The organism is Xanthomonas sp. CFBP 8445, assembly GCF_025666235.1.
Classification (GTDB): domain Bacteria; phylum Pseudomonadota; class Gammaproteobacteria; order Xanthomonadales; family Xanthomonadaceae; genus Xanthomonas_A; species Xanthomonas_A indica.
Genome location: NZ_CP102594.1, coordinates 1,690,093 through 1,747,099, shown reverse-complemented (window position 1 = coordinate 1,747,099; position 57,007 = coordinate 1,690,093). Strand labels below are relative to the sequence as shown.

General features: G+C 69.6%; 50 protein-coding genes, 1 other RNA gene and 1 pseudogene (1 of these 52 cut by a window edge). 35 read left to right on the top strand and 17 right to left on the bottom strand.

Going from position 1 to position 57,007, the window contains the following annotated elements; translation table 11 throughout:
• Positions 1-72 precede the first annotated feature (72 nt).
• Both NUG21_RS07340 and NUG21_RS07335 read left to right on the top strand, forming a co-directional pair.
• The gene (locus NUG21_RS07340; protein WP_263392698.1) at positions 73-738 is read left to right on the top strand and encodes a hypothetical protein; all 666 of its coding nucleotides are present in this window, start codon (positions 73-75) and stop codon (positions 736-738) included.
• 6 nt (positions 739-744) lie between these two features.
• Positions 745-1,146, top strand: a complete 402-nt coding sequence (locus NUG21_RS07335; protein WP_263392697.1) for a GGDEF domain-containing protein — start codon at positions 745-747, stop codon at positions 1,144-1,146.
• 109 nt (positions 1,147-1,255) lie between these two features.
• On the opposite strand, the gene NUG21_RS07330 is transcribed toward NUG21_RS07335, so the two are convergent.
• The 11 genes and pseudogenes from NUG21_RS07330 to NUG21_RS07280 all read right to left on the bottom strand — a co-directional run bounded on the left by NUG21_RS07330 (position 1,256) and on the right by NUG21_RS07280 (position 12,593).
• Complete coding sequence (locus NUG21_RS07330) at positions 1,256-1,867, bottom strand: LysE family translocator (protein ID WP_263392696.1); 612 nt, start codon at positions 1,865-1,867, stop codon at positions 1,256-1,258.
• On the bottom strand, positions 1,864-3,555 hold the full coding sequence (gene asnB / locus NUG21_RS07325) for an asparagine synthase B (protein WP_160945809.1): 1,692 nt from the start codon (positions 3,553-3,555) through the stop codon (positions 1,864-1,866). Before asnB ends, NUG21_RS07330 begins: the two co-directional genes overlap by 4 nt.
• A 251-nt stretch (positions 3,556-3,806) precedes the next feature.
• Positions 3,807-4,937, bottom strand: coding sequence for a succinyl-diaminopimelate desuccinylase (gene dapE / locus NUG21_RS07320; RefSeq protein ID WP_263392695.1), 1,131 nt, complete (start codon positions 4,935-4,937; stop codon positions 3,807-3,809).
• A gap of 159 nt (positions 4,938-5,096) precedes the next feature.
• A pseudogene (locus NUG21_RS07315) lies at positions 5,097-5,554 on the bottom strand (GNAT family N-acetyltransferase).
• A complete protein-coding gene (locus tag NUG21_RS07310; protein ID WP_019797108.1) occupies positions 5,551-5,907 on the bottom strand; it encodes an arsenate reductase in 357 nt (118 codons plus the stop codon). Before NUG21_RS07310 ends, NUG21_RS07315 begins: the two are co-directional and overlap by 4 nt.
• Before the next feature lie 28 nt (positions 5,908-5,935).
• A non-coding RNA gene (locus NUG21_RS07305) (sX9 sRNA) lies at positions 5,936-6,012 on the bottom strand.
• A gap of 221 nt (positions 6,013-6,233) precedes the next feature.
• Positions 6,234-6,842 carry a hypothetical protein gene (locus NUG21_RS07300; RefSeq protein WP_263392693.1) on the bottom strand — a complete coding sequence of 203 codons (609 nt, stop codon included), beginning with the start codon at positions 6,840-6,842 and terminating at the stop codon, positions 6,234-6,236.
• Between the two features lie 1,106 nt (positions 6,843-7,948).
• Positions 7,949-8,959, bottom strand: a complete 1,011-nt coding sequence (gene dapD, locus NUG21_RS07295; RefSeq protein ID WP_263392692.1) for a 2,3,4,5-tetrahydropyridine-2,6-dicarboxylate N-succinyltransferase — start codon at positions 8,957-8,959, stop codon at positions 7,949-7,951.
• A complete protein-coding gene (locus NUG21_RS07290) occupies positions 8,959-11,559 on the bottom strand; it encodes a [protein-PII] uridylyltransferase (RefSeq protein ID WP_263393052.1) in 2,601 nt (866 codons plus the stop codon). Before NUG21_RS07290 ends, dapD begins: the two co-directional genes overlap by 1 nt.
• A 29-nt stretch (positions 11,560-11,588) precedes the next feature.
• On the bottom strand, positions 11,589-12,365 hold the full coding sequence (map, locus tag NUG21_RS07285) for a type I methionyl aminopeptidase (RefSeq protein ID WP_263393051.1): 777 nt from the start codon (positions 12,363-12,365) through the stop codon (positions 11,589-11,591).
• A gap of 15 nt (positions 12,366-12,380) precedes the next feature.
• Entirely contained in the window at positions 12,381-12,593 is a 213-nt protein-coding gene (locus NUG21_RS07280; protein WP_160945804.1) for a hypothetical protein, read from the bottom strand.
• On the opposite strand from NUG21_RS07280, the gene NUG21_RS07275 reads away from it, so the two are divergent.
• From NUG21_RS07275 to NUG21_RS07160, 24 genes are all read left to right on the top strand, one after another.
• A complete protein-coding gene (locus tag NUG21_RS07275; RefSeq protein ID WP_019796707.1) occupies positions 12,592-13,095 on the top strand; it encodes a Csu type fimbrial protein in 504 nt (167 codons plus the stop codon). The genes NUG21_RS07280 and NUG21_RS07275 overlap by 2 nt on opposite strands.
• 14 nt (positions 13,096-13,109) lie before the next feature.
• Positions 13,110-13,850, top strand: a complete 741-nt coding sequence (locus tag NUG21_RS07270) for a fimbrial biogenesis chaperone (RefSeq protein ID WP_263392691.1) — start codon at positions 13,110-13,112, stop codon at positions 13,848-13,850.
• Positions 13,801-16,170 carry a fimbria/pilus outer membrane usher protein gene (locus NUG21_RS07265; protein ID WP_263392690.1) on the top strand — a complete coding sequence of 790 codons (2,370 nt, stop codon included), beginning with the start codon at positions 13,801-13,803 and terminating at the stop codon, positions 16,168-16,170. The genes NUG21_RS07270 and NUG21_RS07265 overlap by 50 nt, the downstream gene beginning before the upstream one ends.
• A complete protein-coding gene (locus NUG21_RS07260) occupies positions 16,167-17,189 on the top strand; it encodes a Csu type fimbrial protein (protein WP_263392689.1) in 1,023 nt (340 codons plus the stop codon). Before NUG21_RS07265 ends, NUG21_RS07260 begins: the two co-directional genes overlap by 4 nt.
• A gap of 81 nt (positions 17,190-17,270) precedes the next feature.
• Complete coding sequence (locus NUG21_RS07255; protein ID WP_263392688.1) at positions 17,271-17,588, top strand: hypothetical protein; 318 nt, start codon at positions 17,271-17,273, stop codon at positions 17,586-17,588.
• Positions 17,589-17,605: 17 nt separating this feature from the next.
• Positions 17,606-18,319 carry a fimbrial biogenesis chaperone gene (locus NUG21_RS07250; protein ID WP_263392687.1) on the top strand — a complete coding sequence of 238 codons (714 nt, stop codon included), beginning with the start codon at positions 17,606-17,608 and terminating at the stop codon, positions 18,317-18,319.
• 276 nt (positions 18,320-18,595) lie between these two features.
• Entirely contained in the window at positions 18,596-19,393 is a 798-nt protein-coding gene (gene rpsB / locus NUG21_RS07245) for a 30S ribosomal protein S2 (protein ID WP_017908839.1), read from the top strand.
• A gap of 151 nt (positions 19,394-19,544) precedes the next feature.
• Positions 19,545-20,423 carry a translation elongation factor Ts gene (gene tsf / locus NUG21_RS07240; RefSeq protein ID WP_017908840.1) on the top strand — a complete coding sequence of 293 codons (879 nt, stop codon included), beginning with the start codon at positions 19,545-19,547 and terminating at the stop codon, positions 20,421-20,423.
• A gap of 119 nt (positions 20,424-20,542) precedes the next feature.
• Positions 20,543-22,036, top strand: coding sequence for a GGDEF domain-containing protein (locus NUG21_RS07235; protein WP_263392686.1), 1,494 nt, complete (start codon positions 20,543-20,545; stop codon positions 22,034-22,036).
• Positions 22,037-22,117: 81 nt separating this feature from the next.
• Positions 22,118-22,840, top strand: coding sequence for a UMP kinase (gene pyrH, locus NUG21_RS07230; protein WP_160945796.1), 723 nt, complete (start codon positions 22,118-22,120; stop codon positions 22,838-22,840).
• A gap of 203 nt (positions 22,841-23,043) precedes the next feature.
• Entirely contained in the window at positions 23,044-23,601 is a 558-nt protein-coding gene (frr, locus tag NUG21_RS07225; protein WP_019796890.1) for a ribosome recycling factor, read from the top strand.
• 38 nt (positions 23,602-23,639) lie between these two features.
• Positions 23,640-24,380, top strand: coding sequence for a polyprenyl diphosphate synthase (uppS, locus tag NUG21_RS07220; protein WP_160945794.1), 741 nt, complete (start codon positions 23,640-23,642; stop codon positions 24,378-24,380).
• Complete coding sequence (locus NUG21_RS07215) at positions 24,377-25,201, top strand: phosphatidate cytidylyltransferase (protein WP_017911571.1); 825 nt, start codon at positions 24,377-24,379, stop codon at positions 25,199-25,201. Before uppS ends, NUG21_RS07215 begins: the two co-directional genes overlap by 4 nt.
• Before the next feature lie 5 nt (positions 25,202-25,206).
• Positions 25,207-26,412, top strand: coding sequence for a 1-deoxy-D-xylulose-5-phosphate reductoisomerase (locus tag NUG21_RS07210; RefSeq protein WP_263392685.1), 1,206 nt, complete (start codon positions 25,207-25,209; stop codon positions 26,410-26,412).
• 26 nt (positions 26,413-26,438) lie between these two features.
• On the top strand, positions 26,439-27,797 hold the full coding sequence (gene rseP, locus NUG21_RS07205) for an RIP metalloprotease RseP (RefSeq protein ID WP_263392684.1): 1,359 nt from the start codon (positions 26,439-26,441) through the stop codon (positions 27,795-27,797).
• Positions 27,798-27,877: 80 nt separating this feature from the next.
• Positions 27,878-30,298 (top strand): outer membrane protein assembly factor BamA, encoded by a 2,421-nt coding sequence (bamA, locus tag NUG21_RS07200; RefSeq protein ID WP_242080839.1) that lies wholly within the window; start codon positions 27,878-27,880, stop codon positions 30,296-30,298.
• A 238-nt stretch (positions 30,299-30,536) separates the two neighbouring features.
• On the top strand, positions 30,537-31,559 hold the full coding sequence (gene lpxD, locus NUG21_RS07195; protein WP_263392683.1) for a UDP-3-O-(3-hydroxymyristoyl)glucosamine N-acyltransferase: 1,023 nt from the start codon (positions 30,537-30,539) through the stop codon (positions 31,557-31,559).
• Positions 31,556-32,011, top strand: a complete 456-nt coding sequence (gene fabZ / locus NUG21_RS07190) for a 3-hydroxyacyl-ACP dehydratase FabZ (RefSeq protein WP_019797386.1) — start codon at positions 31,556-31,558, stop codon at positions 32,009-32,011. Before lpxD ends, fabZ begins: the two co-directional genes overlap by 4 nt.
• Positions 32,012-32,030: 19 nt before the next feature.
• The gene (gene lpxA / locus NUG21_RS07185) at positions 32,031-32,822 is read left to right on the top strand and encodes an acyl-ACP--UDP-N-acetylglucosamine O-acyltransferase (RefSeq protein WP_017908793.1); all 792 of its coding nucleotides are present in this window, start codon (positions 32,031-32,033) and stop codon (positions 32,820-32,822) included.
• Positions 32,819-34,123: a lipid-A-disaccharide synthase gene (gene lpxB / locus NUG21_RS07180; RefSeq protein WP_263392682.1), complete on the top strand. Its 1,305-nt coding sequence runs from the start codon at positions 32,819-32,821 to the stop codon at positions 34,121-34,123. Before lpxA ends, lpxB begins: the two co-directional genes overlap by 4 nt.
• A 17-nt stretch (positions 34,124-34,140) precedes the next feature.
• Complete coding sequence (locus NUG21_RS07175; RefSeq protein ID WP_263393050.1) at positions 34,141-34,803, top strand: ribonuclease HII; 663 nt, start codon at positions 34,141-34,143, stop codon at positions 34,801-34,803.
• Between the two features lie 152 nt (positions 34,804-34,955).
• Positions 34,956-38,546 carry a DNA polymerase III subunit alpha gene (gene dnaE, locus NUG21_RS07170; RefSeq protein WP_242080836.1) on the top strand — a complete coding sequence of 1,197 codons (3,591 nt, stop codon included), beginning with the start codon at positions 34,956-34,958 and terminating at the stop codon, positions 38,544-38,546.
• A gap of 56 nt (positions 38,547-38,602) precedes the next feature.
• Positions 38,603-39,466 (top strand): hypothetical protein, encoded by an 864-nt coding sequence (locus tag NUG21_RS07165; RefSeq protein WP_263392681.1) that lies wholly within the window; start codon positions 38,603-38,605, stop codon positions 39,464-39,466.
• Positions 39,467-39,546: 80 nt separating this feature from the next.
• Positions 39,547-40,506 (top strand): acetyl-CoA carboxylase carboxyltransferase subunit alpha, encoded by a 960-nt coding sequence (locus tag NUG21_RS07160; protein WP_019796024.1) that lies wholly within the window; start codon positions 39,547-39,549, stop codon positions 40,504-40,506.
• A gap of 152 nt (positions 40,507-40,658) precedes the next feature.
• On the opposite strand, the gene NUG21_RS07155 is transcribed toward NUG21_RS07160, so the two are convergent.
• On the bottom strand, positions 40,659-41,114 hold the full coding sequence (locus NUG21_RS07155; RefSeq protein ID WP_019797166.1) for a HemJ family protein: 456 nt from the start codon (positions 41,112-41,114) through the stop codon (positions 40,659-40,661).
• An 81-nt stretch (positions 41,115-41,195) separates the two neighbouring features.
• On the opposite strand from NUG21_RS07155, the gene NUG21_RS07150 reads away from it, so the two are divergent.
• Positions 41,196-41,801 carry a class I SAM-dependent DNA methyltransferase gene (locus NUG21_RS07150; RefSeq protein ID WP_263392680.1) on the top strand — a complete coding sequence of 202 codons (606 nt, stop codon included), beginning with the start codon at positions 41,196-41,198 and terminating at the stop codon, positions 41,799-41,801.
• Between the two features lie 63 nt (positions 41,802-41,864).
• Positions 41,865-43,175, top strand: coding sequence for a polyhydroxyalkanoate depolymerase (gene phaZ / locus NUG21_RS07145; protein WP_242159365.1), 1,311 nt, complete (start codon positions 41,865-41,867; stop codon positions 43,173-43,175).
• A gap of 45 nt (positions 43,176-43,220) precedes the next feature.
• Here the strand turns inward: phaZ and NUG21_RS07140 are convergent, their stop codons facing one another.
• Together NUG21_RS07140 and NUG21_RS07135 are read right to left on the bottom strand one after the other, a co-directional pair.
• The gene (locus NUG21_RS07140; RefSeq protein ID WP_263392679.1) at positions 43,221-44,141 is read right to left on the bottom strand and encodes a sensor domain-containing protein; all 921 of its coding nucleotides are present in this window, start codon (positions 44,139-44,141) and stop codon (positions 43,221-43,223) included.
• Complete coding sequence (locus tag NUG21_RS07135) at positions 44,138-44,503, bottom strand: PadR family transcriptional regulator (protein WP_242159367.1); 366 nt, start codon at positions 44,501-44,503, stop codon at positions 44,138-44,140. Before NUG21_RS07135 ends, NUG21_RS07140 begins: the two co-directional genes overlap by 4 nt.
• Before the next feature lie 172 nt (positions 44,504-44,675).
• Here NUG21_RS07135 and NUG21_RS07130 point away from each other — a divergent pair, with 172 nt between their 5' ends.
• Both NUG21_RS07130 and NUG21_RS07125 read left to right on the top strand, forming a co-directional pair.
• Positions 44,676-46,454: an XVIPCD domain-containing protein gene (locus tag NUG21_RS07130; protein ID WP_263392678.1), complete on the top strand. Its 1,779-nt coding sequence runs from the start codon at positions 44,676-44,678 to the stop codon at positions 46,452-46,454.
• A 99-nt stretch (positions 46,455-46,553) separates the two neighbouring features.
• Positions 46,554-47,474: a peptidylprolyl isomerase gene (locus tag NUG21_RS07125; RefSeq protein WP_160945779.1), complete on the top strand. Its 921-nt coding sequence runs from the start codon at positions 46,554-46,556 to the stop codon at positions 47,472-47,474.
• Between the two features lie 114 nt (positions 47,475-47,588).
• Here the strand turns inward: NUG21_RS07125 and NUG21_RS07120 are convergent, their stop codons facing one another.
• On the bottom strand, positions 47,589-48,515 hold the full coding sequence (locus NUG21_RS07120) for a DMT family transporter (RefSeq protein ID WP_263392677.1): 927 nt from the start codon (positions 48,513-48,515) through the stop codon (positions 47,589-47,591).
• Between the two features lie 218 nt (positions 48,516-48,733).
• Between NUG21_RS07120 and NUG21_RS07115 the strand changes: the two genes are divergently transcribed.
• The 4 genes from NUG21_RS07115 to NUG21_RS07100 all read left to right on the top strand — a co-directional run bounded on the left by NUG21_RS07115 (position 48,734) and on the right by NUG21_RS07100 (position 52,041).
• Entirely contained in the window at positions 48,734-49,675 is a 942-nt protein-coding gene (locus NUG21_RS07115; RefSeq protein WP_263392676.1) for a LysR substrate-binding domain-containing protein, read from the top strand.
• 227 nt (positions 49,676-49,902) lie between these two features.
• Positions 49,903-50,217, top strand: coding sequence for a metalloregulator ArsR/SmtB family transcription factor (locus tag NUG21_RS07110; RefSeq protein WP_019798027.1), 315 nt, complete (start codon positions 49,903-49,905; stop codon positions 50,215-50,217).
• Positions 50,218-50,247: 30 nt separating this feature from the next.
• Entirely contained in the window at positions 50,248-51,681 is a 1,434-nt protein-coding gene (locus NUG21_RS07105; RefSeq protein ID WP_263392675.1) for a DUF2867 domain-containing protein, read from the top strand.
• Positions 51,682-51,747: 66 nt separating this feature from the next.
• Entirely contained in the window at positions 51,748-52,041 is a 294-nt protein-coding gene (locus tag NUG21_RS07100; RefSeq protein WP_017909065.1) for a hypothetical protein, read from the top strand.
• Between the two features lie 369 nt (positions 52,042-52,410).
• On the opposite strand, the gene NUG21_RS07095 is transcribed toward NUG21_RS07100, so the two are convergent.
• Positions 52,411-53,238 (bottom strand): DUF4349 domain-containing protein, encoded by an 828-nt coding sequence (locus NUG21_RS07095; RefSeq protein WP_263392674.1) that lies wholly within the window; start codon positions 53,236-53,238, stop codon positions 52,411-52,413.
• A 291-nt stretch (positions 53,239-53,529) separates the two neighbouring features.
• Here NUG21_RS07095 and NUG21_RS07090 point away from each other — a divergent pair, with 291 nt between their 5' ends.
• Positions 53,530-55,344 carry a DUF885 domain-containing protein gene (locus NUG21_RS07090; RefSeq protein ID WP_263392673.1) on the top strand — a complete coding sequence of 605 codons (1,815 nt, stop codon included), beginning with the start codon at positions 53,530-53,532 and terminating at the stop codon, positions 55,342-55,344.
• A gap of 263 nt (positions 55,345-55,607) precedes the next feature.
• Here the strand turns inward: NUG21_RS07090 and NUG21_RS07085 are convergent, their stop codons facing one another.
• On the bottom strand, positions 55,608-57,007 hold the 3' portion of the coding sequence (locus NUG21_RS07085; RefSeq protein WP_263392672.1) for a S8/S53 family peptidase. It continues 448 nt past the right edge of the window; only the last 1,400 of its 1,848 coding nucleotides appear in the window; its start codon lies beyond the right edge, outside the window; the stop codon is at positions 55,608-55,610.

Below are 57,007 nucleotides of genomic sequence, written 5' to 3'. Positions count from 1 at the left end.
GGATCGCGCTGGACCACCGCACCGGCCGTGCCGCGCAGACGCTGGAGTGCCGCGGCGCTCTCTGGAGAGCAGATGAACTACCACCTGCATGTTCGCCGCACGCTCGACACGCCGATCCTGGCGCTCCAAGGCCTGACCCTGTGCGCCTGGCTGGTGCTGCTACTGTGCAATCCCTACCTGAGCCGACCGCTGGACTCGCGCTACGCGCTGGCCTTCGTCGCCATGCTGGGCAGCTGTGTGGTCATGCGCATGGCCAGGCAAGCCTGGCAATGGCGGCTGGGCGCGTTCCTGTCGGTGATCGCGTTCGACGCCGCGTTCCGGCTGCAGCTGCACCACATGGGCGGCGCCAGCCTGGCCTGGCTGCTGCCGGTGGCGGTGACCCTGTGCCTGGGCTACAGCGTGCTGTTCTCCAGCACGCGCGACTACCTGCTGGCGCTGGCCTGCACCTGGGCGATCATGCTCGGCTGGCACGACAGTCTGGTGCCGACCGCGGCCGACCTGCCGCTGCTGGAACTCCTGGTGGCGGCGGTGACGATCGTCGGGTTGGCCCTGAACCGCATCGTCGTCACCGCCATGCGCAGCACCCACGCGCAGCGGGAAAGCGATCGGCGCCTGGCCGCGACCGATGCGCTGACCGGCCTTCCCAACCGGCGCGCGCTGCTGGCCGACCTGCAGGCGGCGATCGGGACGCAGCAGGCGGTGCAGTTGGCCATGCTGGAGATCGACGACGTCGAGTAGATCGGTATGCAGCACGGCCACCACGTCGGCGATGCGCTGCTGCAGGCGCTGGCGACGGAACTGCTGCGATTGGATCCGCGCTGCCGCGTCGGCCGCCTCGGCGGCGAAGAATTCGGCTTGCTGTTCGAGGGCGTGTCGCAGGCCAAGGCGCGCGAACGGCTGCAGCGCCTGCAGCAGCGGATCCGCGGCGTGCGCGTGGATGGGGTCGGCTTCACCTGCAGCATCGGCCTGGCATCGCTGCCAGTCGGTGGCGAGCTATCCGACCTGCTCGCCCGCGCCGACCGTGCGCTGTCCGCTGCCCGACAGGACGGCCATGGCAACCTCCGCCTCGACGGCGCCGCAAGCGCCTTTCCTGGCACGCCCACGTTCGCGGGCAGCGTCGATCTGCCGGCAGCCACGCCGCCGTAAGCCCGCGGCAGACGTTGCGCTTGCTCCGGGCGCGGCGGTAGCGCGCATCTGCGCCTAGACACAGCCGGTGCGTGCAGCGCCGCCCTTGTCCGCGCGTCGCACGCCGCCGCTACACGGCCCGCCACAGCAGGCGCAGGCCCAATCCGCTCATCAACACCGCACTGAGCCGATCCAGCGGCCGCCGCGCGCGCAGCCACCAGCGCCGAGGCGCCGGCGCGGACAGCGCCCCGGCCACCACTGCAAACCAGGCCGCATCGATGGCGAAGGCCAGCAGCGGCAGCACGACATAGTCGGCCGGCACGTGCTGCGCCGGCAGCAGCGCGGCGAACAGGCCGGCGAACACCAGCGCGGTCTGCGGGTTGCCGACCTGGGTCAGCAAGCCCATGACGAAGGCCGAACGCACGGCCGGCACCTCCTGTGCCAGCGCGACGGCCGGCGCCGGCGTCCGCCACGCCCGCCAGGCCAGCCACAGCAGATAGACGGCACCGGCGATCGACAGCGCACGGTGCAGCGCCGGCACCCGTTCCAGCACCGCCTGCAGGCCGAACAACGCCGCCAGCGCGAACAGGGCGCACCCCACGCCCATGCCCAGTGCCGCGGCGAATCCGGCCGCGCGCGAGCGTCCGGCGGCCAGCCGCGCCACCAGCAGGAAGCTCGCGCCGGGGCTGATCGCCCCCAGCAGCAGCACGCCGGCGATCGCCAGCAGGCTAACAGCGGTCATCCCAGCGCCTGCGCGTGCACCCCGGCCACCGCGCGGCCGGAGGGATCGGCCATGGCCGCGAAGCTGGCGTCCCAGGCGATCGCCGCTGGCGAGGAGCAGGCGATCGACTTGCCGCCGGGCACGGTCTCGGCCGCGGCCGGGGTCGGGAACACGCGCTCGAACAGGCTGCGGTAGTAATAGGCTTCCTTGGTCTGCGGCGGGTTCACCGGGAAGCGCTTGTCGGCCGCGGCCAGTTCGCGGTCGCTGACCTGGGCCTCGGCGTGCGCCTTCAACCCATCGATCCAGCCATAGCCGACGCCATCGCTGAACTGCTCCTTCTGCCGCCACAGGATCGACTCGGGCAAGTAGCCCTCGAAGGCTTCGCGCAGCACCGCCTTCTCGATGCGCTTGCTGCCGTCGGCGCGGGTGCCGGCCATCTTGTACTGGGCGTCCATGCGCATGGCCACGTCCAGGAACTCCACGTCCAGGAACGGCACGCGCGGCTCCACGCCCCAGGCCATCATCGACTTGTTGGCGCGCAGGCAATCGTAGTTGTACAGCGCGTCGAGCTTGCGGATCAGTTCCTCATGGAACTCGCGCGCGTTGGGCGCCTTGTGGAAGTACAGGTAGCCGCCGAAGATCTCGTCGCTGCCTTCCCCGGACAGCACCATCTTCACCCCCATCGCCTTGATCCGCCGCGCCAGCAGGAACATCGGCGTGGAGGCGCGGATGGTGGTGACGTCGTAGGTTTCGATGTGCCGGATCACCTCCGGCAGCGCATCCAGGCCTTCCTCGAAGGTGTACTCGAAGCCGTGATGCACGGTACCCAGGGCCTCGGCGGCGATCGCCGCGGCGGCCAGGTCCGGCGAGCCCTTCAGGCCGATCGCGAACGAGTGCAGGCGCGGCCACCAGGCCTCGGCCTCGTCGTTCTCCTCGATGCGCTTGCGTGCGAAGCGCGCGGCCACCGCCGCCACCAGCGACGAATCCAGCCCACCGGAGAGCAGCACGCCATACGGCACGTCGGTCATCAGTTGGCGGTGCACGGCGCGCTCGAAGGCCTCGCGCAGTTCCTGCTTGCCGACCTCCACGCCCTGCACCGCGGCGTAGTCGCGCCACGGCTTGCGGTAGTACTGCACGAGTTCGCCGCTGGCGCTGTCGTAGTAGTGGCCCGGCGGGAACTGGGCGACGTCGGCGCAGCTGTCGGCCAGCGACTTCATCTCCGACGCCACGCGCAGCCGGCCCTGCGCGTCATGGCCCCAGTACAGCGGGCACACGCCCATCGGATCGCGCGCGATCAGCACGCGGCCGGCGGCCTTGTCCCACAGCGCGAAGGCGAAGATGCCGTTGAGGCGGTTCAGCAGCGCGTCCGGCGTGGTCTCGCGGTACAGCGCGTTGATCACCTCGCAGTCCGAGCCGGTCTGGAAGGCGTAGGGCTGGGCCAGTTGCTTCTTCAGTTCGCGATGGTTGTAGATCTCGCCGTTGACCGCCAGCGCCAGTTGCCCGTCGTCGGAGAGCAGCGGCTGCGAGCCGCCGGCCGGATCGACGATGGCCAGGCGCTCATGCACGAGGATGGCGCCGTCGTCGACATACACGCCGCTCCAGTCCGGGCCGCGGTGGCGCTGCCGCTGCGAGCAGTCCAGCGCCTGCCGCCGCAGGGCCTGCAGGTCGTCGCCCGGTTGCAGGCCGAAGATGCCGAAGATCGAACACATGGGAAAGCTCCTGATCGTGGGGTGGTGGTCGCGAGGGATGCACACTCCAGGCACAAAAAAACCCGCATCGGCCGATGCGGGTTTTCTGGTGGCTGGGCGTGGTGTTTCTGGTAGCGCCTAGTCGCAGACCCGCATCGGCCGCGCACGGTTATTCGCCAGCGCGTTATTGCGGCCGTTGGCGGTGGTCGAGCGGAGGATGGACAGCGAGGTCATGGGGCGACCGTAACCCGGCACGCGGGCGGGCGCAACTGTTACCGCAGCAACCGTTCGACCAGGCGCAGGTACAGATCCGGCAGCGCCTCCAGGTCGGCCACGCGCACGTGCTCGTCGACCTGGTGAATGCTGGCGTTGACCGGACCGACCTCGATGCACTGCGCGCCCAGCGGCGCGATGAAGCGTGCATCGGAGGTGCCGCCGCCGGTGCTCTCCTCCGGCGGCGCACCGGCGACCTCGCCCAGCACCTCGCGCGCCACCCGGCGCAGCGTGCCTTCCGGGGTGTAGAACGGTTCGCCGCTGCGGTGCCAGCGCAGGTCATAGTCCAGTCCATGGCGATCGAACAGCGCGGCGATCTCCGCCTCCAGCCGCGGCGCGTCCCAGTGCGGGGTGTAGCGCAGGTTGAAGGCGACCTGCAATTCGCCGGGAATCACGTTGTTGGCGCCGGTGCCGGCGTGCACGTTGGAGATCTGCAGGCTGGTCGGCGGGAAGCTTTCGTAGCCGTCGTCCCAGTGCCGCGCGACCAGTTCGGCCAACGCCGGCGCGGCCAGGTGGATCGGGTTGCGCGCCTTGTGCGGATAGGCCACGTGCCCCTGCACGCCGCGCACGCTCAACGCGCCGGAGAGGCTGCCGCGGCGACCGACCCGCAGCAGGTCGCCGAGCCGTTCGGTGGACGAAGGCTCGCCGGTAATGCACCAGTCGATGCGTTCTCCGCGCTCGGCGAACACGCGCGCCACGTGGCGCACGCCGTCGATCGCATCGCCTTCCTCGTCGCTGGTCAGCAGCACTGCCAGCGTGCCCGGGTGCTGCGGCTGCGCGGCTACGAACCGCTCGGCGGCGACCACGAACGCGGCCACGCTGCCCTTCATGTCGGCAGCGCCGCGTCCGTACAGCACGCCGTCGCGCACCTGCGGAACGAACGGATCGCTGGCCCAGGCCTCGCGCGGTCCGGGCGGCACCACGTCGGTATGCCCGAGCAGCGCCAGCACCGGACCGTCGCCGCCGCGGTGGGTCGCCCACAGGTTGTCGACCTGCCCGCAGCGCAGCCGCTCGATGACGAAACCGGCGCGTTGCAGCCGCTGCGCGATCAGTTCCTGGCACCCGGCATCGTCGGGGGTGACAGACGGGCGGGCGATCAGGTCGCAGGCGAGTTCAAGGACATCGGACATGCAGGACACCGTTGGAAGACACGAGGGAGACGCGATGAGGATCGCCAGCGGCAGCGTCGCGTACGGGCGACACCGGAAACGCAGTGTACGAGCGGTGCTGGCGGATTCGAAGGGTCTGCCAGTGTCGCCTGGCGGATGTGCGGCGCGGTCGCGGCTTCGCTACGACGCGACGCCGGGCCAGCGCATGCACTGCACGCGCACCGCGAAGGCCTCGTTGCCCGGCATGCGCCCGCCGTGCACACCGGTTTCGACGAAACCGCAGGCCCGGTAGAACGCCAGTGCCGCGGCATTGCCCTCCAGCAACTCCAGGGTCAGGCCGGCCGGGCTGGCGTCCTGCACGGCGGCCACCAGCGCCTGGCCGACGCCGCGCCGGCGTGCGGTTGGGTCCACGTACAGCCAGGCCAGTTCCTCGCCATCGTCGGCGACGAAGCCGAGCACCTGGCCCTGCCACTCGGCGACCTGCACGCGGTAGTCGAACAGGGCCTCGCGCTCGGCCGCGATCGGCAGCGGCAGGAACGCCTCCACCAGGCCGCCGCCTGCAGTTCCTCCAGACGCGCGGCATCGTGGATGGCGCACAGCCGCGTCCAGTCCTCGGCCCGATACGGGCGGATGTTCACGCCACCCCGAATCGCTGCTTGAAACCGTTGTCGGAGAAGCCCTGACTGAGCCGGCCGTCGTCGGTCACCACCACCGGCCGCCGGATCAGCTGCGGATACTCACGCAGCAGCAACTTCCACTCGGCATCGGAGCCAGGTGTCTTCTTGTTGTCGGGCAGTTGCCGCCAGGTGGTGGAGGACTTGTTGACCAAGGCGTCGAACCCGCCGGCCTGGCCGGCCCAGTCCAGCAGGGTCTCCGGCGTCGGCTTGTGCTCGCGGTAATCGACGAAGGTGTAGGCCACGCCGAAGCGGTCCAGCCACTTGGTCGCCTTCTTGCAGGTGTCGCAGTTCTTCAATCCGTACAACGTCGTCATCGAAACATCCCTTCAAGCGAGGAAGCGTGGCTACAACACGTTGCGAGCAGCCGACAGATGGCCGGGACGGCGCGCGCAGGAACCGGAGTGTACAAGTGCGTCCATGATTCCGAGCACCGTCCCCGCTCGCCTGGCGGCTGCGCAGCAGATTCGCTAGCCGCTCCAAGCCCCTCTCCCATCGGGAGAGGGGTCGGGGTGAGGGTCGGTGCGCCGTGCTGCCATGGCACATGCAGACAGCCCGCGTTGCCTCACCGCCCGCGAACGCCATCGGTTCCGTTGCTGCAGTGAGACGGGGCGATCGGACAGCCACCTCTCTAGACCAAGCCTCACTGCGCCGGTAGTTCCTGTAGCTTCGCCGAGTCGATCCGCCAACGCAGTTGCGCGGCCGAGGCCCCGTCCACCCCATTGACCCGGCGCAGCACGTAGTTGCCACGGAAGCGTTGCCGCGTGCCGTCGGCCAGCGTCGCTTCCACGGTGACCGGCACCGGCTGATACACCGAGCCGGCGGCACCGTCGCTGGCGCCGAGCGCGCCGATCGTCACCGTCACCGCACGGGTCCTGGCGAAGCCGGCCTTGAACGCATCGTAGGACTGCCCCGGGCGCCCGTCCTCGCCCCATTGCTGCCAGGCCACCGGGTAGTCGCGCGCGTTGATCGCCGCGTAGTAGCGCCGCACCACGTCGGCCGCTACCTGCGGGCTGTCGGCGGCCGCACCGCACCCGGCGGTGGTCGGTCCGTCGCGGCCGAGCAACGCGCAACTGCGGGCGATCTCGTTGTCGATCATGGCGCAGCTGTTGGCGGCATTGCAGGGCGGATGCGTGGCCGGCGACACCGCGCGACAGGTCGCCACGCGCGCCGCCGCGGCGTCGGCGCCGATCTCGGCGGCGCAGGACAGCGGCTCGCCGGCGCCGGCGCTCTCTGCGGTCGTCGCAGGCACTTGCGCAGGCGCAGGTGTCGCGACCGAAGCGGGGTTTGGCGCAGCGTCCATCGCAGTGGGCGTGTGGGCACCCGCAGGTGCCGCTGGCGCCGGTGCGCCCTCACGCCCGCATGCGGACAACGTAAACGCCACCGTCATCCAGCAAGCCCATTTCATCTTCCGCATCGGTATCTCCTGTCGGCACAGTGGCAGCACCCGGCAACGGTCTACGCCAGGCATCGTCGGCCCGATCCGCATCGCTGCGGCAGCGCTCGAACCCGCGTGTGGCAGCGTATCCGGCCACCGATGTACGCCGGGTGTGCGCCCTTCCCTGGCCGCGAGACCGCGAGTCCTGCGAGACAATGGCCTCGCGCCGTGCGACGACCACATCATGTGCCTGGCCTACCCGCAGACAGCGCACTGGCAGTGGATTCGCCGGAGGTTCGGCATACCGGATGCCGATGACGACGGAAGCCACAGCGTGGTTTATCGCCTTTGCGTTTGCTTTTGATCTACCGGGTTCCCTTCCGCAGCGGCGGATGGACCGGGGAAACACCCGAAGGGCGGCGCACAGGGATGTGCGCCGTTCGCGGCAGGGGCAGGGCTCGCCGGGAGAAGGCGAAGCACTGCTTCGCCCCAGCGGGCGGGCCGGCGCCGTGAGGCGACTGCCCCGGACTTGGCTGCAACGCAGCCAAGCCCCTTCCGCGAATCCCCGGTGCATCCGCGGACCCGGAGCGCGCAGCGCGGAGGGCGCGTAGGCAGGGCGTGCTTGACCAGCCTTCGGCTGTGGTGAAGCACTTCTTTTGGTTACTTTTCTTTGCACGAGCAAAGAAGCGCTTCTCAGCAGCCGAAGGCTGATCAAAGTAACTCGCCCGCAAGGGCGAAAGCTTTTGCTGCTGCCGCAAGCTCAAGTGCTTGATGATTGGAAATGTAAGAGCGGCTGCGGCGTGGATGCAGTGCAATTCAGCACCACCGTGCTGCATGCTTTCGCGAGTGCCACCGCGCTGGGCACTCTTACAGGAACACGCACAGTAACCGCGCAACACACAAAGGCCCCCACCTGACCACGAAGTCGACAGGAAGCAGCACACCAAAGCGAGACCGGGGTTGACCCGGCCTCACCATCCTCAGTCAGCCAACCCACGCAGCAAATCGTTGACGCTGGTCTTGCTCCGAGTCTTGGCGTCGACCTGCTTGACGATCACCGCGCAGTACAGCGAGTGCGAGCCGTCCTTGGACGGCAGCTGCCCGGACACCACCACGCTGTACGGCGGCACGTAGCCGTAGGAGATCTCGCCGGTGGCGCGGTTGTAGATGCGCGTGCTCTGGCCCAGGAACACGCCCATGCCGATCACGCTGTGGTGGCCGACCACCACGCCCTCCACCACCTCCGAGCGCGCACCGATGAAGCAATGGTCCTCGATGATGGTCGGGCTGGCCTGCAGCGGCTCGAGCACGCCGCCGATGCCGGCGCCGCCGGACAGATGGCAATGCTTGCCGATCTGCGCGCAGGAACCGACCGTGGCCCAGGTGTCGACCATGGTGCCCTCGCCCACGTGCGCACCGATGTTGGTGAAGCTCGGCATCAGCACCACGTCCTTGCCGAAATAGCTGCCGCGGCGCGCCACCGCGCCCGGCACCACGCGCACCCCGGCCTTGCGGAACTCGGCTTCGTGGTAGCCGGCGAAGCGCGCTTCCACCTTGTCCCAGAACGGCGCCGGCTGCGCTTCCACCACCGCCATCTCGTTGACCCGGAAGTACAGCAGCACCGCCTTCTTCAGCCACTCGTTGACCTTCCAGCCGCCGTGCCCGTCCGGCTCGGCGACGCGGAACTCCCCGCTTTCCAGGCCATCGATGACGCGGTTGACCACCGGCCGGGTCGAGCCCTCGATCTCGTCCAGGGTCAGCGTGGCGCGGCGCTCGAAGGCGCTGTCGATGGTGAACTTCAGCTCGTCGGCGCGGGGAAGGGCGGCCGGCTTGGCGCGCAGCGGCTTCGGCACGGGCTTGGCGGGCTTGGCTGCCGCGGTCGGCGCCACAGGCTTCGCGGCAGCCGGCTTGGCCGGCGTCTTGGGTGCCGGCTTCTTCGTGGCCGCCGTCTTGGCAGCGGACGTCTTGGCGGCAGGCTTCTTGGTGGCCATCAGCGGGGGTCTCCAGGCGGGGTATCGGGGTCCAGGCAGGCCTGCAGCGCGGCCTGCAGCGCCTGGCGGGAGGCGTCGGGCAACGGCAGGTTGTGCTCGTCGGTGATGTGGAACAGGTCCTCGGCGCGCTCGCCGAAGGTGGCGATGCGCGCGTCGTGCACACGCAGGTGATGCCGGCGCAGCACCTGGGCCACGTCCGACAGCAGCCCGGGCCGGTCCGGCGCGACCAGGCTGAGCCGGGTCGGGCGGCCGTCGAGGCTCTCGCGGAATTCGATGCGCGGGGCGAAGCGGAAATGCCGCAACTGCCGCGGCACCACCCGCCGCGCCGGACGCAGGCGCGCCAGGTCGCCGGCCAGCGCCTCGCGCAACGCGGCCTGCAGTTGCACCAGGTCGCCGCTGGCGAAGGCATCGGCGGGCATCACCTCGAAGGTATCGAAGATCGCCTCGTGCGGGGCGTCGAGCACGCGCGCGCGGTGGATGCCGTAGCCGAGCCGGTCCAGGGTCATCACGATCGCGGCGAACAGGCCGTCGCGATCCGGCGAGTACACGAACACTTCCAGCGCCGCGTCGTCGGGGGTGACCGGACGCACCTTGACCAGGGTACCGCCCAGTTCCACCTCCATCAGCGAGGTGGCCTGCCAGGCCAGTTGCTCGGGACGGAAGCGCAGGAAACTCTCGTCGGGCATGCCGGCGAACTGGCGATCGATGGTGACGTCGTCGTGGCCCTGCAGGTGCATCAGCGCGCGCGTGGCTTCGCGCGCCTCCTGCAGGCGCTCGGCGATCGGCAATGGATGCTCCAGGCCCTCGCGCAGGGCGCGGCGCGTAGCGAAGTACAGATCGGCCAGCAGCCGGTCCTTCCACGCGTTCCACAGCTTGGGGCTGGTGCCGGCGATGTCGGCGCAGGTCAGCAGATACAGATAGTCCAGCCGCTCGCGATCGCCGACCAGGCTGGCGAAGCGATGGATCACCTCCGGATCGGCGATGTCCTGCTTCTGCGCGGTCACCGACATGCGCAGGTGCTGCTCGACCAGCCAGGTGACCAGGTCGGTATCGGCGGCGCTGAGCGCATGCGCGACGCAGAACGCGCGCGCATCCACCGCGCCCAGTTCCGAATGGTCGCCGCCGCGGCCCTTGGCGATGTCGTGGAACAGGCCGGCCAGCAGCAGCAGTTCCGGCTTGCGCAGCCGTGGCCAGACTTCATGCGCGATCGAGAAGCGTTCGTCGGCGCGCGCGTTGGCGAACACCGCCATGTTCTTCAGCACCATCAGCGTGTGCTGGTCGACCGTGTACACATGGAACAGGTCGAACTGCATGCGCCCGGAGACCTGCGCGAACGCCGGGATCCACTGCCCGAGCACGCCCAGCCGCGCCATCCGGGTCAGCGTCTGCACCGCGCGCGGGCCGCGCAACAGCGCCAGGAAGCGCTCGCGCGCGGTCGGGCTGGCGTCGGCGTAGGCCGGCAGATGCGGCAGCGCCTCGGCCAGCGCGCGCGCGGTCAGCGAATGCAGGCCGCGGATCTCGCCGTGCGCGGCCCATGTGGCGAACAGCGCGAACACCTGCACCGGATCGGCCTGCGGCCAGCGTTCGTCGTCGGCGGCCAGGTAGCCGCGGCGCAGCGAGAAACCGCCGTCCAGCGGCTGCGGTTGCGCCTCGCCGTCGAACTGCTCCTCGAAGCGCTGCAGCAAGCGGTCGCTGAGCCGGCGCACGATCGCCGCGCTGCGGTAGAAGCGCTGCATCATCTTCTCCACGCCCAGGCTCTCGGGGTCGTCGGAGAAGCCCAGGCGCTGCGCCAGGGTCTTCTGGTAATCGAAGCGCAGGCGCTCTTCCGTGCGATTGGCGACCAGGTGCAGCCCGTAGCGCAAGCGCGCCAGCTCGCGGCGCTCGCGGCGCAGCGCGGCGGCTTCGTCGCCGCCGACGTGGCCCAGCCCGATCAACGGCTCCAGGTCGCGCACGCCGAACGCACGCAGCGCCATCCAGCCCAGCGTGTGCAGGTCGCGCAGGCCGCCGGGGCCGTCCTTGATGTCCGGCTCCAGGTTGTCGGCGGTATCGCCGAAGCGCTGGTGGCGGGCCTGCAGTTCCTCGCGCTTGGCCATGAAGAATTCGCGCGGCGGCCACACCCGCGGCGGCGCGATGGCGGCTGCCAGCGCTGCCTTGGCCGCGGCGTCGGCCTGCAGCGGGCGCGCCTCGATCAGCGCGGTCAGCACGGTCTGGTCGGCGCAGGCCGCCGTGCACTGCGCGGCCGAGCGCACTGCATGGCTCACCGGCACGCCCGCGTCCCACAGCAGCGGGAACAGCCGCGCCAGCGCCGGTTCGTACGCCGGGTCGAGCTCGCCGAACACCAGCAGGTCGATGTCCGAGCGCGGGAACAGTTCGCCGCGGCCGTAGCCGCCGACCGCGAACAGCGCCAGCCCGGCCTCGCGCGGCACGCAGCGGCTCCAGGCATGGCGGATCAACTGGTCCAGCGCGCGTGCGCGCAGCGCCAGCAGACGATCGATGTCGTCGCCCTGGTCGAAGCGCTTGCTCAGCCGCGCATCGGTCTGCGCCAGCAGTTGCCGGACCGCGGCCGCCCAGCCGGCGTCATCGACGCCGGCGTCGGGCATGCCGGCATCGGCACCGGCCGGCAGCAGGCTCACGGTTCGCCGAGGCCGCCCGGCGACAGGGTCAGCACCTCCACCCCATCCTCGGTGACGGCGACCATGTGCTCCCATTGCGCCGAGAGCTTGCGGTCCTTGGTGACCACGGTCCAGCCGTCCGGCAGCACGCGGGTGTAGCGCGTGCCCTCGTTGATCATCGGCTCGATGGTGAAGGTCATGCCCGGCTTCAGCACCAGGCCATCGCCCGGCCGGCCGTAGTGCAGCACCTGCGGTTCGTCGTGGTAGACCTTGCCGATGCCGTGGCCGCAGTACTCGCGCACCACGCTGAAGCGCTCGCTCTCGGCGTACTGCTGGATGGCATGGCCGATGTCGCCGAGCGTGGCGCCCGGCTTCACTGCGCGGATGCCGCGCCACATCGCCTCGTAGGTGGCTTCGATCAGGCGCCGCGCCATCACCGAGGGGGTACCCGCGCAGTACATGCGACTGGTGTCGCCGTGCCAGCCGTCCTTGATCACGGTGACGTCGATGTTGACGATGTCGCCGTCCTTCAGGATTTTGCTCTCGCTGGGGATGCCGTGGCAGATCACGTTGTTCACCGACGTGCACACGGTCTTCGGAAAGCCGCGGTAGCCGACGTTGGCCGGCACCGCCCCCTGCACCTTGACGATATGGTCGTGGCAGATGCGGTCCAGCTCGGCGGTGGTGACGCCGGGCTTCACGTACGGGCCGATCAGGTCCAGTACCTCGGCGGCCAGGCGGCCGGCCACGCGCATCTTCTCGATGTCCTGCGGAGTTTTCAGATTGACGGTCATGGTCGTCATTATCGCTCATCCCGGCGCTGGCTGAACGCGCCGCGCGCGTTGGCGGTTTTCCGGCGCCTCGGCCTCCCCGGCGCCGCTTTCATCGCGCTGAACGCGGGTTCCTGTGTTTTCCGTCCCATGTGAAATCTGGATAAAGATCCATAGAAGTGTGAACTGGCCCGCATTTTGCACCGGCAGCGGCACCGGCGGTTGTCCGCCTTCACCGAAGAACCCTGCCATGTACCTCTTCCATCGCGTGCTTGCCTTCCTCGTGCTGTTCGCCGCCGGCACCGGCCTGGCCTGGGCCCAGTCCGACTCGCGCACCTTCAACGTCAAGATCCAGATCACCAGCGTCTGTGACATCCAGACCGCCCCGACCGACGTGGATTTCGGCAGCGTCAATTCGAACCAGACCGCGATCAACAGCACCGGCACCTTGAACGTGCGCTGCACCTCGGGCACGCCGTACAACATCGCGCTCAACGCCGGCTCCGGCTCAGGCGCCACGGTCACCACCCGCACCATGGGCAGCGCCGCCGCCGGCAACACCACGCGCGTGCCCTATGCGCTGTATCGCAACGCCGCGCGCACGCAGAACTGGGGCTCGACCATCGGCACCGATACCCAGGCCGGCACCGGCAATGGTGCGGTGCAGCCGATCACCGTCTACGGCCAGGTCGCCAACACCAACTACCCTGCCGGGTCATACAGCGACGTCGTCACCGCCACCGTCAGTTGGTAACCGGAGCCGCCTGCATGCAAGTGCGACTGCCTTCCTTCCTGCGCCTGCCGGCGCTTGCCGCGCTGTGGCTGGCGGCGGCCGGTGCGGCCGTGGCGGCGAGTCTGCAGGTGGCACCGACGTCGGTGTCGCTGCGCGCCGAGGAGACCGCGCAAGGCGTCTGGCTGAGCAACAGTGGCGACGTGCCGCTGCGCGCGCAGGTCCGCGTGTTCCATTGGCAGCAGCGCGACGGCGAGGACGTACTCGACCCCAGCGACCGCATCGCGATCAGCCCGCCGATGCTGGAACTGGCACCGCATTCGCGGCAGCTGGTCCGGGTGATCCGCCTGGATCCCGCGCCCGGCGCCGGCGAGGACGCCTACCGCATCCTGGTCGACGAGTTGCCCAGCCAGGACGCCAGCGGCACCGCCAGCGCCGGGCTGCAGTTCGTGCTGCGCTATTCGGTGCCGGTGTTCCTCAAGCCGGCCGTGACCACCGCGCCGGCACTGCGCGCGCGGGTGGTGCGCGAGGGCGCGGGCGCGGCGCTGGAAGTGCGCAATCAGGGCAACGGCCACGCGCAGCTGGTGGACTTGCAGTTTGTCGCCGGCGATGGGCAACGCAGCGCCATCGCCGCTGGCCTGGCCGGCTACGTGCTGCCGGGCCAGCGTAAGCGCTGGCCGCTGCCGGCGGCACTGGCGCAGACACAGGGAACGTTCGAGGCCAGGATCAATGGCGAGCCGCGCGCGCAATCGCTGGTCGTGGACGCCGCGGCGCCTTGAGCTGTTGCTGGCCCTGTGGGCCGGCACCACCGCGCTCGCCGTCGCCCAGCCCCAGACCCTCCCCCCGGCCCAGGCCGCGGCGCCGGCGCAGGAGACCCTGTACCTGGAGGTCACCCTGAACCAGACCCGCCAGCCCGGCCTGTTCCAGTTCCAGCGCGAGGGCGAGCAACTGCGCGCCAGTGCCGCGACCCTGCGCCAGCTCGGCCTGCGTGTGGACGGCAGCGACGCCTCCGCGGCGATCGCCCTGGGCGACCTGGACGGCGTGCGCTTCCGCTACGACGCCAGCCTGCAGCAGGTGGCCATCGATGCGCCGGTGGCGCTGCTCGACGTCGCCACCACCCGGATCGACGCCCGCGGCGGCGTGCCGTCGCTGCCGGCGACCAGTTCGCCTGGCGCCCTGCTCGACTACGACCTCTATGCCAGCCACCAGGGCAGCGCCAGCAATCTCACCGCCAGCGGCGAACTGCGCGTGTTCGGCCTGGGCGACGGCCTGCTGCGCCAGTCCTTCGTCGGCCGGCTGTACCGCGAGCCGCAGCAGGACTGGCGCGCCCAGGCGATCCGCCTGGACACGCAGTGGCAGTGGTCGCTGCCCGAGCGCATGACCAGCGTGGTGCTGGGCGACACCTTCAGCAGCAGCACCAGTTGGAGCCGCACCCTGCGCCTGGGCGGGGTGCGGGTCGGCAGCGACTTCGGCCTGCAGCCGTATCGCGCGATCACCCCATTGCCGGAATTCCTCGGCGAAGTGGCGGTGCCGTCCAGTGTGGACCTGTACGTCAACGGCATCCGCCAGTACGGCGCGCAGTTGCCGGCCGGGCCGTTCCAGCTGTCCGCCGCGCCGGGCGTGGACGGCGCCGGCAATGCCCAGGTGGTGATCACCGACGCCTACGGCCGCACCCGCTCGCTGGCCTTTCCGTTCTATGCGACCCAGGATCTGCTGGCCAGCGGCCTGACCGACTGGTCGCTGGCGCTGGGCAAGGTGCGCGAGGAGTACGGCGTCGCCGATTTCGCCTATGCCGGCGACACGGTCGGCAGCGCCAGCTGGCGGCGCGGCGTCGGGCCGCGCTTCACCGCCGAGGCGCATGCCGAAGCCGGGGCCGGCGTGCGCAACGCCGGCGTCGGCGGGCTGTGGCTGCTGCCGCGCGCCGGCGTGTTCGGCGCCTCGCTGGCGCACGGCAGCGGGGCCGGCCAGCAAGGCCTGCAATATGCGCTCAGCTACCGCTGGAACAACGGCCGCTTCAACCTGGCACTGGATACCCAGCGCGCCCAATCCGGCTACCGCGACGTAGCCGCGCGCTATGGCGCGGCACCGCCGCGGGTCAGCGAGCGCGCCCTGTTCGGCAGCAGTTGGAACGGCCTGGGCAGCATCGCCCTGAGCTATGTACGGCTGGCCTATCCGGACAGCGACGACCAGCGCTACGCCAGCCTGTTCTGGACCCGCGCCCTGCCGCGGCAATCGTCGTTGAACCTCAGCATCAACCAGAACCTGGACCAGGCCAGCGACCGCAGCGTGTACCTGGGCTGGTCGGTGGCGCTGGACGGCCGCCGCCAGGCCGGCGTCGCCATGCAGCGCATCGGCGCGCGCACCAGTGCGACGGCCGACCTCAGCCAGGCGGCGGCCGCCGACGGCGGCAGCGGCTGGCGGCTGCAGGCGCACGGCGGGCAGGACGGCGGCGGCGGCCTGGCCGAAGCCAGCTGGCGCGGCGCCAGCGCCCGCTACGCCGGCGGCATCGCCAGCACCGGCGGCCAGACCTACGGCTACGCCGAGGCCTCGGGCGGCGTGGCCTGGATCGGTGGCGGCTGGTTCCCTGGCCGCGATCTCGACCAGGCCTTCGCCTTGGTCTCCACCGGCGGCGTCGCCGACGTGCCGGTGTTGCTGGAGAACCGGCCGATCGGCCGCACCGATGCGCGCGGCTTCCTGCTGGTCACGCCGCTGCTGGCCTGGCAGCACAACCGGCTGTCGATCGATCCGATGCGCCTGTCGGCGGAGCTGCGGCCGGAGCAGGTCGACCAGATCGTGGTGCCGCGCGACCGCACCGGGGTGGTAGTGGCGTTCCCGATCCGCCGCAGCGATGGCGTGCTGGTGCAACTGCACGACGCCGACGGCGTGCCGCTCCCGGTCGGCAGCCGGGTGCATGGACCCGGGGTCGACACGGTGGTCGGCTACGATGGCCAAGCTTATGTAGAAGGACTCGGCGCCGGACGCAACGACCTGGAGGTGGACATGCACGGCAGCCGTTGCCGGTTCCGGATCGAGCGCACGACACCGGCGCCGCCCACTCGGCTGGGCCCGCTGCGCTGCCTGCCGGAGACCACGCCGTGAGCGCGCGCGTCTGGCGCCTGCTGCTGCCTGCCCTGCTGCTGGCGGCCACGGCGTTGCTGCCATCGCGCGCCGCGGCCACCACCACCTGTACCGCGCAGGCCACGGCACTGAGCTTCGGTACGCTCTCCGACAGCGCCGCCACCGATGCCACCGCACAGATCGTGGTCACCTGCCAGACCGGCGCGATCAGCGTGCTGGGCACCATCTACGTGCGCATGTGCCTGAACATCGACGAAGGCGCGCAAGGCGGCGGTCTCGGCATCACCCCGCGGCGCATGCTCAACCCGCTCAACGACAGCCTCGGCTTCCAGCTCTATCGCGACAGCGCGCGCAGCCTGATCTGGGGCAGCACGCTGAGCGGCTCCACGCCGCTGCAGGTGGACCTGACCTACTCGTCGCTGGCGACCGGCGGCAGCGGCACCGCCACCTACACCCTCTACGCGCGGGTGCCGTTGCAGAGCGGCATCGCCACCGGGCAGTACCAGAACAGCTTCAGCGGGGTGTACACCAACCTGCAGTACCGCTACGACGAACCGCTGGTCGGCAACCCCGCGGTGATCCCCACCTCCTGCACCACCGGCGGCAAGGGTGGCGGCACCTCGGTGCAGTTCCCGTTCGTGGCCAGCGCCACCGCCGCGCCGACCTGCACCATCGCCAGCATCGCCGACCTGGATTTCGGCAACCAGTCGGGCCTGATCGACAACCCGCTGAACTACACCACCGCGCTCAGCATGAACTGCCGCTACCGCACCGCCTGGCAGGTCAGCCTGGACAACGGCCAGAACGCCAGCGGCACGGTGCGGCGCATGCGCAGCGCCAGCGGCCAGTACCTGACCTACGAGCTGTACCGCGACGCCGCGCGCACCCAGCGCTGGGGCAGCACCCTGAACACCGACACCCAGACCGGCACCGGGACCGGCAGCGCGCAATCGCTGACCCTGTATGGCCAGGTGCCGGCCCAGCAGACCCCGGCCCCGGGGAGCTACAGCGACGTGGTCAAGGTCACCGTCACCTACTGAGTCCTGAACGGGGCCGCGACGCGGGTCAAGTTGCCGGGATGGGAGCCGTTATCGATTGTGTCTACTTCGGAGCCCCGATCGATGCGCCTGCCGTTTCTACGACCGCTGCTGTTGGCGAGCCTGTGCGTGGCCGGCGTCGACGCGGCGGCGCAGCCCACGGTCGGCAGCGGCAGCGCCACGTTGCGGATCGGCATCCGCATCGAGCGCAGTTGCGAGATCGGCACCGTCGGCGCGCAGCCCGGGACGCTGCCGACGATCGCCTGCAACCGCCCGCTGGCCTACCAGGTCAGCATCGACGGCGCGCCCGTGCCCAGTGCCGGGACCGCGCTCGCGTTGGGCCTGTCCACGACCGGCGCCGCGCCGCGCGACACGGCGCGCTACGCCACGGTCGCGTTCTAGTGGGCGGTGCCCGCCGATTGCGCACGCGCCTGCTGCCGGCGCTGCTGCTGGCGCTGGCCGGCAGCGCCGATGCGGCCGGCGTGCGCATCAGTCCGACCCTGGTGCAACTGGCGCCGGAGGAGACCAGCACCGAGATATGGCTGAACAACACCCAGGACCGCCCCTGGCAGGCACAGGTCCAGGTGTACCGCTGGCAGCAGAGCGACGGGATGGACGCGCTGGACAGCACCGACGAGGTGCGGACCAGCCCGCAATCGATCGACATCCCGGCGCAGGGGCGGCAACTGCTGCGACTGGTGCGTACCGGCCCCGGCGCCGCCACCGAGCGCGCCTACCGCCTGGTGCTGGAGGAACGCGCCGCGCCGCCCGACGCCGCAGCGCCTGCACCCGCCACGCCAGGCGCGCCCCTGCTGCTGCGCTATTCCACGCCGGTGTTCCTGCGCCCAGCGGACCCGGCAGCCGCGCCGCGCCTCAGCGCCCACCTGATCGCCGGCGCGCGCGGGCCGGAACTGGTGGTGCACAACCGCGGCAGCGCCCATGCCCGGCTCAGCGACCTGAGCTTCATCGGCGCCGACGGCCGCACCCAGACCCTGTTCCCCAGCCTCGCCGGCTACATCCTGGCCGGCGCCTACAAGCGCTGGCCGCTGCCGGCCGCCGCAGCCGCCCCCGGCGGCCGCTTCGCGGCGCGGCTGGACGACCAAGCGCCGCTGCAGCCGCTGCCGGCCGAGTGAGCCGCCCGGCGCATTGCGCCACCGCCCCCCGCCAGGTATAGTGCGCGGCTTCGTCGTGCCTGTCATCGGCCGATGGACCGTCCACGCCGGACGCACCGGCGAATTCACACCTGCCGCCATCGCCCGTGCCGGGGTGCTCCGCAAGGAGTTCGGCCACGGAGGCGGCAGGGAGGCCCAACCCCGGAATCGTCGTGCGGCCCCGCAAAGCCGCCGCCATGCGCGCGCTTCACCCATTCCTGCCCGCGCACGGCCGGTTCCCCATCAGGAGTCACTGCAATGCCTCAGGTCACCATGCGTCAGATGCTGGAAGCCGGCGTCCACTTCGGCCACCAGACCCGCTACTGGAACCCCAAGATGGCGCCGTACATCTTCGGCGCGCGCGGCAAGATCCACATCATCAACCTCGAGAAGACGGTTCCGCTGTTCAACGACGCGATGAACTTCATCTCCAGCGTCGCGCAGAAGCGCGGCACCATCCTGTTCCTGGGCACCAAGCGCAGCGCCCGCGACGCGGTGAAGGAAGAAGCCGAGCGTTGCGGCCAGCCGTTCATGACCCAGCGCTGGCTGGGCGGCACGCTGACCAACTTCCGCACCGTCAAGCAGTCGGTGGCGCGCCTGAAGGAGCTGGAAGCGGCCGAAACCGACGGTACCTTCGACAAGCTGGTCAAGCACGAAGTGCTGACCCTGCGTCGCGAGCGCGACAAGCTGGAAGCCTCGCTGGGCGGCATCAAGGAAATGAACCGCCTGCCCGACGCCCTGTTCGTCATCGACATCGGCCATGAAGACATCGCCATCAAGGAAGCCAAGAAGCTCGGCATCCCGGTGATCGCGGTGGTCGACACCAACTACAACCCGGACCTGGTGGACTACGCCATCCCGGGCAACGACGACGCCATCCGCGCCGTGCAGCTGTACGCCCGTGCCGCCGCCGACGCCGTGCTGGAAGGCAAGGCCGCTGCGCCGAACGCCGCCAGCGTGCGTGAGGAAGAGTTCGCCGAGGGCGGCGACGACAAGGGCCGCGGCCCGCGCAAAAACGGCAAGAAGGCCGAAGAGACCGCTCCCGCCGCCGAGTAACCGGCGCGCCATGCGGCTGCGCGATCATGCGCAGCCGCTGCCCGGCGCGTTCGGCGCGCCCGGCTTCGCGAGCGCCGCCTGCGGCGCCCGCTTCCCAGATCTACCGGCCGGCCGCAAGCCGGCCTTTTCCCACCTTTCGTGAGGACATCCCGTGGAAATCACTGCTTCCCTGGTCAAGGAACTGCGCGAGCGCACCGGCGCCGGCATGATGGAGTGCAAGAAGGCGCTCACCGAGAACGCCGGCAACATCGACAACGCCGCCGAGTGGCTGCGCAAGTCGGGCCTGGCCAAGGCCGACAAGAAGGCCGACCGCGTCGCCGCCGAAGGCCGCATCGCGATGGCCCAGGACGGCGGCAAGGCGGTCCTGGTCGAAATCAACTCCGAGACCGACTTCGTCGCCAAGGACAACAACTTCCTGGCCTTCACCGATGCCGTGGTCCAGGCCGCCCTGGCCTCCGGCGCCGCCGACGTCGAAGCGCTGAAGAGCGCCAAGCTGCCCAGCGGCGAGACCGTCGAGGAAGCCCGTGCCGCGGTCATCGCCAAGGTCGGCGAGAACGTGCAGGTGCGCCGCCTGGTGCGCATCGACAGCGCCAACAACGTCGCCGCCTACGTGCACGGCGGCCGCATCGGCGTGCTGGTCGAGGTCAAGGGCGGCGACGCTGACCTGGCCCGCGGCATCGCCATGCACATCGCGGCGATGAACCCGCCGCACGTCAAGGCGTCCGACGTCCCGGCCGAGTTCGTGGCCAAGGAAAAGGAAATCGAGCTGGCCAAGATGTCCGAGAAGGACAAGGCCAAGCCGGCCGACATCCTGGAGAAGATCATCAGCGGCAAGATCGCCAAGATCGTCAACGAGGTCACCCTGTACGGCCAGCCCTACGTGCTGAACACCGACCAGACCGTGGAGCAGGCGGTGAAGGCCGCCGGCGCCGACGTGGTCGGCTTCCAGCGCCTGGCGGTGGGCGAAGGCATCGAGAAGGTGGTGGAAGACTACGCCGCCGAAGTGATGAAGCAGGCCGGCCTGGCCTGATCCCGCACCCGGGAAGAAAAGAGCCGCGCACTGTCGCGGCTTTTTTTTTGCGGGTGTACGCTGCGCGGGCTGGGACAGGCCGCTGCCCCATCTCTTATTCCATGCCGTATCGGAAGTGCATGCATCCTGAACTCGAAGCGATCCTGAGCCACTCCCGCGACCTGCCCTCGCCTCCCGGCATTGCCTTGCGCATCATCGAGCTGGCGCAGGACGCGGACGTGGATCTGGCTGCCACCGCCGACGCCATCGCCATGGACATGGCGCTGAGCGCGCGGATGCTGCGCATCGCCAATTCCCCGCTGTACGCCAGCCGCCGGCGCATCGACAACCTCGGCCAGGCGCTGACCATGCTCGGCCTGAACGCCGCGCTGAGCCTGGCGCTGGGCTTTTCGATGGTGCAGAGCCTGCGTGGCGACGCCAGTGCGCCGCAGGAACGGCTGTGGCGGCGCAGCGTGCTGGCCGCCCTGGCCAGTCGCCTGCTCGGCCAGGCCGCCGGGCTGCGCAAGCACGAGGAGCTGATGCTGGCCGGCCTGCTGCAGGACATGGGCGCGCTGGCCCTGCTGCACGTCTGCCACGACCGGTACGCGGCACTGCTGCAGGAGGCCGCAGGCGATCCGCAGCGGCTGAGCGCCCTGGAGCGCGAACACCTGGGCGCCGACCGCGCCGAGGTCGGCGCCTGGCTGGCGAAGAAATGGAAGCTGCCCGGCTACCTGCAGCGCAGCATCGGCAACGGCAGCGACGCCGAGACGAGCGAACCCTTCGACATCTGCGTGCGCCTGTCCGGGTCGATTGCCGACATCTGGCTCAGCGAGGACACCGAAGCCGCACGCAGCCACGCCATGCAGCGCGCCTATCGCGACCTGCAGCTGGACAGCCGCCGCTTCGACGAAGTGATCGGCCATATCGCCGAGGCGCTGCCAGCAGTCAGCCCGATCTTCGATGTGCGCATCGCGCAGCCGGAGCGGGTCGACGCGATCATCAGCCACGCCCGCGAGCTGATGGTGCTGCGCAACCTGCGCGACGTGCAGGAAGCCAACCGCGTACGCCAGCGCGCCGACGAGTACGAGCAGCATGCGCGGCGCCTGGCCGAGCAGGCCAGCCGCGACGCCCTCACCGGCGTGTTCAACCGGCACCAGCTGGACACCCTGCTCCAGCAGCAGTTCGAACTGGCCAACCGTCACGACTGGCCGCTGTCGGTGGCCTTCATCGACCTGGACGACTTCAAGAAGATCAACGACGCCCACGGCCACCTGGTCGGCGACCAGGTGCTGCGCGCGTTCGCCCAGGCCCTGCAGCCGCTGGTGCGCAGCAGCGACATCGTGGCGCGCTTCGGCGGCGAGGAGTTCCTGGTGCTGCTGCCCAATACCGGCGAGGAAGCCGCGCTCGGGGTAATGCGACGCATCCTGTCCGAGATCGCGCAGCGGCCGATGGCCGAGACCAGGCAGGGACCGCTGCACATCAGCTTCTCCGCGGGCGTGGCCACGCAGGGCGGCCGCGAGCGCTTCAACAGCGCGCAGGAACTGCTGCAGGCGGCCGACGACATGCTGTACAGCGCCAAGCACGGCGGCCGCAACCGCGTCACCGCGCGTTCGTGCGGCGAGGCGCAACGCTGAAGCCTGCCCGGCGCCGCAGACGCGCTGGCGCGCATCGGCTAAAATCGCGTGGTTTGCCCGTCATCCCCCAACGAGGTCGCCATGTCCCAGCTCGCCTATCGCCGCATCCTGTTGAAACTTTCCGGCGAAGCGCTGATGGGGGATGGGGACTACGGCATCGACCCCAAGATCATCAACCGCCTGGCCCATGAGGTGATCGAAGCCCAGCAGGCGGGCGCGGAAGTGGCGCTGGTGATCGGCGGCGGCAACATCTTCCGCGGCGCCGGCCTGGCCGCCGGCGGCATGGACCGGGTCACCGGCGACCACATGGGCATGCTCGCCACCGTCATCAACGCGCTGGCGATGCAGGACGCGCTGGAGAAGCTCGGCGCCAAGGTGCGGGTGATGAGCGCGATCAAGATCAACGACGTGTGCGAGGACTTCATCCGCCGCCGCGCGATCCGCCATCTGGAAAAGGGCCGCATCGCGATCTTCGCCGCCGGCACCGGCAATCCCTTCTTCACCACCGACTCCGGCGCGGCGCTGCGCGCGATCGAGATCGGCGCCGACCTGCTGCTGAAGGCGACCAAGGTCGACGGCGTCTACGACAAGGACCCGAAGAAGCACCCCGACGCGGTGCGCTTCGACAGCCTGACCTACGACGAGGTCATCGCCCGCAACCTCGAGGTGATGGACACCGCCGCCTTCGCCCTGGCTCGCGACAGCGACCTGCCGCTGCGCATCTTCAACATGGGCCAGCCCGGCGAACTGCTGAAGATCCTGCGCGGCGCCGAGATCGGTACGCTGGTGAAGGGCCGGGGCTAATGCCCCGACCCGGGATTGGGGAGTCGGGATGAGGGATTCGCAAGAGCGTTCCGCGCTGCAGCATCGCATCTGCAGGAGCGCCACCGCATCTCACAGCGCCTGAAGCGCGGCTTTTGCGAATCCCAAATCCCCAATCCCCAATCCCGGCCCCACGCCTTTCCCGGCTATAATCGTCCGATTCAGATTCAGCACGGACACCGGCGATGCTCAACGAAATCAAGCAAGACGCACAGACCCGCATGGCCAAGAGCATCGACGCGCTGCGTCATGCGCTCATCAAGGTGCGGACCGGGCGCGCGTCGACCGCCCTGGTCGAGCACCTGAAGGTCAACTACTACGGCTCCGACATGCCGCTGAGCCAGGTCGCCAGCGTGGCCGTCGCCGATGCCCGCTCCCTGACCATCACCCCGTGGGAAAAGCAGATGGTCGGCGCGGTCGAGAAGGCGATCCTGGCCTCGGACCTGGGCCTGACCCCGAACACCGCCGGCACCACCATCCGCCTCAACCTGCCTGCGCTCACCGAGGAGCGCCGCCGCGAGCTGTCCAAGGTCGTGCACGGCGAAGGCGAGGACACCAAGGTCGCGATCCGCAACATCCGCCGCGACGCCAACCAGCAGGTCAAGGACCTGCTGAAGGACAAGAAGGTCACCGAGGACGAGGCCCGCGCCAGCGAGGACGACATCCAGAAGCTGACCGACAAGGCGATCAAGGACGTGGACGAAGTGGTCAAGGGCAAGGAACAGGAACTGATGGCGGTCTGAGCCTGCGCCTGCCGGCCATGCCTTCCGACCCCGTCCCCATGTCCCTGCCCCGCCACCTGGCCATCATCATGGATGGCAACGGCCGCTGGGCGCAGCGCCGCCGTCGGCCGCGCGTGATCGGCCACCGTGCCGGCGCCCGCGCGGTCAACCGCACCATCGACTTCTGCCTGGAGCGCGGCATCGCCGCGCTGACCCTGTTCGCGTTCTCCAGCGAGAACTGGGGACGTCCGCAGGAGGAAGTGGACGCGCTGATGAAGCTGTTCCTGCACGCACTCGACCGCGAGGTCGAGGAACTGCAGCGGCGCGGGGTGCGCGTGCGCTTCATCGGCGACCGCTCGCGCTTTGCGCCGTCGCTGTGCGAGCGCATGGCCCAGGCCGAGGCGCGCACCCGCGACAACCAGGCCCTGCACCTGTCGATCGCCGCCAGCTACGGCGGCCGCCAGGACATCGCCCTGGCCGCGCGCGCGCTGGCCGAGGACGTCGCTGCCGGGCGCCTGCGCCCGGAGCAGATCGACGAGGAGGCGCTGTCGGCGCGCATGGCGCTGGCCGACCTGCCGCCGCCGGACCTGTTCATCCGCACCGGCGGCGACCTGCGCATCAGCAACTTCCTGCTGTGGCAACTGGCCTACACCGAACTGTGGTTCACCGAGACCCTCTGGCCCGAGTTCGGCCCCGAGGTGCTGCAACAAGCCCTGGACGACTACGCTCGCCGCGAGCGGCGTTTCGGCCTCACCAGCGCGCAGGTCGCCGAAGCGGCGACGGAGAACGTTTCCGCATGACCCGTACCCGCGTCATCGCCGCGCTGATCATGGCCCCGCTGGCCATCTGCGCCATCCTGCTGCTGCCGACCCAGTGGCTGGTCGCGCTGGCCGCGTTGATCTTCCTGATCGGCCTGTGGGAATGGCTGAAGCTGGCCGAGGTCGACGACACCCTGCCGCGCACCATCCTGCTGATGCTCAACCTGCTGTTGATGGTGCTGCTGGTGTGGGCCTCGGCCGGCTCGCTGGTGCTGTTCCAGCTGACCACCTTGATCGGCGTAGGCTGGTGGTGCGTGGCCTTGCTGTGGCTGGGCTTCTACCGCTTCGGCTCCGACCACGCCACCTACGCGCGGGTGTTCAAGCTGGCCGCCGGCACCCTGGCGATCGTGCCCGCCTGGGCCGCGCTGGGCCTGATCCACGCCAGCGAGCCCAACGGCCATCGCTGGCTGCTGACCGCCCTGGCCACGGTGTGGGCCGCCGATTCCGGCGCCTATTTCGCCGGCCGCCAGTTCGGCAAGCACAAGCTGGCGCCGCGGATCAGCCCCAACAAGACCGTGGAAGGCCTGGTCGGCGGGCTGCTGGCCGGCCTGATCGTGGCCGCCGGCTTCGGCTGGCTGGCCGGGGTGACCCTGCCGCACCTGCCCGGGCTGCTGATCGTGGCTGCGGTCAGCGTGCTGGCCTCGGTGGTCGGCGACCTGTTCGAGAGCCTGCTCAAGCGCCACGTCGGCGCCAAGGACTCGGGCAACGTGATCCCCGGCCACGGCGGCGTGCTGGACCGGATCGACGGCGTGCTGGCGGCGCTGCCGATCTTCGCGCTGGGCAAGGACATCTTCGGGTTCTGAGGCCAGTGAACACGCGATACAGCAAGGACCCGGCGGTCCGCACCATCGCCGTGCTCGGCGCCACCGGCTCGATCGGCGCCTCGGCGCTGGACGTGATCGCGCGCCATCCGCAGCGCCTGCGCGCCGGCGTGTTGGCGGCCGGGCGCAACGTCGACGCGCTGCTGGCGCTGTGCGCCACGCACCGCCCCGCGCATGCGGTGATCGCCGATCCGGCCCTCTACCCGGCCTTGCGTGACGGCCTGCGCGCGGCCGGGCTGTCGACCCAGGCGCATGCCGGCGACGCCGCCCTGGATCAATTGGTGGCCAGCGACGCCTGCGACAGCGTGGTCGCCGCCATCGTGGGCGCCGCCGGCCTGGCCTCGACCCTGGCCGCCGCGCGTGCCGGCAAGCGCCTGTTGCTGGCCAACAAGGAGGCGCTGGTGCTGGCCGGGGAGCTGGTCACCGCCGCGGCCGCGGCCGCCGGCGCCGAGATCATCCCGATCGACAGCGAACACAACGCCATCTTCCAGTGCCTGCGCTCGCGCCAGACCGGCGCCGAGGTGCGGCGGGTGCTGCTGACCGCCTCCGGCGGCCCGTTTCGCGGCTGGGACCGCGCGCGCCTGCAGGCGGTGACCCCGGCACAGGCCGTGGCGCACCCGAAGTGGTCGATGGGGCCGAAGATCTCCGTCGATTCGGCGACGTTGATGAACAAGGGCCTGGAAGTCATCGAGGCCCACCACCTGTTCGCACTGGCACCCGAGCGCATCGAGGTGCTGGTGCACCCGCAGAGCCTGGTGCACTCGCTGGTCGAGTTCATCGACGGTTCGACCCTGGCGCAGATGGGCCTGCCGGACATGCGCACCACCCTGGCGGTGGGCCTGGGCTGGCCGGAGCGCATCGCTTCCGGGGTCGCCGGGCTGGACCTGCTGGCGCAGGGCCGGCTGGACTTCGAGGCGCCGGACCTGGACGCTTTCCCCTGCCTGGCCCTGGCCTGGCGCGCGATGCGGGCCGGCGGCAGCGCCCCGGCGATCCTGAATGCGGCCAACGAAGTGGCCGTTTCAGCCTTTCTTCAGGGCCGGATCGGTTTCCTATCGATTCCTGCGCTGGTCGAGAACGCCCTGACCGAGCTGCCTGCGGTCGCGGCCGATTCCCTGGACGCATTGCTGGCGGCGGATGCGCACTCGCGCAAGATCACCGAACTCGCCATTGCCCGCCACTTCGCCCATGCTTGATTCCCACGCCGCCATGAGCCACGCGCATGGGTAATGTCGTCGGCTCCATCTGGTGGATGCTGGTCAGCCTGGGCATCCTGGTGACCTTTCACGAGTTCGGCCATTTCTGGGTCGCGCGCCGCTGCGGGGTCAAGGTGCTGCGCTTCTCGGTGGGCTTCGGCAAGCCGCTGTGGTCGCGCTACGACCGCCACGGCACCGAGTTCGCGATCGCCGCGATCCCGCTCGGCGGCTACGTGAAGATGCTCGACGAACGCGAGGGCGAGGTCGCCCCGGCCGAGCGCGCGCAGGCCTTCAACAACAAGAGCGTGTGGCAGCGCATCGCCATCGTCGCCGCCGGCCCCATCGCCAACCTGATCCTGTGCGTGGCGTTCCTCTGGGCGATGTTCGTGATCGGCAAGCAGGACTACGCGCCGATCGTCGGCCGCGCCGAAGGCCTGGCGCAGCAGGCCGGGTTCCAGCTCGGCGAGCGCATCGTCCGCGTCGGCGACCGCGACGTCGCCACCTGGAGCGAGGCCGCCATGCAGCTGACCGTCGCCGCCATGGATCGCGAAGACGTGCCGGTACTGACCGAGGACGCGCAGGACGGTGCCAGCCGCACCCACACCCTGCGCCTGTCGCAGCTGCCGGTCGGCTTCGACGAACAGCAAGTGCCGGCCCTGGCCGGCCTGACCTGGCGCTTCACCCTGCAGCCGGCGGTGATCGCCAACGTCACCCCCGGCTCGGCCGCCGACGGCGTGCTGCGCCCCGGCGACCGCGTGCTGGCGGTGGACGGCAGTCCGATCACCAGCGCCGACCAAGTGGCGCCGCGGGTGCAGGCCCTGGGCCGCGACGGCGGCAACGGCCTGATCGAGGTCGAGCGCAACGGCGAGCGGCTGGCCCTGGAGGTCCATCTCAAGCAGGCCGCCGGCGCCGGCGCGCCGACCTGGAAGCTGGGGGTCGGCATCGGCGAGCAGCGCCGCCCCGCCTACGATGCCACCCTGCGCTACGGCCCGCTGGCGGCGATCCCGGTCGCCTTCCGCGAGACCGGCCGGATGGCCGGCGACACTCTCGGCATCCTGCGCCGCATGCTGACCGGCGAGGCCTCGCTGAAGAACGTCTCCGGCCCGATCACCATCGCCAAGGTCGCCAATGTCTCGGCCAAGCAAGGCCCGGACTGGTTCCTGAATTTCCTGGCCCTGCTGTCGCTGAGCCTGGCGATCATGAACCTGCTGCCGATCCCGATCTTGGACGGCGGGCACTTGCTGTATTACCTTATCGAGTTGGTCAAGGGCAGCCCGCTGAGCGAGCGCGCCATGGCGGCGGGACAATTCGTGGGCCTGACGTTGCTGGCAGGGCTGATGGGGTTGGCGTTCTACAACGACCTCTTCGGCCAGGCCCTGCGATGACCCGCGCCGATTCACTCGACCCGCTGTCGTCTTGCGCCGGCGCCCATGCAACAACGATATCGACCTCTACCGGACGTGACATGACGAGATTTCCCACTCGCCGCCTGCTTGCCCTCGCCCTCGCCGCCAGCCTCAGCCTGCCGGCCCTGGCCCAGGTAGCGGAGCCCTTCACCGCCAGCGACATCCGCGTCGACGGGCTGCAACGCATTTCGTCCGGCACCGTGTTCACCTACCTGCCGGTAGAGCGCGGCGACACCGTGGACGAGGCCAAGGTCGCCGAGGCGATCCGTGCGCTGTACCGCACCGGCTTCTTCGAGGACGTGCGCGTCGACCGCCAGGGCAACATCCTGGTGGTCACGGTCAAGGAGCGCCCGGCGATCAACAAGCTGACCGTCACCGGCAACAAGGACATCAAGAGCGAGGAACTGCTCAAGGGCCTGTCCGACATCGGCCTCAGCGAAGGCGGCACCTTCGACCGGCTGAGCCTGGACCGGGTGACCCAGGAACTGACCCGCCAGTACAACAACCGCGGCAAGTACAACGTCGAGATCACCCCGACGGTGAGCCCGCTGGACCGCAACCGCGTCGACGTGGCCATCGCGATCAAGGAAGGCAAGGCGGCCAAGATCCGCCACGTCAACCTGATCGGCACCGAGAAGTTCCTCAACAAGGACATCCTGGAGAACTGGGAGTCGCGCGAGCACAACTGGCTGTCCTGGTACCGCCGCGACGACCAGTATTCCAAGGAAAAGCTGTCCGGCGACCTGGAGAAGCTCAACTCCTGGTACCTGGATCGCGGCTACGTCGACTTCAGCGTCGACTCCACCCAGGTGGCGATCAGCCCCGACAAGCGCGACATGTACCTGACCGCCGGCATCACCGAAGGCGAGCAGTACAAGATCTCCGACATCAAGGTCACCGGCGACACCATCCTGCCGCAGGAAGAGATCGAGAAGCTGGTGATCCCCAAGCCGGGCGACACCTTCTCGCGCGCGCTGCTGGAATACAGCTCCGACGCCATCACTAACACCCTGAGCAACATCGGCTACGCCTTCGCCAAGGTCACCCCGATCCCGACCACCGACCGCGAGAAGCGCACGGTGGCGGTGAACCTGCAGGTGACGCCGGGCCCGCGCGTGTCGGTGCGGCGCATCGTGTTCCGCGGCAACACCCGCACCTCCGACGAAGTGCTGCGCCGCGAAATGCGCCAGTTCGAAGACACCTGGTACTCGCAGGCGGCGATCGACCGCTCCAAGATCCGCCTGCAGCGCCTGGGCTACTTCGAGTCGGTGGACGTGGAAACGCCGCCGGTGCCGGGCAGCAACGACAAGGTCGACGTGGTCTACAACGTCAAGGAGACCACCTCGGGCAGCTTCACCTTCGGCCTGGGCTACTCGCAGACCTACGGCGTCACCACCTCGGTGCAGCTGTCGCAGAACAACTTCCTCGGCGGCGGCAACCGCGTCGCGGTGGACGCCTCGCGCAGCAGCTACCAGGAGCGCTACGCGTTCTCCTACACCAACCCGTTCTTCACCGACGACGGCGTGTCGCTGGGCTACAACCTGTCGTGGCGCAAGCTGGACTACTCCGACTTCGGCACCGCGCAGTACAACAGCACCAACGGCGCGGCGCAGGTGATCTTCGGCGTGCCGATCACCGAGACCGACAGCGTCTCGCTGATGTTCGGCGTGGACAGCAACCAGATCACCACCTATCCCGGCTTCACCCCGCAGGCGATCATCAACTACATCGACGCGATGGGGACCAAGACCTTCCACGCCTGGCGCACCGAATTGGGCTGGGCGCGCGACACCCGCAACGATTACTTCATGCCGACCCGCGGCATGTACCAGCGGGTGGGCCTGGAAGCCACCCTGCCCGGCTCGACCGTGGAGTACTGGAAGCTCAACTACCAGATCTCCAAGTACTGGCCGATCTCGCCGGCATTGGTACTGAATACGCGTGCCGAATTCGGCTACGGCGACAGCTATGGCAGCGACGTGTCGCGCGATATCTGCGGCACCTACACCAACGATGCGCAAGGCACCACGACCTACAACCCGCAGGCCTGCGACGGTTCCAACCTGATCCGCCGCGTCACCGCCTCGGGCCTGCCGTTCTACGAGAACTTCTACGCTGGCGGCACCAACTCGGTCCGCGGCTTCGAGGACAACACCCTCGGCCCGCGCTCCGAAGCCACCGCCTCGTACCGCCGCGGCCAGCCGCTGGGCGGCTCGTTCAAGACCGTGGGCTCGGCGGAAATGTACTTCCCGAAGCTGTTCGACAGCCCGTCGGCGCGCATTTCGGCGTTCGTGGACGTCGGCAACGTGTTCAACGGCGTGGACAACTTCAAGTCCAACGAATTGCGCGCGTCCACCGGTATCGCCCTGCTGTGGCGCGCGCCGGTCGGCCCGATCTCGATCAGCTATGCGGTTCCGTTGAAGAAGGAAGACAACGACGAAATCGAGCGCCTCCAGTTCACCTTCGGTGGGCAGTTCTAAAAGAACTGCCCACCCGCTGCCAGGGCTGCGCCCTGGCAGCCAGGTTTTCGCGGCGCGAAAACCTGCTGGGGCTTGGCCTGCCTAATCCCCGCGCCTTCGGCGCGCCCCCTTTAACAAAAGGGGGCTTTACTCCAGCCCGTTGATCGCTATCTGCTCGCAGCTAAGCTTGGGCAGGGTCCGTCGCGCCCTACGCGGCCGTACGTATGACCGTACTGGTGGCACACGGTAGAATCTCCCAGTGAATACTTCGACCTATACCGCTGACGAGATCGCCGAGCGTTTCGGCCTGCAGGTGCATGGCGACGGCAGCGTCGCGGTGCGCGGCGTGGCCACGCTGGCGCAGGCCGGCCCGGGGCAGCTCAGCTTCCTGGCCAATCCCCGCTACCGTGCGCAACTGGCCGACAGCACCGCGGCCGTCGTGGTGCTGCGCGCCGACGACGCCGAGGCGGCGCCGGGCACCGCGCTGATCGCGCGCGATCCGTACGTGGCCTTCGCCAAGATCGCCGCGCTGTTCGACGTGGCCCCGCTGCGGCCGCCCGGCATCCATCCCAGCGCCAGCATCGATCCCAGCGCGCAGGTCGCGGCCAGCGCGCACATCGGCGCCTTCGTCAGCATCGGCGCGCGCAGCGTGGTCGGCGAAGGGTGCGTGATCGGCCCCGGCTGCGTGATCGGCGAGGACTGCCAGGTCGGCGCCGGCAGCGAACTGATCGCCCGCGTCACCCTGGTCACCCGGGTGCGCCTGGGCCAGCGCGTGCGCGTGCATCCCGGCGCGGTGCTCGGCGCCGACGGCTTCGGCCTGGCGATGGATGCCGGCCGCTGGATCAAGGTGCCGCAACTGGGCGGCGTCAGCATCGGCGACGATTGCGAGATCGGCGCCAACACCTGCGTGGACCGCGGTGCGCTGGAAGACACCACCCTCGAAGAAGACGTGCGCCTGGACAACCTGGTGCAGGTCGCGCACAACGTGCACATCGGCGCGCACAGCGCCATCGCCGGCTGCACCGGCATCGCCGGCAGCGCCAAGATCGGCCGCTACGTGATGCTCGGCGGCGCGGTCGGCGTGGTCGGCCACCTGGAGATCTGCGACAAGGTCGTGGTCACCGGCAAGTCGGTCGTGCGCAACTCCATCCACGAGCCGGGCGAGTACTCGTCCGGCACCCCATTGACCGACAACCGCACGTGGCGCAAGAACGCCGCGCGCTTCAAACAGCTCGATGCCCTGGCCCGTCGCATCCTGTCTGTCAGCAAGGAGAAGGAATGAGCCACGATCAGCCCCTGCCGGACATCGCCCAGATCCGCGCACTGCTCCCGCACCGCTACCCGTTCCTGCTGGTGGACAAGGTGGTCTCGCTGGATTTCGAGAACCGCCGGATCGTCGCGCACAAGAACGTGAGCATCAACGAGCCGTATTTCCAGGGCCATTTCCCCGGCCAGCCGATCATGCCCGGCGTGCTGATCATCGAGGCGCTGGCGCAGGCCGGCGGCATCCTGACCCAGCTGGCGATGGGCCGCGACGCGCAGTCCAAGCTGTTCTACATGGTCAAGGTCGACAACGCCCGCTTCAACAGCCAGGTGGTGCCCGGCGACGTGCTGGAGCTGCATGTGGAGATCAAGCGGGTGATCCGCAACATGGCGGTGTACTACGGCGAGGCCAAGGTCGACGGCAAGGTCGTGGCCTGCGCCGAAGTGCTGTGCGCCGGCACCCGCGAATGACCCTGGCAGGAGACCTGCAATGAGCGCCAACGCTCCCCTGATTCACCCCTCCGCGATCATCGACCCCGGCGCGAAGCTCGCCGCCGACGTGCGCGTCGGCGCCTTCACCGTGATCGGCGCCGAGGTGGAGATCGGCGAAGGCTGCGAGATCGGCTCGCATTGCAGCATCGTCGGCCCGACCCGGCTGGGCCGCGACAACCGCCTGGTCGGCCACGTCGCGCTCGGCGGCGACCCGCAGGACAAGAAGTTCGCCGGCGAACGCACCGAACTGGTGATCGGCGACCGCAACGTGATCCGCGAGTTCGTCACCGTCAGCCGCGGCACCGGCAGCGGCGGCGGCATCACCCGGGTCGGCAGCGACAACTGGTTCCTCGCCTACACCCACGTCGCCCACGACTGCATCGTCGGCAACCACTGCGTGTTCTCCAACAACACCACCCTGGCCGGGCATGTGGAAGTGGGCGACCACGTCATCATCAGCGGCTTCGCCGGCGCGCATCAGTTCTGCCGCATCGGCGATCACGCCTTCCTCGGCATGGGCGCGCTGATCAACGGCGACGTCCCGCCGTTCACCATGGTCGGCGGCAATTCGCTGGGACGCCCGCGCGGCATCAACAGCGAAGGACTCAAACGCCGCGGCTTCGATCCCGAACGCGTGGCCGCGATCAAGCGCGCCTACCGTGCGCTTTACGTGGCCGGCCTGCCGCTGGCCGAGGCCAAGCACCAGTTGGCGGTGCTGGCCGAAGGCAGCGAGGACGTGCGTGCGATGCTGGAATTCATCGAATCCAGCGAGCGGCCGTTGTTGCGATGAACGCCGGGATTCGGGATTCGGGATTGGGGATTGGCAACGGCGGCATCGCGGCCGCCGACCGCCCCGCTTTTGCGAATCCCCAATCCCCAATCCCCAATCCCGGCACAGCATCGCTGCGCATCGCCCTCGTCGCCGGCGAGGCCTCCGGCGATCTGCTGGGCGCGGGGCTGATCGAGGCGCTGCGCGCGCGCTACCCCGACGCCGAGTTCGCCGGGGTCGGTGGCGAGGCGATGCGCCAGGCCGGTTGCGAGACATGGTTCGACGCCAGCGAGCTGGCGGTGATGGGCCTGCTGGAAGTGCTGCGGCACCTGCCGCGCCTGCTCACGCTGCGCCGCGCGCTGCGCGAGCGGTTGCTGGCGTGGCGGCCGGACGTGTTCGTCGGCATCGACGCCCCCGACTTCAATCTCGGCGTGGAGCGCTGGCTGAAGCAGCGCGGGCTGCGCACCGTGCATTACGTCAGCCCGTCGGTGTGGGCCTGGCGCGAGCAGCGCGCGGCCAAGATCGGCGCCAGCGCCGACCGGGTGCTGTGCCTGTTCCCGATGGAGCCGGCGATCTACGCCAAACACGGCGTGGATGCGCGCTTCGTCGGCCATCCCATGGCCGACGCGATCGCGCTGCACGCCGACCGCGACGCGGCGCGGGCCCCCCTCGGCCTTCCCGCCGACGTGCCGGTGCTGGCGGTCCTGCCGGGCAGCCGCCTGGGCGAGATCGGCAAGCTCGGCGACACCTTCTTCGCCGCCGCCGCGCAGGTGCTGCAGCAGTTGCCGAACGCGCGCGTGCTGGTGCCGGCCGCCAATGCCGCGTGCAAGGCGCTGATCGCCGAGCAACTCGCGCGCTCGGCCTTGCCTCCGGCCGCCACCCAGGTGCTGGACGGCAACGCGCGCGCCGCGCTGCTCGCCGCCGACGCGGTGCTGCTGGCCTCCGGTACCGCGACCCTGGAAGCCATGCTGGTGAAGCGGCCGATGGTGGTCGGCTACAAGGTCGCCCCGCTCACCTACCGCATCGTCAAGGCGCTGGGCTTGCTGAAGGTAGACCGCTACGCGCTGCCCAACATCCTGGCCGGCCACGACCTGGCGCCGGAACTGATGCAGGACGCCTGCACCCCCGACGCGCTGGCCGCCGCCCTGCTGCACTGGCTGCGCGACCCGCAGGCGGTGGCAGCGCTGCAGCCCGAGTACGAACGCCTGCACCTGCTGCTGCGCCAGGACGCCTCGGCACGCGCGGCGGATGCGGTGGCTGAATTGATGGAAGGTCGGGACCCGGGACCCGGGGCCCGGGACTCGGAACGGCACATCCCGTGAACGGACAGCAGCCCGAATTGCAGCTCTTCCCCGGGTCCCGGTTCCCGGGTCCCGGGCCCCGGCTCTACGCCGGCGTCGACGAGGCCGGCCGCGGTCCGCTGGCCGGGCCGGTGGCGGTGGCGGCGGTGGTGTTCGATCCGGCGCGCACCCGCATCAACGGGCTGGACGATTCCAAGCAACTGACTGCGGCGCGGCGCGAGACGCTGTATGCGCGCATCGTCGAGCGGGCGCTGGCCTGGCAGGTGGTGCTGATCGAGGCCGAGGAGATCGACCGCCTGAACATCTACCAGGCGACCATGCTGGGCATGCGCCGCGCGGTCGAGGGCGTGGCCCACGTCGCCGGCTTCGCCCGCATCGACGGCAACCGCGTGCCCAAGGGCCTGCCCTGCGCCGCCGAGGCGCTGGTCGGCGGCGATGCCCGCGACCGCGCGATCATGGCCGCCTCCATCGTGGCCAAGGTCACCCGCGACCGGATCATGCAGCGCCTGCACGACGAGCACCCGCACTACGGCTTCGACCTGCACAAGGGCTACGCCACCCCGGCGCATCTGGCGGCACTGGCCGCGCACGGCCCCTGCATCCACCACCGGCGCAGCTTCGCGCCGGTCAGGATGGCCCTGGCGGGCCAGGATGCGGCAGTGGAGATTGGGGACTCGCTGGAGTCGCTGCAGCTCGCGTAGGACGTTCACCGCGGATCGGCGGGCCATCACGCGCACTCACCGCCCACTGAGACCGCAACCAATCCCCACTCCCGAATCCCCGCGCCCGCCTGTCAAGCCTTGCCCGGCTCGCCCCCCGCCGCTACCCTGCCCGGGCATCGCTCTGGTTCCGCATGTCCACTTCCCGCTTCGCCCATCTGCACATCCACACCGAGTTCTCGCTGGCGGATTCGACCATCCGTGTGCCCGAGAAACCGGATCAGGCTGACCCGAAGAAAGCCAAGCAGGCCAACCTGCTCAGCCGCGCAGTGGAGCTGGACCTGCCTGCGCTGGCGGTCACCGACCTCAACAACCTGTTCGCGCTGGTCAAGTTCTACAAGGCCGCCGAGGGCGTGGGCATCAAGCCGATCGCCGGCGCCGACCTGCTGATCGCCGACGGCGCCCAGGCGCCGTGGCGGCTGACCGTGCTGTGCCGCAACCGCGACGGCTACCTGAGCCTGTCGCGGCTGCTGACCCGCGCCTGGCTGGAAGGCCACCGCAGCGAAGGCGGCGTGGCGCTGCGCCCGGAATGGCTGCAGACCGGCAGCGACAACCTGTTCGCGCTGGCCGGCCGCGAGAGCCTGGCCGGGCGCCTGGCCAGCGAAGGCCGCCACGACCTGGCCGAGCAGCAACTGGCCGACTGGCAGCGCATCTTCGGCGACGGCCTGCACCTGGAACTGACCCGAACCGGCCGCGACGGCGAGGAGGCGTTCAACCAGTTCGCCCTGCACGCCGCCGGCACCCGCGGCCTGCCGGTGATCGCCAGCAACGACGTGCGTTTCCTGTACGCCAGCGACTTCGCCGCGCACGAGGCGCGCGTGTGCATCTCCTCCGGTCGCGTGCTCGACGACCCCAAGCGTCCGCGCGACTACAGCGACCAGCAGTACCTGAAGTCGGCCGAGGAAATGGCCGCGCTGTTCGCCGACATCCCCGACGCGATCGACAATACGCTGGCGCTGGCGCAACGCTGCAACATCGAGATGCAGCTGGGCACCTACTTCCTGCCCGCCTACCCGGTGCCCGACGACGAGACGCTGGACAGCTGGATCCGCAGCCAGTCGCGCGACGGCCTGGCCGCGCGCCTGGAAAAGAACCCGCTGGCGCCCGGCAAGACCCGCCAGGACTACGTGGACCGGCTCGAGTTCGAGCTGGACACCATCATCAAGATGGGCTTCCCCGGCTACTTCCTGATCGTGGCCGACTTCATCCAGTGGGGCAAGAATCAGGGCATCCCGATCGGCCCGGGCCGCGGCTCCGGTGCCGGTTCGCTGGTGGCGTGGGCGCTGCAGATCACCGACCTGGACCCGCTGCCGTACAACCTGCTGTTCGAGCGCTTCCTCAACCCGGAACGCGTGTCGATGCCCGACTTCGACATCGACTTCTGCATGGATCGCCGCGACGAGGTGATCGACTACGTGGCGCGCAAGTACGGCCGCGACCGGGTCAGCCAGATCATCACCTACGGCACCATGGCCGCCAAGGCGGTGGTGCGCGACTGCGGCCGCGTGCTCGGCTTCCCGTACGGCCTGGTCGACGGCGTCGCCAAGCTGATCCCCAACATCCTCGGCATCACGCTGAAGGATGCGATGGGCGAAGGCAAGGACAGCGAGATGGCCTCGCCGGAGCTGATCCAGCGCTACCAGGCCGAGGACGACGTCCGCGACCTGATGGACCTGGCGCGGCAGCTCGAGGACCTGACCCGCAACGCCGGCAAGCACGCCGGCGGCGTGGTGATCGCGCCGACGCCGCTGTCCGACTTCTGCCCGCTGTTCGCCGAACACGACGTCGACAACTTCGGCAAGAACCCGGTCACCCAGTTCGACAAGGACGACGTCGAACAGGTCGGCCTGGTCAAGTTCGACTTCCTCGGCCTGCGCACCCTGACCATCATCGACTGGGCGGTGAAGGCGATCAACGTGCGCCACGCGCGCGCCGGCATCCCGCCGGTGGAGATCGCCGCGATCCCGCTCGACGACGCGCCGACCTACAAGGGCATCTTCGCCTCGGGCAACACGGGTGCGGTGTTCCAGTTCGAATCCTCGGGCATGCGCCGGCTGCTGAAGGACGCCCGCCCCGACCGCTTCGAGGACCTCATCGCGCTGGTCTCGCTGTACCGCCCCGGCCCGATGGACCTGATCCCCTCGTTCAACGCGCGCAAGCACGGCCAGGAAGAGATCGTCTATCCCGATCCGCGCACCGAAGCGATCCTGAAGGACACCTACGGCATCATGGTGTACCAGGAGCAGGTGATGCAGATGGCGCAGATCGTCGGCGGCTACTCGCTGGGCGGCGCCGACCTGCTGCGCCGCGCGATGGGCAAGAAGGTGCCGGCGGAAATGGCCAAGCACCGCGAGATCTTCCGCGAGGGTGCGGCCAAGGGCGGCGTCGGCGAGGCCAAGGCCGACGAAATCTTCGACCTGATGGAGAAGTTCGCCGGCTACGGCTTCAACAAGTCGCACGCCGCCGCCTACGCGCTGGTCAGCTACCAGACCGCGTGGCTGAAACGCCACTACCCCGCCGAGTTCATGGCGGCCACGCTGTCCTCGGACATGGACAACACCGACAAGGTGGTCGGCTTCCTCGACGAGGTGCGCAACCTCGGCCTGACCGTGCTGCCGCCGCGCATCAACGCGTCGGCCTACATGTTCGAGGCGGCCACGCCGGACACCATCCAGTACGGTCTGGGCGCGATCAAGGGCGTGGGCCGCGGCGCCTGCGAAGCGATCGTGGCCGAGCGCGAGCGCGGCGGCGAGTACGCCTCGCTGCTGGATTTCTGCACCCGCGTGGAGTCGGCCAAGCTCAACAAGCGCACGCTGGAAGCGATGATCAACGCCGGCGCGATGGACGGGCTGGGCAGCAACCGCGCCACGCTGATGCTGCAGTTGCCGGAGGTGATGAAGGCCACCGAGCAGATGGCGCGCGAGCGCGCCTCCGGACAGAACTCGCTGTTCGGCGGCGCCGACACCAGCGCGCCGGCGCTGCGCCTGGACCTGCCGGAGAGCAAGGAATGGCCGCTGGGCCAGTTGCTGGCCGGCGAACGCGAGACGCTGGGCTTCTACCTCAGCGGCCATCCGTTCGATCCGTACCGCGACGAAGTGCGCGAACTGGTCGGCTGCGACCTGAGCGCGCTGGAGAAGATCTGCGCGCAATCCGGCGGCGGCCGCGGCGGCGGTGGCGACGGCGAGAAGCGCGCGTGGCGCCCGGAGGTCAGCGCGATCCTCGCCGGCCAGGTGGTCGGCGTGCGCCGCAAGGGCGACAGCCAGGTGTTCGTGCAACTGGAGGACGGCCGCGGCCGCATCGAGTGCAGCGCGTTCTCCGACGCCATCGCCGAATTCGGCCACCTGCTGACCCGCGACCGCATCCTCATCGTCAAGGGCGGCGTGCGCGAGGACGAATTCAACGGCGGCTATGCCATGCGCATCCGCCAGTGCTGGGACTACGAGCAGATCTGCACGCACCACGCGCAGCGCCTGTCGCTGCGCCTGGACCTGCGCCAGCGCAGCGCCTGGCCGCGCATCGACGGCCTGCTCGCCCGTCACCGCCCGGGCAAGACGCCGCTGCGCCTGGACCTGCTGCTGCAGTCGGCGCAAGGCGGCATCGCCGGCATGCTCGACCTCAACGGCAGCCATTCGGTGCGCGTGGATCCGCAGCTGCTGGACGCCCTGCGCGGCGACCCGGCGGTGCGCGCGGTGAAGGTCAAGTACAGCCCGCCGTGGGCGAACTGACCCTCGCTGCAAACCGAATCGGCTCTCTCTTTTTTCCTTCTGTTCTGGATATCCGCATGCGCTTTTTGCTCCTGTCCTGCTGCATTTTGTTGTTGACTGCCTGCGGCAAGGGTCCGCAAACCTTCCGCTTCGACAATCCGACCGGGCAGGCCTTGCCGATCCAGGTCGATGGACAGTCGCACAGCATCCCCGCACATGCCGACCTGGCCCTGGAACTGGCGCCGGGCGCGCACACCCTGCAGACCGCGCAACTCGGCCGCGTCCCCTTCATCGTCTACGCCGATCACGACGGTGCCCTGGTCAACCCGACCCTGTCGGATTACTACTGGATCGACGAGATCTACTGGACCAGCACCGCACGTCCGCGCGAGTTTCAGGGCGATGGGGTCGTGGAGGTGCGGGGCGTGGCACTGAAAGGCCGCTACGGGCAGGTCCACGACTTGTTCATCGTCAAGGACTGGGACTTCGACGTGCATACCCCGTTCCCCGAGAACGCCGTCGGCGCAGTCGACAGCAGCGGCGGCCGGCGCATGCGCAAGATTTTCGCGCCCGACGACTTCGTCGCCTACGTCGAGAGCAGCCACGATGCCCCTGGCTATGTCGCGGCGCATCAGCCGCGCGATTGGCAGCCGCCGCAGCGCCGGGTCACGCCCGCGGCCGAACGCCTGCCGACCTTGCCGCCGGTGATGGAGGCGCACGCCGGGCCGCTGCGCGCGCTGGCCAACGCCTACCTGCACGCGACCGATCCGGCGGAGCAACAGCGCCTGCGCAAGACCTACGTGTCCACGCAGATCGACTTCACCCATGCCACCGCGCGCCTGTTCAGCGGCCTGTCGGTGGACGACAACAAACGCGTCAACGACTTCGTCGAGGGCATGCACCAGATCATGCACAGCCCTGCGCTGGTGACCGGCCCCTGAGCCGGGTACCGGACGGCCGCGTACGGGCCGCCACGCGGCATTCGGCTAAACTCCCCACTTCACGTTCTCCACGGCTTCCAATGAACCCGAACTACCTCGACTTCGAGCAACCCATCGCCGATCTGGAAGCCAAGATCCAGGAACTGCGCAACGCCAGCACCGGCCCGGCGGTCAACGTCGACGCCGAGGTGGGTGCGTTGGAGGACAAGCTGCGGGTGCGTACCGCGCAGATCTTCCGCGACCTGTCCTCGTGGCAGATCTCGCAGCTGGCGCGGCACCCGCAGCGCCCGTACACGCTGGACTACATCAACGTGTTCTGCGACGAGTTCCAGGAACTGGCCGGCGACCGCGCGTTCGCCGACGACAAGGCCATCGTCGGCGGCCTGGGCCGCATCGACGGCCGCGCGGTGGTGATCATCGGCCACCAGAAGGGCCGCGACACCAAGAGCAAGATCGCGCGCAATTTCGGCATGCCGCGTCCGGAGGGCTATCGCAAGGCACTGCGCCTGATGAAGCTGGCCGAGCGCTTCAAGCTGCCGCTGCTGACCTTCATCGACACCCCCGGCGCCTACCCCGGCATCGGCGCGGAGGAGCGCGGCCAGAGCGAGGCGATCGCGCGCAACCTGCTGGAGATGGCCGAACTGAAGGTGCCGGTGATCTGCACCGTGATCGGCGAAGGCGGCTCCGGCGGCGCACTGGCGATCGGCGTGGGCGACCGCACCCTGATGCTGGAATACGGCACCTACTCGGTGATCTCGCCGGAAGGCTGCGCCTCGATCCTGTGGAAGGACGCGACCAAGGCCAAGGACGCCGCCGAACAACTCGGCCTGACCGCCAAGCGGCTGTCCGCGCTGGGCCTGGTCGACAAGGTGATCCGCGAACCGATCGGCGGCGCCCACCGCAACCCCACGCAGATGGCCAAGCGCCTGAAGGCGGTCCTGCTCAACGAACTGCACGCCCTGGAACAGCAGCCGATCGAGCAGTTGCTGGAGAAGCGCTACGCGCGCCTGCGCAGCTACGGCGCGTACGAGACGGCGTGAGGCGCCGGGCGGCGCCTCGGGATTGGGAAATCGGGATTGGGGATTCGTAAAAGCCGGTTCCCGGCGCCGAAGTGTTATGGGTAGCCGCGATCAATACCAGGCTGGAAGACCCCGCTCTTGCGAATCCCGAATCCCGAATCCCCAATCCCCGCTCAAAACGGCTTCGCCAGCACCAGCCAGATCACCACCAGCAGTCCCAGCACCGGCAGTTCGTTGAACAGGCGCAGCGCGCGCGAGGACGGCAGGGGCTGCGCCTGCCCCACGCGCTTGAGCCAGCGGCCGGTGAAGATGTAGTAGGCCAGCATCAGCGCCACCAAGCCAAGCTTGGCGTGCAGCCAGCCGCTGTGGCCGGGGGCGACCATGGTCGGGAAGTCCGGCAGCACCTTGTAGCCCAGCCACAGGGTGAGCCCCAGCAGCAGCGCCAGGCCGAACATGCTGTGGCCGAAGCGGTACAGGCGCCGCCCCATCAGCGCCAGGCGCTCCTGCACCTGCGGCTGGCCCGCGCTCTCGGCGATGTTGACCAGGATCCGCGGCAGGTAGAACACCGCCGCCATCCATGCGATCACGAACAGCAGATGCAGGGACTTGATCCACAGATAGAGTTGCATGCGCTGGCTCCGGCTCGCTGGCGTAGGATGTGCGGCCATTTTCGCCGATTCGCCCGGCGCCCGCACGGACCACACGCCCGCATGGACAAACAGTACGACGCCGACTACTTCCAGCGCTGGTATCGCCGCGACGGCATCGGCGACGCCGCACGCCTGGCGCGCAAGGTCGGGCTCGCCGTGGCCCAGGCCGAGTACTACCTGGAACGGCCGATCCGCAGCGTGCTCGACATCGGCTGCGGCGAAGGCGCCTGGCGCGCGCCGCTGCTGAAGCTGCGGCCGAAGCTGCGCTATCTCGGCTTCGACAGCAGCGACTACGCGGTGGCGCGCTATGGCCGCCGCCGCAACCTGCACCCGGCGCGCTTCGGCGATTTCGCCTGGCTGCGGCCGTGCGCGCCGGTGGACCTGCTGGTGTGCTCGGACGTGCTGCACTACGTGCCCAGCCGCGAACTGCGCCAGGGCCTGCCTGGCCTGGTGGAGCTGTGCGGCGGGGTGGCGTTCCTGGAGACCTTCGCCGCCGAGGACGACTTCGACGGCGACCACGCCGGCTTCCAGCCCCGTGCAGCGCGCTGGTACCGGCGCCAGTTCGGTGCGCTCGGGCTGCGCCCGGTCGGCAGTCATTGCTGGCTGGCGCCAGCGCTGGCGGGCGATGCGGCGGCGCTGGAGACGATTGGTCTGGTGCCCCATTAAGGTGCAAATGCCCGGAATGGGTTATGCTGCACGGCAGCATACGCTCAGGATGGAAACGCCGGCATGCTCTACCAGTGGCACGAACTGACCCGTAACCTGCTCGCCCCCTGGGTGCACCAGGCCGAAGCCAACGCCAAGATCTTCTCCGATCCCAACAGCCTGTGGTCGACGTTGCCCGGTGCCGAGCGCCTGGCCGCCAGCAACGAACTGATGCACCGCCTGGGCAAGGACTACGAGAAGCCGGCCTGGGCCCTGGACCATGTCGAGGTCGACGGCCACGCGCTGCCGATCGTCGAGCAGGAAGTGCTGCGCAAGCCGTTCTGCCGCCTGCTGCGCTTCAAGCGCTTCAGCGACGACGCCAAGGTGGTGGACGGACTCAAGAAGCAGCCGGCCGTACTGGTCGTGGCGCCGCTGTCCGGCCACCACGCCACGCTGCTGCGCGACACCGTGCGCACCCTGCTGCGCGACCACAAGGTCTACGTCACCGACTGGATCGATGCGCGCATGGTGCCGCAGGCCGACGGCGACTTCGGCCTGGACGACTACGTGCGCTACGTGCAGGACTTCATCCGCCACATCGGCGCCGAGTCGCTGCACGTGATGAGCGTGTGCCAGCCGACCGTACCGGTGCTGGCCGCGGTGTCGCTGATGGCCGGGCGCGGCGAGACCACGCCGCGTTCGCTGGTGATGATGGGCGGCCCGATCGACGCGCGGCGCAGCCCTACCGAGGTCAACAACCTGGCCACGCGCAATCCGCTGTCCTGGTTCGAGCACAACGTCATCCACACCGTGCCGCCGGCCTACCCCGGCCACGGCCGCGAGGTCTACCCGGGCTTCCTGCAGCACATCGGCTTCCTGGCGATGAACCCGAGCCGGCACTTCATGTCGCACTGGGATTTCTACGCCAACCTGGTCAAGGGCGACCTGCAGGACGCCGAGGCGCACCGCCGTTTCTACGACGAGTACAACGCGGTGCTGGACATGCCGGCCACCTACTACCTGGACACCATCCGCGTGGTGTTCCAGGAGTTCCTGCTGCCGCGCGGGGAATGGGTGATCGACGGCGAGCGCGTCGACCCGGCCGCGATCCGCGACACCGCGCTGCTCAGCATCGAAGGCGAACTGGACGACATCTCCGGCCTGGGCCAGACCGCCGCCGCGCAGGACCTGTGCACCGGTATCCCCGCCGCTCGCCGCCAGCATCTGGAAGTGCAAGGCGCCGGCCATTACGGCATCTTCAGCGGCCGCCGCTGGCGCGACATCGTGTATCCGCAGGTGCGCAGCTTCATCGCCGCCAACGCCGGCGCCAGCCGCGCGCCGGCGGCCGGCAACGTCACCCCGCTCAAGCGCCGCGGCAGCCGCAAGGCCGGCTGAGCCGTGCAGCGTCCGCGGCCGGCATTCGCCAGCCGCGGCGCCTCGTCATTGCCCCGCGCTGTGCACCAGCAGGTGCTTGGCGAGCATGCCGTGCAGCTTGCCGACCGCACGCGCCAGGTGCAGCGTGCCGACCAGCAGCACGATGCCCAGCGCACTCCACACCGGCAGCAGCCACGGTGCGCTTTCGGTGACGTTCCAGTCGACGAACATCGCATTGAACTGCTGCGGCAGGAAGAACCCCAGCGGCGCCGACGCCAGCGCCAGCCCCGTACTCAGCAGGGTGATGAACACGCTGAAGTAGAAGGTGCCCAGCGGCAGCATCAGCAGGAAATACAGCATCGTGGTCCAGGTGCGCGCGTCGGTGAACATCTGCCCGATGCGCCGCAGCCAGGGTTGTGTGCGCTCGCTGTACAGCGGCCGCCGCGGCATGCGCTCGCCCAGCAGCACTTCCACCACCCGGCCTTCCACCAGCGACAGCAGCCGCACCGAACCGAAGAACAGCACCAGCAGCGGCACGCCGACGATCAGGATCAGCATGCCCGCCGACACGCTGACCCCGGTCACCACCCAGGTGAAGTAGAAGATGCCGGTGACCAGCGACAACAACATGTAGAACAGGCTGCCGTAGGCGCGCGGATCGGCGGCCACGCCAAAGAAGCGGCCGGCCAGCGAGCGGCGTTTGGGTGGCGCCGGCGGGCGCAGCGCGCGGTTCACCGTCACCTCGGTATCGCGGTAGATCTCGGCCACCTCCTCCGGCGCGCCGTAGCTACCGGCGACGCCGGCGATGACCTCGGCCTCGCTCTTGCCCGGCTGCTCGGCCAACTCCGAACGCAGGTATTCCTCCGCGTCGTACAGCGCATCCTGGACCAGCGCCGGATCGGCATCGGCCAGTGCCGCGCGCAGTTGCGCCAGGTAGTCGGGAATGGTGGTCGGCAAGGGCCGCGGTGCGGTGTGTGCGCTGCTCATTCTGGAATCCCCTTCAGCACGGAATCGACGGAATCGCGGGTGGCTCTCCACGCCGCGGCCCATTGCCGCAGCGTGGCCAGGCCCGCCGCGGTGATGCGGTAGTAACGCCGCGGCGGCCCGGCCACCGACGGCTCGACATGGCTGGACAGCAGCCCCGCCGCCTCCAGGTTGCGCAGCACCGGGTACAGCGCGCTCTGCTTGCCGCTAAGCACGCCCTCGCCCACCTGCTCCATGCGCTTGGCGATGAGATAGCCGTACAGCGGCGCCTCGGCGGCGGCCAGCACCGCCAGCAAGGCCAGCGACACGGTGCCGGCGCTCAGCTCTTTCTGGAATTTCTTCAGCTGCGCATCCGGCTCGACCATGGCATCCCTCACTAGGTTGAAGTAGATACTAGTGCAAAGTTCGACATAGCCCCTGTGCCGTTGGTCATGTCCGCCGCCCCAACCGGCGTTCCCAGGCGACAAACGTTTCGGCAACACCACGCTGACTACACTGCGGGACCTTCCTTTGTGCATGCCATCCAGGAGGTCACGCATGAGTTCGACGCCCGCCACCCCAGAGCCCGGGCAGGCCACCGAGGCCAGCTTCGCCAGTTCCGGCAACCAGTTCTCGACCGGCGCGTTCAAGCGCGATCCAGAGGCCGGTTCGGCCTCGGTCGAGTACAGCCGCACGGCTGCACAGGCCAAGTACGGCCCGCTGGAATACGCGGCGGTGCACACCGGCAAGGTCGGCGCCGGGCGCAAGCAGGAAAATGGCGACACGGTGTTCAACGTCGAGATGGAGTTCACCCAGGGCCATCGCATCCAGGGCGACTTCAAAGCCGGTCGCCTGGCCGCCGACGGCAGCCTGACCCAGGCCACCGGCGAGCGCGGCCGCTACGAAGTCCGGCTGCGCGGCGATGCAACGGCCGACGCCGCCGCGCGGGTGAATCCCTTCGACCCCACGACCATCCCGGAAGGCGGCCGCGTCAAGCTCGATGGCCAGGTGTTCGCCAAGACCTCGATGGAAGCGGCGTTCCGCGGCTTCGCCACGTCCAGCGAGCGCACCGACGCGGCCGGCATGAGCTATGCGGTGGAGCGCCTGGATGCCGATCGCGTCCGCGTCGCGGTCGGTCCGACCCAGGCGATGGAGCGGCTGGAGGCGGTGGGGCTGAAGACCGACATCGCCCAGGCCATGCTGGGCCGGCAGGATGCGCTCGGCCAGGCGACCATGAACACCGCCACCTTCGACCTGCGCGATCCGCAGGCCCAGGCCGCCTACCGCGCGTTTCTGGCCAGCGGCAAACTCGCCGCCAACGCGCCCGGCGTCGGCGACGTGCAGAAGGTCGAAAGCCTGACCATGAGTTCGGAGACCCGCGCGCAACTCGGCCTGGGCCCGTTCAAGGCGGAGCTGGGCGGCCAGCGCAACAGCGGCGAGAACGTCCGGACCACCTATGCCGACGGCAGTTCCAGCGTGGTCGGCAAGGTGCAGTACGCGGGCAACGTGCCGATGACCCTGACCCGCCAGTTCGACCCGGCGGGAAAGGAGCGCGTGGACGAGCGCAGCTACCAGTTCAGCTTCGACAAGGTCGACCACAACCAGGCGCAACTGCTCAACGCCGCGCTCACCGGCAAGGACACCGACCCGGCCAACCCGCCGATCAGGGCTGGCGAGAACGCCACCCTGCGTTTCTCCGAACAGCAGATGGACGCGCTGCGCCAGCAGTACCAGCGCGCCGCGCAGGCCAGTCCGATGACCGCGCACGAGGCGGCGGAATATGCAAAGCAGAGTCCGCAGGACTTCGCGATCGGCCTGGCGCGCAATCTGGGCAATTCCCAGTACGGCCTGAGCGAGCGCCTGTTCCGCGTGTCCAGCAGCGCGGGCGGCACGCCGGGCGGAGAGTTGGTTCGCATCGACGCGCAGGTCGACCGCGCCGGCCAACCATCCCCGTCAGCGCCCACGCGCGCCGCCCCGAGTACCGGCGCCACGCCCGCTGCGCGTGCCGCCGCCGATCCGCAGCAAGAGGCGATGCAACAGGCGATCGCGCGCAAGCTCACGCCCTACGACGCCAACGTCGCCGGAAACCTGCTGCTGGCGGCGCGGCGCGATGGCCTGACCCAGGTCGATCACGTGCTGCGCAACGACAACGGACGCGTGTTCGCGGTACAAGGCGACCCGATGTCCGCCGACAAGCGCGTGGCCTACGTGGACGCTGCGCAGGCCGCGACCATACCGGCCGCGGAAAGCGCCAGGCAACTCGCCGCGCTGCCGCCGACGCCGAGCCAGCCACCGGTGCAGGAGGCGCAGGAACCGCAGCGGCGCGCGCTGTCGTAGGCAGCCCTGTCGGCAGCACGGCAATCGCCGTGCCGCCGGCGCATTGGCAGCGGCCGCCGCTTCGGTGAGAATCGGGCGCTCACCGACCGGGCCGCCCTCATGCCGCTGCGCACTTCCCTGCTCGCCCTCGCGTTGTCGCTGTCCACCTTCGCCGCGTCGGCGGGCGCACCGCCGCCGGCGGTGCCGTACCGCAGCCCGCAGCAGATCCTGGACGCCTCCAAGCCCAGCGACTGGCGCACGCTGGATCCGGCCAACACGCTGTACCTGGAGCTGGACACCGGCCGGGTGATCATCGAGCTGGCGCCGGCGTTCGCGCCGCAGCACGTCGGCAACATCCGTACCCTGGCCCACGAGCACTTCTGGGACGGCCTGAGCATCTATCGCTCGCAGGACAATTTCGTGGTGCAGTTCGGCGACCCCGATGGCGAGGAGCCGGGCAAGGCCAAGTCGCTGGGCAGCGCCAAGACCCACTTGCCCGCCGAGTTCCAGCGACCCGCCGCGGGCCTCGCGTTCCAGCCGCTGCCCGATCCTGACGGCTGGGCGGCGCAGGTGGGCTTCGTCGACGACTTTCCGGTAGCGCGCGATCCCAAGGCCGGCACCGCCTGGCTGGCGCATTGCTACGGCACGCTCGGCGCCGGCCGCAACAACGACGAGGACAGCAGCATCGGGGCCGAGCTTTACGTGGTCACCGGGCAGTCGCCGCGGCAACTGGACCGCAACATCACCGTGGTGGGCCGCGTGGTCAAGGGCATGGAACTGCTCAGCGTGATCCCGCGCGGGCCGGACCCGATGGGCTTCTATGAGAAACCCGAGCAGCGCACGCCGATCCGCGCGATCCGCCTGGCCAGCGACGTGCCGGAAGCAGAGCGCACGCCGCTGCAATTGCTGCGTACCGACACCCGCACCTTCCGCGACGTGGTCGAGGCGCGGCGCAACCGCCGCGACGCGTTCTACAAGCGCCCGGCCGGGCACATCGACCTGTGCAACGTGCCGCTGCCGGTGCGCGCGCCGCCGAAGTGACGCGTCATGCGCGCGGCGGCTGCGCGTGCAGGAAGCGGATGAACAGTTCGCGCGGCTGCTCCACGGCGCAGCCGGTCAGCCGCCTGGCGATGCTGCCGCGATGGATGACACGTTCTACCGCGCGCGCTGGCTGAAGGCCACGCTGCCCAGGATCAGCGCACCGGCCAGCAGCATGGTCCAGGTCAGCGGCTCGCACAGGAACCACCAGGCCAGCAGCGCGCCGAACACCGGGATCAGGTAGGTCACGGTCGAGGCGCGGGCCGGGCCGATGCGCTGGATCAACCGGTAGTACATCAGGTAGGCCAGGCCGGTGCAGACCACGCCCAGGCCGCCCGCACAGGCCCAGGCCAGCGCCGACACCGGCGCGGTCGGCCAATGCGTGAAGGCCAGCGGCGCCAGCAGCAGCGCGCTGCAGCCGAGCGTGGCCGCCGCCGATGCGGCCGGCGGCAGGTCGCCCATGTGCCGCTTCACCAGGTTGTAGCCGATGCCGTACAGCAGCGAGGCGGTGGCGCCGGCGAAGGCGGACGGTCCGACGCTGAGCCCGGCCGACTTGCCGGTGGCCAAGACCAACACGCCGATGAAGCCGACCAGCAAGGCCAGCGCGCGGCGGGTGCCGATGCGCTCGCCGAAGAACAGGAACGCGATCAACGCAGTGAACAGCACCGTCATCGCGTTGCAGATCGCGCCGATCGCCGCCGGCGCGTGCTGCGCACCCCACGCGAACAGCAGGAACGGCAGCGCGGAATTGAGCACGCCGATCGCCGCCAGGGTCGGCCAGCGCCGCAGCGGGAAGCGCGCCCGCGCCAGCCACAGGAACGGCAGCAGCACCGCTGCGCCGAGGGCCAGGCGCAGTTCCACCAGCGCGTAGGCACCGAACTGCGGCGCCGCCACGCGCATGAACAGGAACGAGCAGCCCCAGACGACGCCGAGAAAGCCCAGTTCCAGCGGCGTGCGCCAGTCGCGCGACGCAGCGCCGTCGGATACGGGCGCGGGAGGGACGGAGACGATGCCAGGTTGCAGGGAGGTGTCGGAAGTAGGCATGGAGGAGGCTCGCGGTCGACCGGAAACGCGCCGCAGCGATCCTGCGACGCCACGCATCCGCCGCCGGCGGCGGATGCCGGGTGGCGCATCCGCACCGCTCCCTTCTCGCTGCTCTGCCTGCCGCGCATGTCGTGTTCGGCGGTCAGCATCGTCCTGCGCCCCAGGGGCGACAAGCGCGTAGTATCGTCGCGAGCCACAAATCTGCCGCGTGTCTGACCGTGCAACTGCGCCCGTCCCTGCTGCCCGCGCTCGGCGTGTTCGCCGCCGCGGCGCGCCACCAGAACTTCGCCCACGCCGCGGAGGAACTGCATCTCACCGCCAGTGCGGTCAGCCACCATGTGCGGCGCCTGGAAGCGCTGCTCGGCGCCACGCTGTTCCAGCGCCACGCGCGCGGGGTCAAGCTGACCGCCGAGGGCCGGCAACTGGCCGATGCCGCCAGCGCGGCGCTGGCCGACATCGCCGCGGTGGCCGGCAACCTGCATCCGCAGGCCGACACCGCGCCGCTGCGCCTGACCACGCTGCGCTCGCTCTCGTACTGCTGGCTGCTGCCGCGCCTGCCGCGCTTCTGCCAGGCCTACCCGCACGTGCGCCTGGAGATCCAGACCGACTCGGCCTTCTCGCGCTTTGAAGAGGGTGGCCCCGAGCTCGGTATCCGCTACGGCCAGGGCGACTGGCCGGGGCTGACCTCTCACCACCTCATGGACGACGAACTGTTCCCGGTGGCGTCCCCGGCCTTGCCGCAACTGGCGACGCTGCGCCGGCCCGAGCAGATCGCGCAGTTGCCCTTGCTCACCGACATGTCGCCGCAGGGCTGGCGCGACTGGTTCCGCGCCGCCGGCGTGCGCGGCGTGGCCCTGCCGCCGATGCACACCTTCAACGACAGCACCGATGCGATGCGCGCGGCGGTGTACGGCGTGGGCGCGGTGCTCGCGCGCAAGCACATCGCCCAGCCGTATCTGCAGCGCTACGAACTGGTGCGCCTGCCCGGCCCGGCGCTGACCGCGCGCTACTCCTACTACATCGTGCATCCGACCCACCGTCTGCTCAGCCCGGCCGCCAGCCACTTCGTCGACTGGCTCAAGCGCGAGGCGCTGGATGAGCGCACCCCGATGCCGGCATTGCCGGCGGAATTGCTCGGGTTGCCGCCGACAGCGGGTTAGCGCTGGCGTAAGCGCAGGGCACACGTGCAGGAACCCGCGGTATCGATCGCGTCGTAGCAGCGGCTTTAGCCGCGACGCCGCGTTACCGGTCGCCTGTGTCGCGGCTGAAGCCGCTCCTACGGGAAACCACGCGAATCGACTCAAGCTCGGGCTGCCAGCCAAACGCCATTGACAAACGCCACACACCACGTCATTAATTAACTAATTCGTTAATTATCTAAGCCCCGATGTCCATCGACCGCGTCTTCGAAGCCCTCGCCTCGCGCCCACGCCGCGAGATCCTCGCCTATCTGTCGGCACAGGAACTCACGGCCGGCGAGATCGCGCAGCGCTTCGCGATGAGCGCGCCGGCGATCTCGCGGCACCTGTCCGTGCTGGAAGCGGCCGGGCTGGTGGCGAGCGAGCGCCGCGGCCAGTTCGTGGTGTACCGGCTCACGCCCGACAACCTGGTCAACACCCTCAGCGGTTTCGCCTTCGAGATCTGCCCCAGCGCCGGCCCGCTCAAACGCGAATCGCGCAGGCAGGCCAAGCGCACCGCCTGATCCTTCCGCCCCGGCAACAGGAGTCCGCCGATGACCGCCGCACCGCTCAGCGAACACGCCGCCGCGCAAACCGGATTTCCCTCGGTGCGCCTGCCCTCCTACAGCGGCGGCCTGCCGGTGGAGGTCATCCTGATCGCCCAGCTCGGGGTCGGTGCCGGCGATCCGCTGATCGCCCAGGCCTGCCTGCGCCAGCGCGCGCATCCGCAGTTCCGCGACGCGCTGGACGAACCCTCGGCGCGCCTGGCCGGCACCGATTTCAAAAACGGCGAGTCGACCGCGCTTTACTCGTTCGCGGTCGGCAGCGGCGGCCATCCCTTCCATTGCCATGCCGGGCATCGCATGTTCACCGCGATCACCGGCAGCGGCGGCGCGCTGCTGCGTTTCAGCACCGCCTCGCCGGCGCAACTGGCGCAGGATCCGCAGCATTTCCTCGCCGCGCTGCGGCACGTCGAACTGCCCGCCGATTGCCTGTTCAGCGTGCGCTTCGGCGGCGGCACCTGGCACCAGTTCGCGCCGCTGCGCGCGCAGTCCGGGCATCCGGCGTTCTTCGCCCTGTCCTGCCACAGCGACGAAGCCGGCGGCACGCTGGCCGAGGACGTGCGCGCGCAGGTGCTGGCGGGCACCGCCGACATCGCCACCCTCACCGAACTGCTGCCGCCCGCGGTCACCGCGCTGCTGGCCTCGCCGCAGGCGCAGGCGCTATCCGTGCCGACGGTGCAGCTGTCGCTGGTCGCCTCCCCGGGCAGCCGGCGCCTGGCCTGGTGCGCGGGCCTGCGTGCGCTCAGCGGACGTGTGCGGCGGCGGCTGGGTGCCTGGCGGCATCCGGCGGGCTTCGCGGCACTGGCGCCGCGCCTGCCGCGGGCACGGGTGACGCCACAGTTGCTGCCCGGCTCGCTGCTCGAACCGCAGCTGCCCGCGCATCACCACCAGGACAGCGTGCGGCTGACGGTGCCGGCGCAGGCGCTGCGACCGCTGGGCGCGCACGCGCTGATGGCGGCGTTGCTGGATGGCTTCCTGCAGCACCCGCCGCGTGGCGTGACCTGGCTGATGCGCCTGCGCAACGTGCTGGTCGCACCGTTGCGGCTGCGCACCTCGCCGCTGGGTTGCCCGGTGTCCTCGCTGCTGTCGCCGCAGCGCGATCAGGTGTTCGCCGGCCGCTTTCCGGTGCTGGCGCAGGCCTCCACCGCGCAGGCGCAGCGCGTGCAGGTGCTGCTCGGCGCCGACGATCGCCACCTGGTGTTCCGCAGTTGCGTCGGCGTGGCGCTGCGCGACGACGGCAGGGCCGAGCTGAGCCTGGAAACGCGGGTGACGTGCCACAACCGCTTCGGGCACCTGTACATGGCGCTGATCGCTGCCGTACACCGCCGCTATATCGCCCCGGCGCTGCTGCGCGCGGCTGCCGAGGCGCTGCTGCTGCCGGTAGCCGAGCACGCCGGGCCGGACGCGGTCGTGCCGCTGCGCTGAGCACATCATCACCCCGCCTTAGCCGACGCCTGCCTAGCCTGCGCCTTCCCCCTAAGAGGAAGGCACATGCCCCAGCTCCGCATCCGCATCACCGGCAGCGAGGACGACGCCCGCGCCATCATCAACCTGCTGTCGAGCCTGGACGGCATCGAACACGTCGAGGAGATCGACGACCTGATGCCGCACATGGACGACGACGATTCCAGCTCCGCCGGCCTGCCCGACGACCAGGGACCCGGCACCCACGAAGTGGAAGTGGAGGCCGGCAATGCCGCCACCGCGCAGAAGGTGCGCGAGGCGGTGGAAGCGCTGGCGTTCGAGCTGGACGTGGTCGTGGAGTTCGAACAGGACGAAGGCTGAGGTCTGCGCCTGAGGCGTTGCGCCGCAGGGCGCAGCGTCCTCGTGCCCATGGCCAGCATCCTTGCTTTCCAGCGGCGCCAGCCGTGCCTCAGGTATCCCACTTCAAGGCGTCGGGACTGAAGTCCCTCCCCGAGCGCACCCAGCCAATGCATCGAGCCCCAGCAGGAGTCGTTTTGCTTTTGCTCAAGCGTGAGTGTCAGACGAGAAGAACCGTAGGAGCGGCTTCAGCCGCGACCCACAACCCCTCATCGTCCGCTGCTGCTGGACGACGTGCCACTGTTTCGTCGGCAACGCGTGGCAGCACCGCTGCTCGCGCATCATCTCCATCCGTTCCCGCCCGATCCCGTCGGACGGGAACAGCTTCCTCCGCTAGGCGGAACGACGCCGACGTCGGCGCCAGGCGATCAGCCGCCACAGCGCATAGCCGAGCAGCACGAACGGCGCCAGGCCGACCACCGCGCGAATCGCCCAGGCGATCGATCCGGCGAAGATTTCGCCGCTGTCGCGCAGCGCATCGCCGATGTCGCTGCGGCTCCGCTCGGCGGTCGGTGCGGTAAACGTCAATGTCACCCGCTGCGTATCCAGGCGCCGGCGCTGCTGTGCGGCTTCCTGGCTGGTGGCGAGCAATTGCGTCTCCACCGCGGCCAGCTTCTCCGACAGCGCGATCATGTCGGCCACGCTGAGATCGCGGCGCTGCTGGAACTCCTGCAGGCGTCGCTGCTCGGCCTGCAGGCGCTGGCGCTGCGCATCGTTGTCCTGCACCGCCTGCGCCAGATCCTCGGCATGGGTCGTGCGGCTCTCGATCTGGCCGTCCTGGCCCGCCTGCGCGATCAACGGCTCGACCCCGCTGGGCGCGATCCGCACGCTGAGTTCGCCACGCGGCCGCTCGCCACCGCGTTGCTCGACCTGCAACACCGTGCAGGCGCCGAAACTGGATTTCAGGCAGCCTTCCTGCAACTGCTTGAGTCGGGCCGGAATCTGCGCTGCCGGCAGCGCGACGCTGACCTCGTGCTCGTAGGCCAGCGTGGCCATGGCACGATGCTCTTCGCCAGGCGCGCCTGCGGCAAACGACGCATCTGCCGCCTGCGCCGCGGCCTCGGCGGCCGTGGCAGCACTCCCGGCGGCATCGGCGGCGTAGAGGTCGGCAGCCGGCAACCGCGCGCTCTCGCCGTCGCGGCTGCAGGCAGCGATCGACATCATCAGTGCCAGGGAAGCGCCCCAGCGACGCCAGCCACGACGCGCAGGCAGCAGACCGGGGCGAGCGCCTGCGAGCGCGGCGCGCCCTGCTGCGGCATCGACCGCGCCAGCCGTCGCGGCGGCCTCCGGATCGAACGCGCGATCGCACACGACACGACCTTCATGGCAACGTCCCTTGTCCTGCATTCCTGTGCTCCTGAATGGCGAAAGCGTCCAGGGTAATCCAATGGCAGGGGCGCCGGCAGCCGCGGCGGCGCTACCCTGGCGGATCGACCCATTCCAGGAACCCCGATGCGCAAGCACCTGCTCGCCGCCGCCCTGCTCGCCGCCCTCGCCGGCTGCCAGAAACCTGCCGACGCGCCCACCGCCAGCAACGCCGCCCCCGGCCAGGCCGCAGCCACAGCCGACGCGGCCGCCGACGCCAGCTTCGCCGCGCTGTCCAAGCGCGCCGTCGACACATGGATGCAGCTGTCCCCGGTCGGCGCCACCCAGACCGGCGACCACCGCTACGACAGCGAACTGGACGACCTCAGCGCCGCGGGCCGGCAGAAGAGCCTGGACGCGAGCAAGCAGTTGCTGGCCGAGCTGGACAAGCTCGACGTCGCCAAGCTCTCGCGCGAGAACCAGGTGGACGCGGCGATCCTGCGCAACCAACTGCAGTCCGACATCTGGAACAGCGAGGTAGCGCAGGGCTGGGCGACCGATCCGCAGGTCTACAACGGCCTGGCCGGCGGCGCGATCTATGGGCTGATGGCGCGCGAGTTCGCGCCGCTGCCGGAGCGGCTGAAGTCGGCCACCGCGCGCATGGAGAAGATCCCGGCGCTGTTCGCGCAGGCGCGCGCCAACCTGGACCCGGCGCGCGTGTCGGAGATCAGCGCCAAGACTGTGGCCAAGCAGAACCGCGGCATCCTCAGCATCGTCGACAGTTTCATCGTCCCGCACATCCAGGAACTGCCGCAGGCCGACGCGCAGCGCCTGCAGGCCGCGATCGAGGGCCTGAAGAAGGCCGTGGCCGAGCAGCAGACCTGGCTGGACCAGACCCTGGTACCCAACGCCAAGGGCGACTTCCGCCTGGGCGCGGAGAAGTACGACCAGAAGCTGAAGTTCGCGCTCAACTCCTCGCTGTCGCGCGCCGACATCAAGCAGCGCGCCGAGGCCGAACTCAAGCGCGTGCGCCAGGACATGTACGGCATCGCCCGCACCGTGCTCAAGGACAAGCCCGGCGCGCCGGCCCTGGTCGATACGCCCAGCGACGAACAGCAGCAGAAGGCGATCGAGGCGGCGCTGGAGCTGGCCTACGCGCAGCATCCGGCACGCGACAAGGTGGTCGAGGCCGCCAAGGCCTCGCTGGCCGACGCCACCGACTTCGTGCGCAAGAAGGACCTGGTGACCCTGCCGGACGCACCGGTGGACATCATCCTGATGCCCGAATTCCAGCGCGGCGTGGCGGTAGCGTACTGCGATTCGCCCGGCCCGCTGGACAAGAACCTGAAGACCTTCTACGCGGTGTCGCCGATTCCCGACGACTGGACCGCGCAGCAGGCCGACTCGTTCCTGCGCGAATACAACAGCCGCATGATCCACCTGCTGAGCATCCACGAGGGCGTGCCCGGGCATTACGTGGAAGGCTGGCACTCGGCCAAGTTCCCGTCCACGCTGCGCGGCGTGCTGCGTTCGGGCGTGTTCGCCGAGGGCTGGGCGGTGTACACCGAGCGGATGATGCAGGAGCAGGGCTACCTGGACAACGATCCCCTGTTCCACCTGGTGCAGCTGAAGTTCTACCTGCGCAGCATCGCCAACGCGCTGCTCGACCAGGGCGTGCACGTGGACGGCTGGAGCAAGGAACAGGCGCTGCACCTGATGGTCCACGACACCTTCCAGCAGCAGAGCGAGGCCGAGGGCAAGTGGGTCCGCGCACAGCTGACCTCGGCGCAGCTGCCGACCTACTTCGTCGGCGTGCAGGAGCACCTGGACCTGCGCAAGGCGATGCAGGACAAGCTCGGCGCCAAGTTCAACCTCAAGGCCTACCACGACCAGGTGTTGTCCTACGGCGCGCCGCCGGTGCGGTTCGTGCGCGAACTGATGCTGGACGAGCCGATCAAGTAACGGGGATCGGGGAGCGGGATTTGGGCTTGGCAACGTCCCGGTCGCTGAGGCAGTCGGAGAAGAGCCCCCTCGAGTGAGGGGGCTGCCGAAGCCGGCGAAAGCAGGCGAAAAACGGCGAAGCCGGGAGTGTGTGGCTGCGGTTGTCGTGCATGCGCGCAGCGGCCATCGCGCTGCGGCACACCGAGACCGCGTCAACCCGAGGCGGACGCAGCAGCGAAGGCGTTGCCCGACGCCGCCGCATTCAGCGGCGGCGCCGGCACTGCTCACTCGCCGTAGACCTCGATTTCCGAGTACGCCAACCACGAGTACAGGTTGTTCGCCTCGATCTTCAGGTACTGGGCGCTGCTGCCATTCAAGGCGATGTACACCGGCGCCACGTCGGACTGGTCGGGCTCGGTGTAGTACTGCGGGTTGTCGAAGTACACCGGTCCGGGATTGGTGCTGCCGCCGAACACCGCGCCATGCCGGCCGGCGGAGACGGCGAAGTCGATCGGCTGCGGCGTGCCCGTGGTCTCGCTGGCCGCGGTGCGCACGGTGATGCGCACGCCGGTGACCTTGCGCGTCTGCCCCAGGTTCACGGTGACGCTGCCCCAGTTGGTGCGCGCGTTCCAGTAGTCGGTGTCGCTGAAGAAGCGACCGTCGTACAGCGAGGCCAGGTTGTCCGAATTGGTCGGCGAGGTCGCACCGACGATCGGCAGGCGCTTGATCAGGTTGAGCGAGGACGGCGCCACGTACTGCACCTTGCGCAGCGGCAGGCCCGCCTCGCTGTAGCCGGTGTTGCTCAGGCCGGCCTTGATGTAGGCCTCGCGCTCGATCGGCCGGGTCTGGGTGTTGCCGTAGCGCGAGGCGATCGCGGCGACGATCGGCGCGGCGAACGAGGTGCCTGAGACTGCTTCGGTGCCGCCGTCGTAAATGAGGTTGGTGATCTCGTGTGCGGGCGCCCAGGCCTCGATGCAGGGTCCGACCGTCGATCCCTTAGCGTAGCCACCCCAGCGATCGCTGTTCTGGGCGCCGCCGAAGCGCGAGCCGTCGCGCTGCAAGCCGCCGACCACGACGATGCCGTCCATGTCGCGTGCGGCTCCCTGCTGGGTCTGCGGATCGATGTAGCCGAACGCCACCTTGCACGCGTCTTGCTCCTGCGGCGAGAGCCCGACGGTGTAGGCATTGCCCGCCGACTGGGTGATGAAGAAGCGATTGCTCGCCGCGCGCATCCGACGGCCCCAACGATTGCCGGCGTTGAACGGGTTGTACGTCCCGCCCGGACTCTGATTGAACGACATGTTCAGGACGGCGAATTCGCCCGACGCTTCGGCGTAGCGCACTGCCGCGTCCAGCGCCGTGGCCACCGTGCTTTCGTTCAGATCGGCAAGGCCGAACGCCTTGATCGGCTGACCAGGATTGACGCCGCGCACCAGCTGCCCGTTCTGCCTGGCACCGATCAGGCCAGCCGTCGCGGTGCTGTGCAGGGGGTTGGGCGACAGCGTCGGGAAGTCCTGTCGATACACCACGTTGAGTTCGGAATGTGGCGGATTGTCCAGCACCGCATCCAGCAGATAGGCGGGATTGGAGGTGGTGAATCCATCGTTGGTCTGCGTATACGGCAGCGCCCACGAGGTGATCTCGCCGCCATTGACGATGTCGCCCGCGGCGGAGAACGTGGCGT

What these genes read in the sequence shown, in the direction of transcription:
- NUG21_RS07340 (WP_263392698.1), top strand. Translation starts at nt 73, where the DNA reads ATGAACTACCACCTGCATGTTCGCCGCACGCTCGACACGCCGATCCTG.
- NUG21_RS07335 (WP_263392697.1), top strand. Translation starts at nt 745, where the DNA reads ATGCAGCACGGCCACCACGTCGGCGATGCGCTGCTGCAGGCGCTGGCG.
- NUG21_RS07330 (WP_263392696.1), bottom strand. Translation starts at nt 1,867, where the DNA reads ATGACCGCTGTTAGCCTGCTGGCGATCGCCGGCGTGCTGCTGCTGGGG.
- asnB (WP_160945809.1), bottom strand. Translation starts at nt 3,555, where the DNA reads ATGTGTTCGATCTTCGGCATCTTCGGCCTGCAACCGGGCGACGACCTG.
- dapE (WP_263392695.1), bottom strand. Translation starts at nt 4,937, where the DNA reads ATGTCCGATGTCCTTGAACTCGCCTGCGACCTGATCGCCCGCCCGTCT.
- NUG21_RS07310 (WP_019797108.1), bottom strand. Translation starts at nt 5,907, where the DNA reads ATGACGACGTTGTACGGATTGAAGAACTGCGACACCTGCAAGAAGGCG.
- dapD (WP_263392692.1), bottom strand. Translation starts at nt 8,959, where the DNA reads ATGGCCACCAAGAAGCCTGCCGCCAAGACGTCCGCTGCCAAGACGGCG.
- NUG21_RS07290 (WP_263393052.1), bottom strand. Translation starts at nt 11,559, where the DNA reads ATGCCCGACGCCGGCGTCGATGACGCCGGCTGGGCGGCCGCGGTCCGG.
- map (WP_263393051.1), bottom strand. Translation starts at nt 12,365, where the DNA reads ATGACCGTCAATCTGAAAACTCCGCAGGACATCGAGAAGATGCGCGTG.
- NUG21_RS07275 (WP_019796707.1), top strand. Translation starts at nt 12,592, where the DNA reads ATGTACCTCTTCCATCGCGTGCTTGCCTTCCTCGTGCTGTTCGCCGCC.
- NUG21_RS07280 (WP_160945804.1), bottom strand. Translation starts at nt 12,593, where the DNA reads ATGGCAGGGTTCTTCGGTGAAGGCGGACAACCGCCGGTGCCGCTGCCG.
- NUG21_RS07270 (WP_263392691.1), top strand. Translation starts at nt 13,110, where the DNA reads ATGCAAGTGCGACTGCCTTCCTTCCTGCGCCTGCCGGCGCTTGCCGCG.
- NUG21_RS07265 (WP_263392690.1), top strand. Translation starts at nt 13,801, where the DNA reads ATGGCGAGCCGCGCGCGCAATCGCTGGTCGTGGACGCCGCGGCGCCTT.
- NUG21_RS07255 (WP_263392688.1), top strand. Translation starts at nt 17,271, where the DNA reads ATGCGCCTGCCGTTTCTACGACCGCTGCTGTTGGCGAGCCTGTGCGTG.
- rpsB (WP_017908839.1), top strand. Translation starts at nt 18,596, where the DNA reads ATGCCTCAGGTCACCATGCGTCAGATGCTGGAAGCCGGCGTCCACTTC.
- NUG21_RS07235 (WP_263392686.1), top strand. Translation starts at nt 20,543, where the DNA reads ATGCATCCTGAACTCGAAGCGATCCTGAGCCACTCCCGCGACCTGCCC.
- pyrH (WP_160945796.1), top strand. Translation starts at nt 22,118, where the DNA reads ATGTCCCAGCTCGCCTATCGCCGCATCCTGTTGAAACTTTCCGGCGAA.
- frr (WP_019796890.1), top strand. Translation starts at nt 23,044, where the DNA reads ATGCTCAACGAAATCAAGCAAGACGCACAGACCCGCATGGCCAAGAGC.
- uppS (WP_160945794.1), top strand. Translation starts at nt 23,640, where the DNA reads ATGTCCCTGCCCCGCCACCTGGCCATCATCATGGATGGCAACGGCCGC.
- NUG21_RS07215 (WP_017911571.1), top strand. Translation starts at nt 24,377, where the DNA reads ATGACCCGTACCCGCGTCATCGCCGCGCTGATCATGGCCCCGCTGGCC.
- rseP (WP_263392684.1), top strand. Translation starts at nt 26,439, where the DNA reads ATGGGTAATGTCGTCGGCTCCATCTGGTGGATGCTGGTCAGCCTGGGC.
- bamA (WP_242080839.1), top strand. Translation starts at nt 27,878, where the DNA reads ATGACGAGATTTCCCACTCGCCGCCTGCTTGCCCTCGCCCTCGCCGCC.
- fabZ (WP_019797386.1), top strand. Translation starts at nt 31,556, where the DNA reads ATGAGCCACGATCAGCCCCTGCCGGACATCGCCCAGATCCGCGCACTG.
- lpxA (WP_017908793.1), top strand. Translation starts at nt 32,031, where the DNA reads ATGAGCGCCAACGCTCCCCTGATTCACCCCTCCGCGATCATCGACCCC.
- lpxB (WP_263392682.1), top strand. Translation starts at nt 32,819, where the DNA reads ATGAACGCCGGGATTCGGGATTCGGGATTGGGGATTGGCAACGGCGGC.
- dnaE (WP_242080836.1), top strand. Translation starts at nt 34,956, where the DNA reads ATGTCCACTTCCCGCTTCGCCCATCTGCACATCCACACCGAGTTCTCG.
- NUG21_RS07165 (WP_263392681.1), top strand. Translation starts at nt 38,603, where the DNA reads ATGCGCTTTTTGCTCCTGTCCTGCTGCATTTTGTTGTTGACTGCCTGC.
- NUG21_RS07160 (WP_019796024.1), top strand. Translation starts at nt 39,547, where the DNA reads ATGAACCCGAACTACCTCGACTTCGAGCAACCCATCGCCGATCTGGAA.
- NUG21_RS07155 (WP_019797166.1), bottom strand. Translation starts at nt 41,114, where the DNA reads ATGCAACTCTATCTGTGGATCAAGTCCCTGCATCTGCTGTTCGTGATC.
- NUG21_RS07150 (WP_263392680.1), top strand. Translation starts at nt 41,196, where the DNA reads ATGGACAAACAGTACGACGCCGACTACTTCCAGCGCTGGTATCGCCGC.
- phaZ (WP_242159365.1), top strand. Translation starts at nt 41,865, where the DNA reads ATGCTCTACCAGTGGCACGAACTGACCCGTAACCTGCTCGCCCCCTGG.
- NUG21_RS07140 (WP_263392679.1), bottom strand. Translation starts at nt 44,141, where the DNA reads ATGAGCAGCGCACACACCGCACCGCGGCCCTTGCCGACCACCATTCCC.
- NUG21_RS07135 (WP_242159367.1), bottom strand. Translation starts at nt 44,503, where the DNA reads ATGGTCGAGCCGGATGCGCAGCTGAAGAAATTCCAGAAAGAGCTGAGC.
- NUG21_RS07130 (WP_263392678.1), top strand. Translation starts at nt 44,676, where the DNA reads ATGAGTTCGACGCCCGCCACCCCAGAGCCCGGGCAGGCCACCGAGGCC.
- NUG21_RS07125 (WP_160945779.1), top strand. Translation starts at nt 46,554, where the DNA reads ATGCCGCTGCGCACTTCCCTGCTCGCCCTCGCGTTGTCGCTGTCCACC.
- NUG21_RS07120 (WP_263392677.1), bottom strand. Translation starts at nt 48,515, where the DNA reads ATGCCTACTTCCGACACCTCCCTGCAACCTGGCATCGTCTCCGTCCCT.
- NUG21_RS07110 (WP_019798027.1), top strand. Translation starts at nt 49,903, where the DNA reads ATGTCCATCGACCGCGTCTTCGAAGCCCTCGCCTCGCGCCCACGCCGC.
- NUG21_RS07105 (WP_263392675.1), top strand. Translation starts at nt 50,248, where the DNA reads ATGACCGCCGCACCGCTCAGCGAACACGCCGCCGCGCAAACCGGATTT.
- NUG21_RS07100 (WP_017909065.1), top strand. Translation starts at nt 51,748, where the DNA reads ATGCCCCAGCTCCGCATCCGCATCACCGGCAGCGAGGACGACGCCCGC.
- NUG21_RS07095 (WP_263392674.1), bottom strand. Translation starts at nt 53,238, where the DNA reads ATGTCGATCGCTGCCTGCAGCCGCGACGGCGAGAGCGCGCGGTTGCCG.
- NUG21_RS07090 (WP_263392673.1), top strand. Translation starts at nt 53,530, where the DNA reads ATGCGCAAGCACCTGCTCGCCGCCGCCCTGCTCGCCGCCCTCGCCGGC.